This is a genomic window from Halomonas sp. 141 (assembly GCF_002810305.1).
GTDB lineage: Bacteria > Pseudomonadota > Gammaproteobacteria > Pseudomonadales > Halomonadaceae > Vreelandella > Vreelandella stevensii.
Window position 1 is genome coordinate 1 of the sequence record NZ_PINZ01000011.1, and the last position, 55,814, is coordinate 55,814.

The following is a 55,814-nucleotide window of genomic DNA, read 5'->3' on the forward strand; positions in this document are numbered from 1 at the left end:
GCGTGGCTGGTGAGGGTGCGGCGACTGGCGCGGAACTTTATGTTGGGCATGGCACTGTCTGGGTGAATGGCGATAATGGCTATATTGCCATGCAGGTCAGTGGGTTAGAAGTGCTTCCGGGGGCCGGTCTCACGGATTCAGGTTATTGGCTTCGAGTTTGGTGAGGTGATTTTGTCGGCAAGCTCGATAGGCATCGTGATGAAGGCCGCGTTTATTTTTGCAGTCTGCACCACGGTGTTTCCATGCCTGCTCATTCTCATGCTTAAAAACAGTCGGCAAAGTTTCCCAGCCAAAGCGCGTCCGCCATTCAGATTGAGCTATATCTGGCCGCCGCTGAAAGAGTGCCTCATAGCCTTGGTGATGGTTGGGCTGGGCGGTGTGCTTTACCTTCTGCAGGATCGCATTCTAGAGGGGGCTCTGGTGCTTCCGTCAAGCGGTGCCATGCTACTGCTGCTAATTCTTTTGGTCGGCATCGACCTAACACAAATCAAACTTAATGTGCAGTGGTTGTCGTGGTCGATATTGGCCATTCCCCTGGTCGTTGTTCTGGGCTCCTTGGTCGGTGGTGCTATGGCTGCCTGGATTACTGGTGAAAGCTTGCGGGTCTCCTTGGCCCTTGCCAGTGGTTTTGGTTGGTTTACGCTTTCTAGCGTCATGATCGGTGATGCGCTTGGGCAAGTGTATGGAACGACGGCACTCATGACAGACCTGCTTCGTGAACTGCTTGCTATTATGGTGCTCTACGCCTTGGGACGGCATCAGCCGCAGATTGGTATTGGCAGCGCCGGGGCAACTGCGCTGGACTCGACGTTGCCGATTATCAAGCAGGCCTGTTCGCCCGATGCGGTGCCATTGGCTCTGGTTAGCGGGTTCTTGTTGACGCTGCTGGCACCGGTGTTCATCACTATCATGATTCCAGGGATTTGAAAGCAGCTTTAACCGCCTGATTGAATTCGTCGCCAGGCGATCATGAGAGGAGTGGAGTCCCGAGCAGGCCAACGCTTTCATGGGCGGTCAAAAAACCAAAAAATTGCCATCCAGGCCCTTGAAAATCGATTGAGCGCTCCTATGTTGCGAATTATAGAGGCTGCCTCGGTGGAGTGGATAAGAGGCCGCCTCTTATCGCAAGTCTCATAGTCTGCTTAACGTAGGAGGTATTCGATATGTTCGATGATCTCAAGCGTTTTGAAACGGGCTCGTCTCAGCAGTTTGACTGGCTCAACCAGTTGCTGGATAGCTTCTTTCCTGATCGTAATACGATGGACATTCGCGCGGTGCCGCGGGGCAGTTTTCCCATGGTCAACATTGCCCGTAGCGACGATGCCGTCAGGGTCTATGTGTTTGCCGCAGGGTTGGCTCCCTCGGATCTGACCATCGATGTTCAGGACAATGTGCTGACCCTGCGTGGTAAACGAGACACCGTGAAGGGCCTCCATGAGGAGAATGACTCGCGTCAGGTACTGCGCCGTGAGCGCGCCAGCGGGGAGTTCGTTAGGTCGATCGCCTTACCCGAGGGTATTGACGTCGAGCGGTCAGAAGCTCGCCATGCCCATGGGGTGTTCGAGATCGTGCTGCCCAAACGCGAGGAGCTCAAGCCGCGGCGTATAGAGGTTCAAGCGGCGTAAATCATGCGTTTAACCTTGTTAAGGAGGGATAAATCATGAATGACATCGTCCGTTCATCCAACTCCCATTACTCCCCGGTTCAGCAGCAAGGGCAGAGCAGCCAGGATCGGCACTATACGGAAGCGTTTTTGCCAGCGGTGGATATTATCGAGGAGGCTAACGCGCTCAAGCTGGTAGCCGATATGCCCGGCGTCACACCGGAGACGCTCAAGGTAGAGATCGATAACCATGTGTTGAGCCTGGAAGGGGAGATAGCGCTGAATATGCCGGAAGGGCTCAGCGCCTTGCATGCTGAAGTGCGCGGTCAGCGCTTCGCGCGGCGCTTCAACCTGAGTCCGGAGGTAGATAGTGAGGCCATTACGGCCACTATCGTCAACGGCGTACTGACGCTGACGCTTCCCAAGCAAGAGAGCCTCCGGGCGCGCCGTATCGAGGTCCAGGCGGCGTGAAGGTAGGCAATGCATGATGAAAAGGAGGAGTGTCCGCGATACCGTGGACACTCTTTTGTACTTCTGGGGCATCACTGTCGGTAAAGCGTGCCCTTGCCCACCACTATGGCGTGCCCACCCACCGTCACCCACCCAGGCTCGATATCGCCATTAGCTGCTGTATAGATGATGCTGGGACGACCCATTTCAATGCCCTGATGAATCGTGCAATGCAGGGCGTCGCTGGTGAGCGATGCCAGATAGTGGGTCAGGGCGGCGGCGGCACTGCCGGTTGCGGAGTCTTCGCAAAGGCTGGCATGCATGCAGAACATGCGGCTACGAACCACAGTGCGGGTGGCCTCGTGTCGTTCGATGACGTAAAGATAAACCTGGGGGGCCTCGCTGGTCATCACGGCACTGGCCCAAAGCGCCGATGCAATATGGACGCTCTCCAGCGCCTTCACATCGGCCAGCTCGATCAAATGAAAGGGCAGCCCCAAGGAGGCCATGACGGGGTCGCCTATCACCTGATGGATATCGAGCCCCAATAGCTCAACGGCCGTCAGCCGGTCGATCGGGCTGGCGGCCAGTAGGGCTGGTTGTGACGTCGTGAACATGGCCTGGCCGTTTTCGTAGCGAACCGTCAGCGCACCAATGGGTGGGTGAAGCACCAGGGGGTGCGCGGGGTTGGCGAGTTCCAATGCTGCCAGCAAGTGTGCGGTACCTACCGTCGGGTGGCCTGCAAACGGGAGTTCTCTCGTCGGCGTGAAAATCCGCATGGGATAGTGGTTCGGTTGCGTGGCGGCACTCAAAAAAACCGTTTCTGCCAGATTCAGTTCATTGGCCAAGGCCTGCATGGTGGAGGTGTCCAGTTCATCGGACGCCAGAAAAACCGCGAGCGGGTTGCCGGTAAATGGCTGCTCGGTAAAGATGTCCAGCAGGTAGTAGTCAGCACTTTTCATGGGGAGTCTCCTCAAGGGGCGTATGTTTCCAGAACGCTTTATGGCCCTCTTGGGCTGCCTGGGCGCGGGTGATACCAATATCCTCGAGTAGCGTTACCCGCCGTGGTGGATTGCGTGAAGCTCAATCAGCGTCTGGCGCAGCATGCCATCCACGTGGCGCCGGGCTCGCTGTTCTCCGCCTCCGGCAAGTTTCGCCAGTGCCTGCGGCTGAACTAGGCGTTTACGCTCACCCCCGCCATCGAAGAAGCGGTGCGCACCGTCGGGAATATAGCGACAGAGATGGTGGAAGAGGCGCGCCACCATGCCACGGCGTCGTCTATCTAAATCAATCGATCAGCCCGGGCGCTGAAACTGCCTGCGCGCCTGTTCCACCTGTTCGCGTGTGATGCAGTGGAGCGAGTGGTCGTTGAGCAGCCCCATGGCCTGCATAAAGGCGAACGCCGTGGTGGGGCCGAAGAATTTCCAGCCGCGTTTTTTCAGCTCCTTCGCCATGGCGATGGATTCTGGCGAGGTGGTCTGCGATTGGGGGGCCACGGTGTCGCTGGGCTCATAGCGCCAGAAGAACGCCGCCAGCGACCCTTCCTGCTCGACCATCTCCTGGGCGCGCTGGGCGTTATTGATGGTGGCTTCGATTTTTCCACGATGACGAATGATGCCCGCGTCTTGCAGTAAGCGCTCCACGTCCTGTTCGCCAAAGTGGGCTACCTGATGAAAATCGAAGTGGTGAAAAGCGGCGCGAAAGTTGTCGCGCTTATTGAGGATCGTGCGCCAGCTGAGCCCCGACTGAAAGCTTTCCAGGCAAAGTTTTTCGAACAGGCGCTGGTCGTTATCGACCGGAAACCCCCACTCCTGGTCGTGGTACGGCAGGAATTCCGGCGCTCCTGCGCACCACTGGCAGCGGGGTTGCCCATCCGGGGCGATAAAGCCGTTCGTCATCCGTCGTGTACCGTGGTGGTCAGAGGATCAGGCAAACCATTCCCGAGCGGTGCGCCACAGGCACATGCCGGTGAAGTAGACCGATGTCAGCATCCAGCCCCACAAGGCCCAGGAGGCATGGGTGGGGTGCGAGAGAATCAGCGAAGTCGTGCACACACACCACACCAGCGTGACCGTGATGTTCAGCGGCATGAATTGCCGTACCCGAAAAGGGTGCAGAAACTTCATGCGGGTGACGGTGAGGGCTGCCATGAGCAGAATGATCGCGAAGGTGACAAACGGCGGAAAATCAAGAATATAGAAGTAGGCGGCGATGATGTTCCAGGCAGCAGGAAAACCGACAAAGTAGTTGTCTTGGCTTTTCATGTTCACGTTGCAAAAGCAGAACATGGAGGAGAGCAGGATGATGAAGACCGAGAGCAGTTCGAAGTGGGTGGGCAGCTCGACGAAAAAGTAGATGAACAGCGCCGGGATGAATGCCCAGGTGAGATAGTCGATCACCATATCCAGCGTGGAGCCATCGAAGTGGGGCAGAATGGTCTTCACTTCATACTTGCGCGCCAGGGTGCCGTCCAGGCCGTCTACCATCATGGCGGCGCCTAGCCACAGCAGGCAGGCCACGGGGTTGTTATCGATCAGCGCCAACAGCGCCATGGTGCCCAGCAAGACACCGCTGGCAGTGAAGACATGCACGCTCCAGGCCTTGTAGACCGAGGCGCGCGATTCTGTGTGTGAAGAGAGCAATTGAGCCACCTTGACCCCATGGGGAACGGCCGTTCCCTTTCTATCAGGTTTATAAATGAGCGTATAAAGAACGCTACACTACTACAAGATTGCCCCCAGAGAATATGCCCCGCTCCCTTTATAACCACGCGTTGAGGTAATCGATATGACCACTGTTCGCCTAGCGACCATCCAGGACTTGGAAGCGCTTTCCCTTTTATTAGACGAATATCGGCAGTTTTATCAACAGCCAAGTGATATTCAAGCAGCGCTTGATTTTCTGCGTCAGCGCTTTGGGCAGGCAGACTCTCGTATTTTGGTGAGCGAGGGGCAGGAGGGCTCCTTGACTGGCTTCGTGCAGCTCTACCCGGGGGTTTCCACAGTAGGTTTAAATGCTCGCTGGACGTTGAACGACCTCTTCGTGCTGCCGCAGTGCCGTGAGAAAGGGACCGGGCGTACGCTGATGGAAGCCGCTACTCAACTTGCCCGTGAGCATGGTGTCGCGCGTTTGATACTAATGACGCAGGTAGAGAATGAGCGGGCCCAGCGTTTATATGAATCACTGGGCTGGCAGCGCAATACGGCGTTTTATGGCTATTTGCTCGACATAAAATAAACGTTTTTACACGGCCATTTAGTGGATGGTTTTTGCCGCAAGCCCTAACCAAGCCATGGTGGCGTCACGATGCGTGCGGGCTCCCGCTGCATGATGATGTCACCGTGGCGGACGGAGAGCAGTACGTCACCCTGGTTGCGTAGCACGCTGTAGTCGTCTTCTCCATCCAGCAGGTTGAAGCTGGCGGGTTTGCCCACCTCGATACCGTAACGCGCCTCGATGTTGAGCGTGCGGGCGCTGTTGTCGGTGATCAGCGACAGCGCCTGGCTGAAGTCCTGATAGCCCATCATCTGGCAGATATGCAGGCCAAAATCCAGCGTTCGCAGCAGTTTACCGTTGCCCAGCGAGTACCAGGGGTCGAAGATGGAGTCTTCGGCAAAACAGACGTTGATACCGGCTTCGTTGAGTTCCTTGACGCGCGTTACGCCGCGCCGTTTGGGGTAGGTGTCGAAGCGCCCTTGCAGGTGGATGCTCTCGGTGGGGCAGGAAATGAAGTTGATGCCCGAGCGCTTGAGCAGCAGAAACAGCTTCGAGCAGTAGGCGTTGTCGTAGGAGTGCATCGCCGTGGTGTGGCTGGCGGTCACGCGGCTGCCCAGCTCATGAAACAGTGCCTCACAGGCGAGCACTTCGAGAAACCGCGAGTTGGGGTCGTCGATTTCGTCACAGTGTACATCCACCAGGCGGTCGTACTTGATGGCCAGTTCGATGACGCGCTTCATGGATGCCACGCCCAACTCTCGCGTGTACTCGAAGTGAGGAATGCCGCCTACCACATCGGCGCCGAACTCCAGCGCCTCTTCCATGAGCTTGTCGCCGCCGGGGTATGAAAGCAGGCCATCCTGTGGAAATGCCACCACCTGAATGTCGATTTTGTCCTTCAGCTCGTCTCGCAGTGTGCAAAGGGTTTTCAGGCCTACCAGGCTGGGGTCGCTGGTGTCGGCATGGGTGCGCACGAACTGCACGCCGTTGCCGATCAACAGGTTGAGGGTCTTCAGTACGCGCTCCCGAATGTCCGCCTCGTCAAGCAACGGCTTACGCTCTCCCCAGCGTTCGATGCCTTCGAACAGCGTGCCGCTCTGGTTCCAGTGAGGCTCGCCAGCGGTCAGGGCCGCATCCAGGTGGATGTGCGGCTCGATAAACGGCGCACACAGCAGTTTGCCGCCCGCATCCCTCTGGCCTTCGCCTGCCGTTTGCGGCGCATCCTGAGCGGTGATTGCGGTGAAGACACCGTTCTCGATATCCAGCCGATAAAGCCCAGGGCGCTGGCGAAGGCGGGCATTGATGATCTGCATGTTCATAAACAGGTGCTCACTTATTGTTTGGCCGTCGATGGGAAGCTATCACCCAGCGTAGCGTGCTTCAGACGTAGCAGCACGGCGTAGCTGCCTGCCGCGACTGCGACACCCACCAGCGGCGGTAGTAACGGAGAAAAATAGGCAGCCCCGGCACCAATGGCATAGGCGGCGAGGCCGCGCCGATTGAAATCGGGTAGCTGCGCAGAGGCCAAAGCAGGGTAGCGGCCTCGGTGCCTGAGCCAAAAATCAGCCATGATCACCCCGCCCATGGGAGGGATAAACGTGCCGAGCAGCACCAGAAATGGAATGAGCAGGTTGTACATGCCACCTACCGCCAGCACGGTACCAATGGCGGCGCCGCTGACGGTGACCAAGCGGCGCTTTTCGGTGCGCAGCAAGTTGCATCCCGCCACGGCGAAGTTGTAAATCGTGTTGTCCTGGGTCGTCCATATGTTCAGGAACAGCATCAATACCGCGAGGGAGAGAAAACCTTGGGCAATGAGAACATCGACGATATCTGCCTGCTGGTAAATCATCGTGCCCAAGGCACCGGTCAGCACCATCAATCCATTGCCAATGAAAAAAGCGGCCAGCGTTGCGATCACCGCAACTTTCGGCGTCCTGGCAAAGCGACTCCAGTTGGTCGCCTGGGTGCCACCGCTGATGAAGGTACCGATAATCACGGTGATCGCCGCTGCGACACTCATACTTTCCGTTGGCGTTTGCTGACTTAATCCTGCAAAGCCGCGCACATCGACCAGCCCGGTGAACAGGCTGACCAGGATGAAGAGCATCATGGCGGGTACGGCGAAGCGCGACAGCCAGTCCATGCCTCGATAGCCGATCATGGCGGTCACGCAGAATCCAAAGCCAAACAGCACCATCAAGGGGATTTCCAGCCATTCAGGCATCCCCGTGGTGCGTACCAGCACCAGAGCTATCGTGGCGGTTCCCCAAGCGTACCAGCCAATCTGGGTGAAGCCGAGGATAATGTCAGAGAGTTTGCTGCCTTTTTCGCCGAAGCAGAACCGCCCCATCAGTACGGCATTCAGGCCGCTCTGGCAGGCGATATAAGCCAGCGTTGCTGCGTAGATACCCAGTAGCAGGTTGCCTGCCACGATAATCCACAGTAGCTGGCCAATCGGGAAGGCTTGGCCCAGGGAGCCACCCGCCCACATGGTGGCGGTGAAAAAGGTAAAGCCAAGCAGTACCGCTGAGGTAGAGAGTAGCCCTTTCCGAGCCTGGAGGGGTACTTCGCTAAGTGGGTAGTCTGAATGGTGCATCTTTTTCCCCTTCGATACGTCGTCGCGTGTCATGGTCAAGAAAGATGCAGCAAGCCGCATGCCAATCAGGCGTGGTCAGGTAACAAGAAACGTTTAAATTTTTAGCCACTCGTGCGCGTCTTTAATGGTAGTTTGCGAAAAGAAGACATGAATAACGAGCGCGCACGCGCACAACAAGGTAACGAACGCTCTGCATGGCGTGGCGCTAACATGCCATTGACAGGATCGATGATCAGCAATGGGGCGATGTGGCAAGACGTGGCTGAGGGGGAGTCGGCCAATATGGAACCATCCAGTTCGCAAGAACCACCGTTGCCAGCCGCTGGGCTGCCCTGGTATCGCACCCTGGTCGGCAAAGTGGCGGCCTTCATGGTGTTGGGCGTGGTGTTTGCCTATTCCATGGGCGCCTTGCTGGGCTTGACCATTGTGGAGCGCAGTGCACGCGAACAGTGGGCTCGGGAAGCGCTGGTGAATGCCCAAATCGTGAGCGCTACGATTCGGCGCATCTACACGAACGTGGCGGTACGCACCGACCCCTCGGGTCAAGTGACGCACCTGGTGTCGGAACAGGCCCTTGGGGATGAAGACTCGGTGCTCAGTACCGGTTTCAGTCCCGTGGATGTGTTGGCGCTGGCGAGTGCGCAAACGCGCCACAACGTCTGGCTGTTTTCCCGCTTACCGGATGGCCGCTTCAGCATGGTCGCCGATGCCCATCACGGTGAAGACGTCTCGCTCACACTGCCTCAAGTCCCGGAGCTATCGCTGGCCGCGTCCGGTAACGAGCCGTACGTGGGTTTTGCCTGGCTTGGCCATGAGGAGCACTTCATCAGTGCGCTGCCCATCGTGTCTTCCCAAGGGGAGCTATGGGGGGTGTCGGTCGCCTCCATTGGCACGAAGGCGACGCTGTATCACGTGCATCGTGAGTTTTTGCTGAAGGTTGTCGCCTCGCTGGGCATCGTGCTGTTGGCCACGGCCTTGCTGTTGAGCCTGTTGATGCATCAGCTGTTCAAGCCCGTGCCGCGTCTGATCAAGGCGCTGACGCATATTTCCCATAACCGAACCGAGCAGGCAACGCCCTACACACAGCGCCAGGATGAAATTGGCTGTATGGCCCAAGCCATCGAAGCGTTACGCAAAAAAGTCGTCGAGCGTGAGCTGCTGCTGGAGGTCAAGGAGGAGGCGCTCAAGTTCCAGCACCTGGCGCACCACGATGCGCTGACCAAGCTGCCTAATCGTGTTCAGTTCAACGATGCCTTGCGGGATGCCGTCGCACAGCTGCCGAGCGGTGAGCGCTTCAATGTGATGATTTTTGATCTGGATCGCTTCAAGGCCGTCAACGATACGTTAGGGCATGCCGCCGGGGATGAACTGCTGGTCCAGGCCAGCCGACGGGTACAGCGGCTGTTGGCCGAGCGTGAGCTGGTGGCGCGCCTGGGGGGCGATGAGTTCGCGATTCTCCAGCCTGTTCATCACCATGCGCTGGACGAAGCCAGTGTGCGGGCAGGGCGGCTGGTCGCTGCGCTGCGCGAACCCTTTGACCTGCAGGGAGAGCGCGTCCAGATCGGTGTCAGCATCGGGATTGCCTTGGCCCCACGGGATGGCGAAAGCAGCCATACCCTGTTGCGCAGTGCCGACGTGGCGCTCTACGCCGCCAAGGCCATGGGGCGAGGGCGTTATCAGGTGTTCAGTAGCGGCATGACCATGGGAGCAGGTCATGGTGTCTAGCGGAAGTGCGTGGAGTGCCGCTCTAGTGAGTGGGCTGCTGGCGGTGGGCATGGCCAACGCCATAGAGCCGGTGGCCGCGATCAACATCGATACCCTGGAACGCCTCAGGGAAACCGGCACGCTACGGGTTGGCTATGGCGATACGGCGCCTTTTTCCTATGCGGATGATGAGGGGCGCGTGGTGGGGTACTCCATCGAGCTGTGTCAGCGGGTGGCGGAGCATCTACAGCAGCAACTGGCACTCCCCCGGCTGGAGATCGAATACGTCTTTCGTACGCCGGGCAACCGGGTGCAGCTTTTGAACAGTGGCGATATCGATATCGAATGCAATGCCAGCACGAATACGGCGGAGCGCCGTCGTAGTGCCGATTTCTCGCTGAGCCACTTTTTCGTCTCCGTGCGCTATGTCGCGCTGGCCAGGCATGAGTTTGCCACGCTGCAGGATCTAGCGGGGCGCAGCGTCAGTGTGGCGCGGGGAACGGTGAACGTGGGGCAGATCAATCTGGCCAACCGCGAGCAGCGTTTGAACCTGTCGGTAGTGCCGGTGGAAACGCTTCAGGAGGCTTTTGACCTGGTCACCCATGAGCGGGTGGCGGCGTTTGCCATGGATGACATTCTGCTGAGCACGATGATGGCAGAAACCGGCAACCCCGACGCCTATCGCCTGTCGGAAGAGGCGGTGACGGCGGAGGAGCCGTTGGGGCTACTGATGCGCCGAGGCGATGACGCCTTTGTCGAGCAGGTCAACCAGGCGCTGCGCCAGATCTATCAAAGTGATGAGATACTGGCGCTTTACGAGCGGTGGTTCCTGCAGCCGTTGCCCGGCAAGGGGATTACCCTGAACGTGCCGCTGAGCGAAACGCTGAAAAACCACTTTTCCAATCCCCAGGCCACCCCTCAGGCTATTTTAAGAAACTAGGCGCGGGCTTTTTTAGCCGTGGCAGTACTGGGGGCTTTCTCACGCCGTTCGGCCAGGTGCTCTACCTTGCGCTGCTTTTCGTACAGGAAGCGCAGCACTTCCTGGCGGTAGCGGTTGTAGCGGGGGTCGTCGGCCAGCGTGATACGGTTGCGGGGGCGCGGCAGGTCGATATCGAGAATTTCACCGATGCGCGCCGAGGGGCCGTTGGTCAGCATGACGATACGATCAGACAGCAGCACGGCCTCATCCACATCGTGGGTGATCATGATGACGGTGTTCCCCAGCTCGTCCTGAATGCGCATCACCTCTTCTTGCAGGTGGGCGCGTGTCAGCGCATCCAGGGCGCCAAACGGCTCATCCAGCAGCAGTACCTTGGGCTCCATGGCCAGAGCGCGGGCGATCCCTACCCGCTGCTTCATGCCGCCGGAAATCTCTGAAGGGCGTTTGTTGAGGGCATGGGACATACCGACCATGTCCAGGTTCTTGAGAATCCAGGCGTGGCGTTCGGCCTTGGTCTTGCGGCGGGCAAAGGTCTTGTTCACCGCCAGCGCCACGTTTTCGTACACCGTGAGCCAAGGCAGTAACGAGTGGTTTTGGAAGACCACGCTGCGGTCGGGGCCTGGCGCATTGACCTCCTTGCCATCCAGAATGACCGCGCCAGAGGTCGAGGAGGTGAGCCCGGCGATGATGTTGAGCAGGGTCGACTTGCCGCAGCCCGAATGGCCAATGATCGAGATGTACTCACCCTTGGCGACGCCCAGGTCGATCTCCTTGAGCACGTTGGTAGTGGCACCTTTGGTGGCAAAGGTCATGTCCACCTGCTCGACGCTTAAATAGTGTGAAGCCATGATCCAATCTCCTGGGTTAGCTTTGGGTGGTGCCACGGGTCACGCACTGGCCGATGAAGGCCACGATGCGGTCAAGAATGAAGCCCACGATGCCCACATAGATGAGTGCCAGCACGATGTCACTGAGCATGGAGGCATTCCAGGCGTCCCAGATGAAAAAGCCGATGCCCACGCCGCCAATCAGCATCTCGGCGGCCACGATGGCCAGCCAGGAAAGCCCTACCCCAATGCGCAGGCCCGAAAAGATATAGGGTGCGGCGGCGGGCAGCATGATGCGGGTGAAATACTCCATGCCGTTGAGGCGAATCACGCGGGCCACGTTGCGGTAATCCTCGGGGATATTACGCACCCCCACTGAGGTGTTGATGATGATGGGCCAGATGGCGGTGATGAAGATCACGAAAATGGCCGAAGGGGTGCTGTCCTGAAACCCGGCCAGTGAAATCGGCAGCCAGGCCAGCGGAGGCACGGTGCGCAGCACCTGAAACACGGGGTCGAGGCCACGCAGGGCCCAGGTCGATTGGCCCACCAGCACGCCCAGGCTGATGCCTACCACCACCGCCAGCAGGTAGCCATAGGCCACGCGTTCCAGGCTGGCCAGAATCTGCCAGCCCATGCCCTTGTCGTTGCCGCCGTAGTCGTAGAAGGGATGAATGATCAGCTCCCAGGTATCGTTGAGCACCTGCGAGGGCGGCGGCAGCGCCGCGCCAGGATGGGAGCACAGCGCTTCCCACAGGCCGATCAGAATGGCCATCACGACCACCGGCGGCAGCACGTTCTTGACCAGGGTGTCGCGCAGGCGTAGCAGCACAGGGTGCACGCCTGGCATGGAGGTAGACAGCGTATTGGCTCTTGATGAAGTCGTCATGAGGTTCTCCCAGGCTGCCTGGCTCAGGCCAGCGCCTTGATCTCCAGGCTATCGAGGTAGGCTTGCGGGTTTTCCGGGTCGAAGACCTTGCCGTCGAACAGCGTTTCGACGCCGCGAGAGGTGGAGTCCGGAATGTCTGCCGAGGCCACGCCAAGGGCGTGAGCGGCTTCTCGCCACAGGTCTTCGCGGTTGACCTGCTCGATCAGGGCCGCGCTGTCGAAGTCCTGCGGCAAGTAGCCCCAGCGCTTGTTCTCGGTCAGGAACCACAGGTCGTGGCTCTTGAAGGGGTAGGAGGCGTGCTTGTCCCAGTAGCGCATCATGTGCGGATGGTTTTCCACGACGCGCCCGGTGCCGTAATCGAAGTTGCCCTGAATACGGTCGATGAGGTCGGCATAAGGCGCATGAATCCAGCGGCGGCGTGAGCAGATCTGGGCCATCTCCTCGTGGTTTGCCGGGTCTTCGCACCACATTTGCGCTTCCATGATGGCCATCAGCAGCGCTTTGGTGGCGTTGGGGTGGGCTTCGACGTAGTCGCTGCGCATGGCGAAGGCTTTTTCCGGGTGGTCGTTCCACAGCTCGCCGGTGGTGTTGGCGGTGTAGCCGATGCCCTGGTTGATCAACTGCTGGTTCCAGGGCTCGCACACACAGAAGGTGTCCATACTGCCCACCCGCATGTTGGCCACCATCTGGGCCGGCGGGATGGTAATGGTGGAGATGTCGCGGTTGGGGTCGATGCCCCCGGCGGCCATCCAGTAGCGAATCCACATGTCGTGGGTGCCGCCGGGGAAGGTCATGGCAGCGCTGACTTCGCTGCCTCCGCTGCGCTTTTCCGCCAGAGCCTGGGCAAACTCACGGGTATCCAGCGCGACCTTGAGGTCGGCGTACTCATCGCCCACCGAGATGCATTGCCCGTTGAGATTGAGGCGCGCCAGAATGCTCATCGGCACGGGAATGTTGTTGGGGGTCATGGCTCCGCTGGCGATCAGGTAAGGCATGGGCGTCAGGATGTGCGCGCCATCGATCCCGTTACGCTGGGAACCCAGTACCAGGTTGTCTCGGGTGGTACCCCAGGAAGACTGCTTGAGGACCTCCACATCGGTCATGCCGTGCTTGGCAAAAAATCCTTTTTCATCGGCCACGAACAGCGGCGCTGCATCCGTCAGCGCAATGAAACCGAGCTTGGCCGACGTGGTTTCCAAAGCGCCGTTGGCAAAAGCCCAACTCATGGGCAGGCTGCTGAGCACGGCAGAGCCTCCCACTACGGCGGCGGAGCTTTTGAGAAAGTGGCGACGTTCCGGTGAGTGGGACGAAGAGATTTTTTTGCGCATGACACGGTTCCTGCCTTTTGGAGACAAAAACGGCGCCTGCAATCAGCCCCCGTTGAGGAGCTGTTGCAGACGCCGTTGTCTGTTGATCGTCTTTTTTATCGCCAGGCCCACGTTGGCCCAGTTTGCTATCCCCTTGTCTTGTGCAGCTAACATGCCAAATGGCTTAGTCGTTTTTGCGAAACATCAGCTTTTCAAAAGGTTAGTCAGAAGTATGAAAGGAGCATCTTGTGCTTAAAGGGGAAAGTGATGGTGCGGTGCAGCGTGGGAATGGTGCAGTTTTGGTGAAGCTGCACGAAAAAGAAGCATGATTGTTAGCAAGTTATCTATAACGTCAAACAATGTAAACCCTATTGTCGGAATAGTGACCGCCCAACAGAATGTGGTTAACACATTGAGGCTCGGTAACGGGCATCACATTCAAGAAAAGAGATTTCTCGACTGGGCTGGCAAACGTTGGTTGGTCAGCGAGGGGGTAACATGAACAAGCTATTGGCAAACATCTCGGTAAAAACAGGCCTGACCGTTGTACTGGCCATCTTTGGTGTATTGATCATGGTAGTTGCTTTTATTGGTCATTTATCAGGCGAAAGGGGGGCGCGCTCGCTGGTAGTACTGGATACCATTTCGATGGATCAGATGTTGCCGCTTGCACGTGTTCAACGTTCGGTGGGGTTTTCTCAGTTGGCTTACATGAACGCTGTCGTAGCGGCTGAGGATGGGCAGCGTCAGCAAGCTCAGTCCTATCTGGCGGAGGCCGACGGCTTCTTGCAATCAGCCCAGCGCTACTTTGCCGAGTTCGAGGCTTCGTCCCCACGTGACATCAATGGCGAATTGGCCGATGCCGTCATTACCGACTTTCATGCGGTCATGCAGCAAGGGCTTGTGCCGCTCGCTGCGGCGGTCACCTCCGGTAATGATGTTCAACTGGCGGGGGCACGGCAAGCTATCAGCCCTCTTAACCAGGAATTTATCTCATCGAGCACGGCATTCAACGACTTCCTCGAGGATTACGGTGATCAATTGGTGGCCAACTATGAACGCGACATGCAAATGTTCGGTTACATCGATATCGCCGTGATCATCGTTGCGCTTTTGACCATCGTGCTGGTGCGTATGGCCATGGTGGGGTCCATCGTCAAGCCCCTGGATGAAGCCGTGGTGCATTTCGAGCGCATTGCCGAAAACGATCTGTCATCCCGCGTGGATCTGCGTGGAAGCAATGAAATCGGCAAGCTGTTCAGCGCCATGCAGCGCATGCAGAGTGGCCTGGCGGCCACGGTAGCGACCGTGCGTGACAGCAGCGGCTCGATCTACATCGGCGCACGAGAAATTGCCGGGGGCAACGCGGATTTATCGTCGCGTACCGAGCAGCAGGCGGCTTCCTTGCAGGAAACCGCTGCCAGCATGGAGCAGTTGACCCAAACCGTGAAGCAGAACGCCGATAACGCACGTCAGGCCAGCACCCTGGCCAACGATGCTTCGGGTAAGGCGGTAGAAGGCGGCGACGTGGTCGATCGGGTCATCTCGACCATGCACGGGATTTCTTCGAGCTCCCAGCAGGTGGCCGATATCATCAACGTGATCGACTCGATTGCCTTCCAGACCAATATTCTGGCGCTCAATGCCTCGGTCGAGGCTGCCCGGGCAGGCGAGCAGGCGAGCAGGGGCGCGGTTTCGCGGTCGTCGCCAGCGAAGTACGCAACCTGGCCAGCCGCAGTGCCGAGGCGGCCAAGGAGATCAAGCGATTGATCGATGCTTCCACGTCGCAGGTCAATGAAGGCTCTCAACTGGTAGAAAAAGCCGGTGCCACCATGCGGGAAGTCGTCGGGTCGGTACGCCGAGTCACCGACATCATGGATGAAATATCGGCAGCCTCCCAGGAGCAGAGCGCGGGCATCGAGCAGGTCAATCAGGCCATCGCTCAGATGGATGAGGTCACCCAGCAGAACGCGGCGCTGGTGCAAGAAGCGTCTGCGGCGGCCAGTTCGCTGGAGGAGCAGGCCGAACGGCTGGAGGGCGTGGTGGCGGCATTCCGCCTGGAGCAGGGGAGCGAGCGCCGTCAGCCCGCGCTGGCTACCCCGCCGCCCCGCGGCGAGCTGCTGCGCCCCCAGCTTACGGGTAAGCCGAAGCCCAACGCGGCCGCCAGTGCCGAGCAGGAGTGGGAAGCGTTTTGATAAGCTGACGTTATCTCTATAAGCCACAGAGCCCCGCCACCGTAAACCGGTGGCGGGGCTCTGTGTTTTGCATCTGTATGATTAAGCAGCAAGCCGACTATTCAGACAGCGCCTAGTTGAGCGCGCTGGCCGCTTCCTCGATTTGCAGGGCCAGGCTCTGCAGGCCGCCGCCAGAGAGGTACCAAAGCGCAGGGGTGAGCATCACCAGTTGGGCGTCCGTGCCCGCTTCCGCCCACTGCTGGCGAAGCTGCTCGGCGTCTGCTGGCTCGTTGCCAATGGCCGCACTGCGGTCGATCACCAGCACGATCTCAGGGTCGATCTCGGCAATGGCGTCAGCGGAAAGCGGCGTAAAGGTGCGTTCGCCGCGTACTTCGGGGGACACGCTCTCGGGCATCTCCAGGGCAGCAATGCCCAATACTTCATGAACCACCGGATGCTGATTGAGCATCAGGTTGCCGCCATTATGGGTGACCACCAGCGTCGTCGGGGCGTCCTGCAGGGCTTCCCGCTGACGCTCGATTTCACTATTCAGCGTCTGCAGGGCCTCTTCGGCCGCGTTTTCCACCGCCAGCTGGCTAGCCAGTTCACGCACGTTGCGCTCGACGGAGTCAAGATACGCCTCACCGGTCACGCTGGCATCGAACAGCGGGGCGATCTCGCCCAGCGCGTCGGCCCACTCTGCCTGGCGGCCGGTGTGTACGATCAGCGTCGGGTTGGCCTCTGCCAGTGCCTCCATGTCGGGGGAGCGCAGGCCGCCAATGTCGGTGTAGCGGTCGGCGGCATACTGTTCGAGGTAGCTCGGCAAGCTGGCTTTGGGCACGCCCACCACCTGTTCACTCACCCCCAGGGCGCCCAGCGTATCCAGGCTGCCTAGATCAAACGTGGCAATGCGCTGGTCGGCGCTCGCGGCGGCGCTGGTCAGCAGTAGTGCAGTGGCGATGGCGGTTACTTTCATGAGAAGCCCTTTTTTGAGGAACACAGCTTTGAGAAACACAGCTGCTCTTTGAGAAATATAGTTATATGAAATAATTTCTCATCATCTCAGCAAGCAGCGGCGTTGTCGCGTGTTGAAAGGGGAACGGCACGTTGCAGAAAATGTGACCGCCTCCGTAGAGGCGGTCGTGGTGGCGCATGGTGATCAAGCAACCAGGCGACTAAGAGGCGACGCGGAAGGGGTTGCGTGGGTCGTCGTCCCAGGCGAGGAAGGGCTTGCCGGTTTCCTGAGGCACCATGGTGATGCAGTTTTCCACCGGGCAGGTGATCTGGCACAGGTTGCAGCCCACGCACTCGTCTTCGATGACCTCGTAGCGGCGCGCGCCGTCCTGCTCGGTGAGCTTGGCAATCGACTGGTGAGAGGTGTCCTCGCAGGCGATATAGCAGCGGCCACACTCGATGCACAGATCCTGGTCGATATGGGCGATGGTCTTGAAGTTGATGTCCAGGTGCTTCCAGTCGGTGGTTTGCGGTACCGCCTTGCGGGAAAACGCTTCGATGGAGTCGTAGCCCTTCTCTGCCATCCAGCGGGAGAGGCCGTCTTTCATTTCCTCCACGATTCGGAAGCCATTGAGCATGGCCGCGGTGCACACCTGCACGCTGCCCGCGCCCAGGGCGATGAATTCCGCAGCATCCCGCCAAGTGGAGATCCCGCCAATACCGGAAATGGGCAGCGTGGGCGTGGCTGGGTCTCGGGCAATTTCTGCCACCATGTTCAGGGCGATGGGTTTCACCGCACTGCCGCAGTAGCCGCCGTGGGTGCTCTGATGGCCTACGGTGGGTTTGGCGACCATGTTGTCCAGATCGATGCTGGTAATGGAGTTGATGGTGTTGATCAACGAGACTGCATCGGCGCCGCCCCGCAATGCCGCCTGGGCACCCACGCGTATATCGGTGATGTTAGGGGTGAGCTTGACGATGACCGGTTTGGAGTAGTGCTTTTTACACCAGTAGGTGACTTTTTCGATCAAATCCGGGTTTTGGCCCACCGCTGCGCCCATGCCGCGTTCCGGCATGCCGTGGGGGCAGCCCAGATTGAGCTCGATGCCGTCTGCGCCGGTGGCTTCCACCCGCGGCAGGATATACGCCCAGGCCTCCTCGTTGCAGGGCACCATGATGGAGACGATCAGCGCCCGGTCCGGCCAATCCTTCTTCACCTGGGTGATCTCTTGAAGGTTGATCTCCAGCGAACGGTCGGTAATCAGCTCGATATTGTTGAAACCGATCACCTCGCGGTTTTTGCCGTAGTGGGCCGAGTAGCGGGAGGAGACGTTCACCGCCGCGGGCTCTTCGCCAAGGGTTTTCCATACCACGCCGCCCCAGCCCGCTTCATAGGCGCGCACCACGTTGTAGGCTTTGTCGGTAGGCGGGGCCGAGGCCAGCCAGAAGGGGTTGGGGGCTTTGATACCGGCAAAGTTCACCGACAGATCGACGCCGTTCACCACGCTGTCGCCGCTATGTTTCTTGCCTGGAAAAGAGAGGGTGTTGAAAGGTGTGGTGTTCATGCGGCCTCCTGCTGGGCGGCGAGCGCTTGATGGATGGCGTGGGCGGCCAGCTTGCCGTGCTGCACGGCCTGCACGGTGAGGTCCTGGCCGGGTTTGACGCAGTCGCCGCCGGCATAAACGTTGGGCAATGAGGTCTGGAACAGCTCATTGACGTGGATGCGCTCGCCATCTCGGGCCAGTTCGGAGGCGGTGGCATCGCGTAGGCTGTCGCCCTCGAAGCCCTGGCCGATGGCGGTGAAAATGGCATCCGCCGCGATCTCGAAGGTCTCACCCGTGGTGGAGAGGCTGCCTTGCTGCTCTGCGGTGTGGGCAAAACGCATGCCTGCCACTCGCCCTTGGGCGTCCAGCAGAATTTCGTCCGGCTGGGCCCAGGTCACCATACGCACGCCGTTGGCCTTGGCAATCTCCTGTTCGTGGTCGGTGGCGGACATCGCCTCAGTGCCACGGCGATACACCAGAGTGACCTCCTTGGCCCCCAAACGCGCCATTTGCGTGGCCATGTCGATGGCGGTATTGCCAGCGCCAATCACGATGCAGCGCTTGGCCACGGCCAGGGTGCCCAGGTCATCGGTTTGGCGCAGGGTCTTGATGTAGTCCACGGCGGGCATCAGGCCCGGTGCATCTTCGCCGGTCAGCCCTAGCGTGCGGCTGGCCCCCAGCCCTAAACCCAGAAACACGCTGTCGTACTGCTGGCGCAGGGTATCGAGAGTGAGGTTGTCGCCCAGACGTTGGCCGTACTGGAGGTCGATGCCGCCAATGTCCAGCAGGAATTCGACTTCCTTGCGGGCAAAATCGTCGGTCATCTTGTAGCGGGCAATGCCGTACTCGTTGAGCCCGCCAGGCTTTTGCTCGGCCTCGAAGATGGTGACCTGGTGGCCCAGCATGGCCAAGCGATGAGCGCAGGAGAGGCCCGCAGGCCCCGCGCCCACCACGGCAACATGGCGGCCAGTGCTGGCGGCCCGCTTGAAGGGGTGGCTATCGAACTGCATGTGATCGGTAGCGTGACGCTGGAGCAATCCAATCAGTACCGGCTGGCACTCGGCGTCGTGGTTACGCACGCAGCTGCGTTCGCAAAGGATTTCCGTGGGGCACACTCGGGCGCAGCTGCCGCCGAGGATATTGGCTTCCAGAATAGTTGCTGCTGCGCCATTAATGTTGTTGTCACTGATCTGGCGGATGAAGCTGGGAATGTCGATGTCCGACGGGCAGGCCTCGACGCAGGGCGCGTCATAGCAGTACAGGCAGCGCTGGCTTTCGATGATGGCCTGGCGCGGCGTCAGCGGCGGATGCAGGTCGCTGAAGTTGCTTGCCAGCGTCGCTGGGTCGTAGGTGCCGACCTCTTTTGCGCTGGGCAGATGATCAAGTGAATGGGTCACGGTCGTTTCTCCCTGGTCCTTCTGGATCGTTCTGTTCTTCGTGGGGCGTCTGTTCTTTGTGGGGCTAGGCTCAGCGAGTGACCGCCACGGGGGCATTCAGCTCGGCACGTTTTGCGAGCAGCTCGAACACGCCGGGGTAGGCGGGGCGTTCCAAGTAGCGCCCTGCGCCGCGCTCGGCGTGCAGCTCGCCATCCCGCCAGGTCCATTTGCCCTGGCTGATGGTATGGCGGGCAATGCCGCGCACCGTCTTGCCCTCGAAAATATTGAAATCGACGTTCTGATGGTGGGTCCTGGCGGAAATCGTGCGGGTGCCGTTGGGGTCCCAGACCACGAGGTCGGCATCGGCACCCACCTGAATCGCCCCTTTGCGCGGGTAGAGGTTGAAGATTTTGGCGGTGTTGGTGGAGGTGACCGCCACGAACTCCTGGGGCGAGAGCTTGCCGGTATTCACCCCTTCGTCCCACAGCACGGCCAGGCGGTCTTCCACACCCGCAGTGCCGTTGGGGATCTTGGTGAAGTCATCTTTCCCGGCGGCCTTCTGCTCTTCGCAGAAACAGCAGTGGTCGGTAGCGGTGGTTTGCAGATTGCCAGATTGCAGGCCATGCCAGAGCGCTTCCTGGTGGCCTTTGGGCCGGAAAGGCGGGCTCATTACATGGGCGGCGGCGGTGGCCCAGTCCGGGTGCTGGTAAACACTGTCATCGATCACCAGGTGCCCCGCCAGGCACTCGCCAAACACCGGGTGGCCCTGCTGGCGGGCGTAGGCGATTTCATCCACCGCGTCTTTGGTGGAGACGTGTACCAGGTAGACCGGCGCGCCGAGGGTGGAGGCAATGCGAATGGCGCGGCTGGCGGCTTCGCCTTCTACCTGCGGTGGGCGGGAAAGCGGGTGGGCTTCCGGCCCGGTGATGCCCTGGGCCAGCAGCTTCTGCTGCATGTGGTAAACCAGTTCGCCGTTTTCGGCATGCACGGTGGGCACCGCTCCCAGCTCCAGGCAGCGGGAAAAGCTCTCCACCAGAATGTCATCGGTGGCCATGATGGCGCCCTTGTAGGCCATGAAGTGCTTGAAGCTGTTGACCCCGTGGTCGCGTACCAGGGTGCCCATTTCCTCTTTAACGCTCTCATCCCACCAGGTGATCGCCACGTGGAAGGCGAAGTCGGTGGCGGCTTTTTCCGCCCAGCCCTGCCAAGTCTCGAAGGCTTCCAGCAGCGACTGGCCGGGGCTGGGGATCACGAAGTCGATGATCGTGGTGGTGCCGCCCGCCATGGCGGCGGCGGTGCCGGTGTAGAAGTCTTCGCTGGCCACCGCGCCCATGAAGGGCATCTGCATGTGGGTATGGGGGTCGATGCCGCCAGGCATCACCAATTGGTTGCTGGCATCGACGATCTCGCAGCCTTCCGGCACGTCCAGGTCGGTGCCAATGGCGTGGATTTTGCCATCGACACACAGCACATCGGCGCGGTAAGTGTCGGCGTGGGTGACCACCGTGCCGCCCTTGATCAATAAGCTCATGGTTCGCTCCTGTCGTTGTGTTTAGCCAGCAGAATCATTCACCGTCGGTGAGGCGGGTGTAGGTTTCGGGGCGGCGGTCGCGGAAGAACTGCCAGTTGTTGCGCACTTCGCGCACCATGTCTAAATCGATCTCATGCACCAGCAGCTCGTCTTCCGTGGCGCTGGCCTGGGCTTCGATCTTGCCGCGTGGGTTGACGATGTAGCTGGAGCCGTAGAAGTCGCCGATATTCCAGGGCGCCTCGGTGCCAACCCGGTTGATAGCGGCGATGAAGCAGCCGTTGGCGGCGGCGGAGGCGGGTTGCTCCAGCTCCCAGAGGTATTGGGAAAGACCGGCCACCGTGGCAGAAGGGTTGAAAATTACCTCTGCGCCGTTGAGCGCCAGTGCCCGCCAGCCTTCCGGGAAGTGGCGGTCGTAGCAGATATACACGCCGATCTTGCCGTAGGCGGTATCGAAAACCGGCCAGTTGGATTTGCCTGGTTTGAAGAAGAATTTCTCCCAAAAGCCAGCCACCTGGGGAATGTGTGTCTTGTGGTATTTGCCCAGGTAGCTGCCGTCGGCATCGAACACGGCGGCGGTGTTGTAGTAAACGCCGGTCTCGGTCTCTTCATAGATAGGGACGATGATCACCATGCGGTGCTCGGCCGCGAGCTTTTGCATCATCTGGCAGGTGGGACCTTCCGGCACTCGCTCGGCGGCGGCGTACCACTTGCTGTCCTGGCTGGGGCAAAAATAGGGCTGATTGAACACTTCCTGAAAGCACAGCACCTGCACGCCTTGCTCGGCGGCTTGCTGAATCATGGGCAGGTGCGCTTCGTTCATCGCGTCACGAATGACGCCGGGTTCCTGATCGGTGCTGGTATTCAGGGCCATCTGGATCAGGCCAATCTTCATTTTCTGCATGGACTACCCCTCTTTTGTCATAACGCGACGACCTCCGAATGGATGGGAAGTCAGTCGTGTATCGCTCGGTGCTGGGCGTGTCATGAACGCGACTCACGGTCGGGAATTATTATTGTTCAAAAAGTTGTCATATTGGACAGCTTTTTGAACATAGCGCTGGATGAAGGCTGTTTGCAAGCAGTTTTTATAGAAAAGCACGTGAGGTTTTAAGTGTTTGTTTTTGCAGTTTTTTAATTTTTTAACCTGGCTTTTTTGTCAATATGGTGAAGCGTTGCACTATTATGGTTTTTATATTTTATTCATATTTATCAGTATCTTGTTGTTTTTTTATTGGTTGATTTTGATTTCTTTTGCATCTTGATGGTGCGTTTTATAGGGATGCCGCTACCCTTTTTATGAGGTTTTAATCCCCGCGCGTATAACAACAACGATACGAAAGGCGTCGCTATTATATATGTCTATCAAGTCAGCTTTGTGTTCAATGGGTTAGTGCCGTGGGCGTGCGTTTAGGCACGTTTATTGCTGCACAACTTGCTGAACCTTTGAAGATAAAAAGGCAATGGCGAGGCTGAGGAGACAACAATGACGGCAGCTAAATCTCGAATGATCGATCAGCAGGGGTTGGTCGAACTGGCAGTGGAAGATGATGTGCGTGAAAGCGCTCGCTTCAATGAAGATATTGCGCCTACCGAAGCAAAAGAGCGTACCTGGAGTAAATGGAACATTGCGGCGCTGTGGGTCGGTATGTCGATCTGCGTGCCTACCTACACCCTGGGCGGCGTGCTCACGGCCTACTTTGGGCTGAGCGTTGGCGAGGCGCTACTGGCCATTCTGCTGGCCAATGTGATCGTGCTGATTCCGCTAACGCTGAACGCTTTTCCCGGCACTAAATTCGGCATTCCCTTTCCGGTGGTGCTGCGCTCTTCGTTTGGCATCTTGGGTTCCAACGTGCCCTGCCTGGTCAGGGCGCTGGTAGGCTGCGGCTGGTTTGGCATTCAAACCATGTTTGGCGGGCTGGCCATTCACCTGCTGCTGTCGGCGCTGTTTCCCGCCTGGGCGGCGCTGGGTGGCGTCGGCGAAGTAATTGGCTTCTTCGTGTTTGGCGCCATGAACCTGTACGTGGTAATTCGCGGGGCCGAGTCGATCAAGTGGCTGGAAACCCTGGCGGCACCGCTGCTGTTAGCCGTGGGGATCGGACTGATGATGTGGGCGTGGCCGCACATGTCGATGACCGAACTGCTGGCCCAGCCGCCGTCGCGCCCGGAAGGGGCTTCGGTTTATGGCTATTTCTTTGCTGGCCTGACGGCCATGGTGGGCTTCTGGGCGACGCTGTCACTGAACATTCCTGATTTCAGCCGCTTCGCCAAGAGCCAGAAGGACCAGATCGTCGGGCAGATCCTGGGCTTGCCGTTGACCATGTTCTTCTTTGCTGCCCTGGGCGTGGTATTGACCGCCGCCTCGGAAACGCTGGTAGGCCAAACCGTGGCCGACCCGGTGCGCCTGATCGGCTATATCGACAGCCCTTTCTGGGTCATCATGGCCATGCTGCTGATCATCGTGGCGACCATCTCGACCAACACCGCTTCCAATATCGTCTCACCCACCAATGACTTTCAGAACATTGCCCCCAAGCTGATCAACCAAACCCGTGGCGTGCTGATGACCGGCGCCGTGGGGGTGCTGCTGATGGGCTACGACCTGCTGCAAAAGGCGGGAGTGGTGAGCCAGGGCGTTTCACTGGAGCAGATGTACTCCAACTGGCTGCTGGGCTACTCCAGCCTGCTGGGCCCGATTGCAGGCATCATGGCGGTGGATTATTTCCTGATCAAACGCCAGCGCCTGGATGTGCCTAGCCTGTACATGGACCACCAGGCTTACCCCGCGGTCAATATCGCCGGATTCATTGCCTTCGGCATTCCGGTGAGCCTGACCCTGCTGTCGCTGCTGACCGGTACCATGAACTGGTTCTATGACTACGGCTGGTTCACGGGCTCGGCGTTGGGGGCGCTGGTGTATTACGTCGCCAGCCGTACGCTGGCGTCGTCTCCCCAGGCAGGCCCTGTGCCGCTGATGGCCAGCGAGGCGGCTCGCCAGCCTTGATGCGGTAGCGCATGGCGCAGCTAGCTGTCGGGCAGAGCCTGGCGGGCTGCGCCGCTGGGCTTTGTACGAAAATTGCCTATGCTCGCCCATACGGCGTTAAAAATCGGCTCGTGCGCGAGTCCGATCAAAGTACTCATTTACACCTTGTAAACTCCGTCTTTTCGCCGATTTTTGCCTTGTCTGGCCATCGCTCGCCGACTTTTCGTACAAAGCCTAGTTGGCTTCCTTCACCAGCCCCAGGAAGGCATCCACCACGCGGTTGGGGCGGCGGTCGTGGCGGGTAATTAGCACGAACGGGATGCGATAGGCGTAGTGCTGGGGCAGCAGGGCGCGCATCTTGCCTGCGCTGACCCACTGGGCGGCCACGTGTTCGGGTAGAAAGCCAATGAAGCGCCCGGTCAGGATCAGGAAGGCAGCGCCTTCCCGGTCTGACGCAGAGGCTCGACGGTTGAGTGCTTCGTGGGCCTGGCGGGCCTTTTCCGGTAGCGGGTAGCGGGGCTGTATGGCGGGGTGCTGGGCAATGTCGCCTGCTTCGAGCCTCTCATCGGCCTGTGGAAACAAGGGGTGCTCTGCCGAGCAGTATAGGTATGACGGCTCGTCGTAAAGCCAGCGCGTTTCCAGGCTGGTGGGCAGGTTCACGGCAGGCACCACCCCGACGTGCAGGTGCCCATCCATGACGCCCCGGATCACCGCGTCCGAGGGTTCCATATGAATATTGACGGTGACCGCATGGTTGGGCGCCGTCAGCGCCGCCAGGGCGTGGGTAACGTTCATGGCGGGTAGCGTCACCAGGTTATCGGTGATGCCGATATTCAGCTCGCCCTTGATGGTGTGATGCAGTGCATTGACATCGCTTTTGAAGGTTTCGAGGGCAGTCAGCAGGGTCAGGCCGGCCTGGTAAATCTCCTTGCCCTCTTCGGTCAGACTGAACCCACCGCGACCTCGCTGGCAAAGCGAAAACCCCAGGCGGCTCTCCAGGTCGCTCATGTGTTGGCTGATGGCCGAGCGGCTGATGCCCAGCGTCGTTTCTGCTGCGGTGAAGCCACCGCACTCCACCACGGTCTTGAAGATACGCACCAGGCGTATTTCGTAATCGCTCATTTGTCCCAGAGATGCCATGGCTGCCTCGTTGCCCTGCCGGTCATACCGATATGAGGATTTTGATGACGGTTTTTGCCAAAAATTGATATACATCAAAAAAACATCGCGTCACACTTTAACAATCCCACCCGTGTTCCGGGCTGGTGTATCTTCCTCTGTCTTTTTTTCACTCTATCAGGTGCGCCCACGGGATGCCTGACGTGTTCCAGCAGGTGCAGCGCACTGGTCAGGTGGCCACGTTCGAGTATTCGCTGCCATTGGGCCAGCAGTCGCACGATTTTCATGCCACCTTGAGCCCTTTGGTGAGCAGCACCCAACAACCGGACGAATTAGAAGGAGCGCTTTCCGTGACCCGTGAGGTAACAGACGCAAAACGCGCCGAAGTGGAGCTGCAAATTGCTGCCGCTGCATTTCAGGCACATTTGGGCATCATGGTGACCGATGCACGGGGCACGATCCTGAAAGTGAACGACACTTTCAAGCGCATCACCGGCTACAGTGATGCAGAGGTCGTGGGCAGGAACCCACGCATGTTCAGCTCTGGGCACCACAATGCCGCCTTCTACCGGTGTTTGTGGCGCAGCGTACTCTCCACGGGAAGCTGGGAGGGAGAAATCTGGAACCAGCGCAAGAACGGCGAGCTGTTTCCCGAGTGGCTGACCATCAGTGCCGTGCACGACCGCAACGGCAGCTTGACCCACTATGTGGCTACCATGAGTGACATCAGCGAGCGCAAGGCGGCCGAGCAGGAAATTCATCAGCTGGCGTTCTACGATCCGCTGACCGGCTTTGCCAACCGTCGCCTGTTCATCGACCGAATCGGCGTGGCCCTCAAGGAGCTGAACCGCCACCAGCGCTGCGGAGCGCTGATTCTGCTGGACCTGGATAGCTTCAATCATGTCAACGATACCCTGGGGCATCATATCGGTGACCGGCTGTTGCAGAACGTGGCACGCCGTTTTGGCCAGATGCTGCGCGATACGGATACTCTGGCGCGACTGGGCGGCGACGAATTTGCCGTGTTGGTCGAGGGAGTGGATGGCAGCTCGCGTAAAACGCAGGCGCTGGCCGAGCATATCGCCAGCAAGCTGATGGCAGCGCTGGATACCCCGATCCAGGTGGGGGATGAGCAGGCGTCGGTCACGGCCAGCGTGGGCATCACCGTCATGGCCGACAGCCAACGCAGTGCCGATGATTATCTGCAGCAGGCGGACATGGCGCTTTCCCAGGCCAAGGCCAGTGGCCGGCGCGGCCTACGTTTTTTCGACCCCTCCATGCAGGCCGCGCTGCTGGCACGGGTCAAGCTGGAGTCTGACCTGCGTCTGGCGCTGGATCACCAGCAGTGGCTGCTGCACTATCAGCCCCAGGTGGATGAACAGGGGCGCATCGAGGGCGTCGAAGCGCTGTTACGCTGGCACCATCCTGAACGCGGGCTGGTGTCGCCCGGTGAGTTCATTCCGCTACTAGAAAGCACCGGCTTGATCAACGACGTAGGCGAGTGGGTGCTGGAGGCAGCCTGCCATCAGTTGGCTGCGTGGCAGCACCAGCCGGGGTTCGAGCAGCTGACCATTTCAGTCAACATCAGCCCTCTGCAGTTCCGCGAGAGCGATTTTCTACATCGAGTGGAGCAGGTGTTCCAGCGCACCCGAGCCCCGCTCGAGCGGTTGAAGCTGGAAGTCACCGAAACGCTGTTCGTCGACGCCCGAGACGATGCCCGTGACAAGATGCTAAGCCTGAAGGCGCGCGGTGTTCGCTTCTCGCTGGACGACTTCGGCACCGGCTACTCGTCGCTGGCGTATCTGGCACAGCTCCCGCTGGATCAGTTGAAGATCGACCAGTCCTTCGTGCAGCAGGTGCTCGAGAGCAGTGCCAATGCTGCCATCGTCGAAAGTACCATTGCCCTGGCCAAGAGCCTGAATCTGGATGTCATCGCCGAGGGGGTCGAAACCCCGGCGCATCAGGCCTGGCTCATGGCCCACGGGTGCCATGCGTTTCAGGGGTACTTGTTCGGGCGGCCCATGCCGGTGGAGGAAATGGAGCAGGCCGTGCGCGCGCAACGTCCCTCACCGCCAGGCGCCCAGGGCGCGTAGCTGATCAGGAAGCGTAGCATCAGCCAGGGGCAGCGTGCCGTCAGGGGTAATCACCTCCAGCCGGGAGTCTTGTCGCCAGGCACTGGCGGCCACGCGCTGGGTGCCTTCGGCGCGGTTGAGCTGCTTCCAGCCATCGTCCGTATGAAAGACGCCCTTCACCCTGGCGGTGGCGGGTAGTTCGCTCATCCATAGCGCCAAACGGTCCAGGTCGAAACGTTCGGCGGGGTGCCAGCGCACCCCAGTGCTGGTGTAGCCCAGAGCGCTGGCGGACTGCTGCTGCGCCTTGCCGAGGGGCGGAGGGAGATCGAAGAATGCCCCTTCGAGGCTGGGGCCGCTGGTGGCCAGAGCCCGGTGCGCGGCGGGCATGGCGGTTGGCGCCGCAGGGCGGGGGGGCGAAGGGCTCAGCAGGCGGTCAATGGGTAGGGGGCCTTGCTGGGTGCTATGCACCCATTTGCGCGGCGGCCAGAGCGTGTCGATGAACTGCTCGGCCCGTGCATGTTGTGCGTCGCTGGCCATGTCGGCCAGAGTGATGACCACGGCATCGGCCATGGTCAGCTGATCTTGAAAAGTCTCATGCGCTCGCACGCGTGCTTCATCCAGCCGACGCGGGTCGAGGGTGGCGATGATGTCCTGCACCGCCACCACGTCCCGGAAAGCCTCACCCTGCAGCAAATCCATCAGCCCGGCGGGGTGCCCAAGCCCAGAGGGCTCGATGATCACCCGGTCGGGTTTCTGGCGTGCCAGCAGATTGACCAGCGCCGCCTGCAGCACGAACGCCAGCTGGCAGCACAGGCAGCCGCCAGGCAGGCCCTTGACCACCACGTCATCACGGGCAGTGAACATGGTCTGGTCGATGCCGATCTGACCGAACTCGTTGACCAGAATGGCCCATTTTTCATGGGCGGGTTTCTGCTCGATCAGCTGATGAATCAGCGTGGTTTTCCCGCTGCCCAAAAAGCCGGTCACGATATGCACGGGTACGAGTGCCTCAAGCGCCAACGGCTCACCCTCCGGTCATGTTCATGAAGCGCACCACCTGCACATCGCCATCGGTGGTGAAGTGGTGGCGCTCGGGCTTCAATGGCAGGGCGTCGATGATGGCCTGCTTGAGCGGCGCGATCTCGCCGGGATGACGGCGCAGCACCGCGCGCAGGTCCACCGAGTGTTCATTGCCCAGGCACAGCAGCAGGCGGCCCTCCACGGTGACCCGTACCCGGTTGCAGCTGTCGCAGAAGTTATGGCTGTGGGGGGAGATGAAGCCCACGCGGCTGTCGCTGTCAGCCATCCTGAAGTAGCGCGAGGGCCCCGGCGTGCTTTCGGTGGTGGGGGTCAGCGGGTAGCGGGTTTCGATCAGCGCCTGCACGTCATCGCTGGAGTAGAAGGTCTCTGCCCGAGAGTGGTCCGAGACATCCCCCAGCGGCATCTCCTCGATGAAGCTGATGTCCAGCTGCTCGCGGCGGGCAAAGCTCACCAGGTCGAGCACCTCGTCTTCGTTGCGCCCTTTCAGAATCACCGCGTTGAGCTTGATACGGGTGAAACCAGCCTCCTTGGCTGCCTGAATGCCGTCCAGCACGCGGGCCAGCTCGCCCGTGCGGGTCAGCTGCTTGAAGCGTTCGGGGTGCAGTGAGTCGAGGCTGATGTTGAGCCGACGCAAGCCGCCCGCGTAAAGCCGCTTGGCATGCTTGCGCAGGCTCGCGCCGTTGGTGGTCATGGTGAAGTCATCCAGCCCCGGCAGCGCGCCGATGTCGTCCACCAGCTGTTCGATGCCCTTGCGCACCAGCGGCTCGCCGCCCGTCAGGCGGATTTTCTCCACGCCCAGTTCGGTAAACGCACGGGCCACCAGGGCCAGCTCCTCCAGAGTGAGCACCTGGGCGCGTGGCAGAAAGGTCATCTCTTCGCTCATGCAGTAGACACAGCGAAAATCGCAGCGGTCGGTCACCGATAGCCGCACATAGCGAACTCGGCGGCCAAAATCGTCGATCAGTTGTTCGGTCATTGCCAGCTCGTTATCGGTTGTATGCAGACCACCTCGCCTGGCTGGGCGCCTGCCTGGTCATCGCCAAGTTCGATCAGGCAGTTGGCGGCCACCATGGAGGTCAGAATCCCCGAGCCCTGGGCTCCGGTACTGCGCACATGCAGCGTACCCTGCGCATCGCAGTGGTAAACACCGCGGATGAAGTCAGTGCGCTGCAAGCGGCTCTTCAACGTGGTTTGGGCAATTGCCTTGAGCCGGGGCGGCGGCGCCGGGGGCAGGCCCTGCAACTGCCGCAGCAGCGGTACCACGAATTGCAGGAACGTCACCATGACGGCTACCGGGTTGCCTGGCAGGCCGATCAGGGGCGTTTGCGTCGCGCCCAGCTGTCCGCAGGCCATGGGCCGTCCGGGGCGTAGCGCTACTCGCCAGAAGGCCAGGCGGCCAAGCTTTTCCAGCGCCGTCCGTGTGTAGTCGGCGTTGCCCACGGAAACCCCACCGCTGGTGATCACCAGATCACTCTGGGTGGCGGCGCTGGCCAGTGCGGTTTCGATGGCGTCGAGGTCGTCAGGGAGAATGCCCAGATCCAGCACCTCGGCCCCCTGCTCGGCGAGCAGGCCCATCAGGGTAAATCGGTTGGTGTCGTAGACGCCTGCGCTGGGGAGTGGGTCGCCTGGTGGCGTCACCTCGTTACCGGTGGAAAAAATCGCCACCCGGGGGCGCCGATACACCGTGACGACTGCATGGCCCAGCGAGGCCACCAGCCCCATGCTAGCGGCGTCCAGGCGCGCGCCTGCGGCAAGGGCCACGCTGCCCCGGGCAATGTCTTCCCCGGCCTGGCGCACGTGCTGCCCGGCCGTCACCCGTTCGGGCGCATCGACGGTGGCGCTTGCGCCATCGTCGATCAGCTGTTCACGCATGATCACCGTATCGGTACCCCGGGGGATCGGCGCACCGGTGGTGATGCGCACGCACTGGCCCGCAGGCACCTCGCCGGCAAACGCCTGCCCGGCGAAGGCGTCTCCCACGATAGGGAAATGGGTGGCGTAGGGAGGCGCTTTGGGCCATGCCAGGGCCACGCCATCCATGGCGGCGTTGGTGTTTTGCGGTACATCGATGGGCGCAATGATGTCCTCTGCCAGCCGACGGCCATGAGCGCTGCTCAAGGCGACCTGCTCGGTGGCCACCGGCGACGCCACCAGCGTCATCAGCGCCTCGCGGGCAGCATCGACGCTGAGCATCTGCTCGCCCAGCTCGAAACACGACAGGCTCATGGGGTCTCCCGTGAGGACGTTGCCAGCGCCTGTTCCAGGCGGGCTTTTTCCTCTTCGGTATTGAGGTTGGCGAACGCCTCAGGGCAGTCGGACATGTCCACGCGGCACCAGGCGTGGCGAGCGTACCAGCGGTCGATCTTGCGTTCGCCCTCGGCCAGGGTGGTGGCCAGGTCGTCGGCCAGCGAGGTGCGCAGCAGCGCCACCACGGGGTGCAGGCGCTCGCCGTCGAAGGCCACGGCGATATCGTGCGTGCCATCCTCCGTGACGATGCCTGCCACCATGCGCGCCACCAGGTCATGGGGCAGCGCGGGGGAGTCGCAGGGGGCAACCAGTAGCCACGGCGTGCGGGCGGCGCGCAGGCCGCTGTAAATGCCCATCAAAGGGCCCTTGAAGCCGCCTTCGGCATCGGCAATAACGCGATCGGCGAACAGCGCGTATGCATCGCCGTTGCGGTTGGCGTTGATCATCAGCTCATGAACGTGGCCGTCGAAGCGCTTGACGGTGTGCGCCACCAGCGGCAGGCCTGCGAAGGGCTCGAGGCCCTTGTCACGGCCGCCCATGCGGCGGCCCTCACCCCCCGCGAGAATCATGCCGGTAAGGTCGTGTGTCGCGATCATATGCCTGCCTCCTTGGACGAGCGAGCGCTCGGCGGTTTGGGGGGAATGTCATCCAGCGTCAAGCGCCCCTCGGCGTTGATGGCCTGGAAGCTTTTGCCTTTGGCGCGGGCAATCAGCATCACGCCGAAGCGTTCGGCCAGCTCGACACCCTTCTGGGTCACCCCCGAGCGTGAGACCAGCACGCTGATGCCCATTTGTGCCACTTTCAGCACCATCTCGGAGGTCAGCCTGCCGGTGGTGTAGAAGATGTCGGCCTGCTGGCTGTTGGCCTGGTTCAACCACTGGCGACCTGCCAGAGTATCCACGGCGTTGTGCCGCCCTACGTCCTCGACGAAATCGAGCACCTGGGCCTGCTGGCACAGCGCGCAGCCATGCACGGCGCCTGCGCTACGATATGTTTCGTTATAGTGGTTCAGGTTGGTCAGCAGCTGGTAGAGGGTCGACTGGGCCAGCGGCGTGGCGGGCAGCGCCGTGAGCGATGTCTGCTCCAGCAGCTTGCCGAATACCGTGCCCTGTCCGCATCCCGTGGTCACCGTGCGGGTCCCCAGGCGTGCTTCCAGGTCGTCGGGCAAATGGCGCGTGACCACGGCGGCGGCCTCTACCTCCCAGTCTACCTGTACCGCCATAAGGTCTTCTGAACGGTACAGCAGCCCCTGGTTACGCAGGTAGCCAACCACCAGCGCTTCGGGGTCATCGCCCAGGGTCATTAGCGTCACGATTTCACGCTTGTTGAGGTAGACCGTCAGGGCGCGTTCGGCGGCAATGGCCTGCTGGCAGGTCGCCCCGTAGGCATCCATCACGCTGATGGTGGTGGTGGCTGGCAGCCGGGCACGGCTTAACTGAAGGGCGGGCATGCGCAATCCTCACTGCTCCGCGTCACTGCCTCGCCCGATGGGCGCGGCGTTTAACGTAATAGTTGAGTAAAATAGTCTGAGTTGACGATGATGGCGCTCAAAAGGCTTACTTGTCTACCCGTTCAAGGTCTAAAGGGGCAACTCATGAGTGATAATTTGCGTGCCATTAGTGCCACTCTGGTGGCCGAACGAAAGACCATGGGGGCGTTTACCGTCACCCAGTGGCGTATCACCGAGCTGGTGCCCGGTGATCAGGGCGACCACGTGCTGCATCTGCAGCTCTCCATGACCGAACGCGCGGCTTACCGCTTCAATCTGACCTCCGCGACGCCGCGGCTCTTCGTGCGCGCCGGGTTTACCGGGCAGCCAGCCAGGCCGGATGCCATTACCGCGAGCCAGGATGTCGCGGCGGGCTGGCTGGATGGCGAACAGCAGGTGCTGGAGGCCCCCATGCCGCTGGCCATTCAGGTATGGATCGAACGCTATCTGGCCCGTCATGGAGAAGCCCCCGTGGAGCAGCGCAAGAAAAAACGCAAAGGGGCAGGCCGCGCCCAGACGCTGCCCGACAAGGAGTGATCCGATGAGCCGATTAGAGCGTTGGTCGCGCAAAAAGCGTGGCCTCGAGAGCGATGCCGTCATGGCACCCGAGCCTGCCCAGGCAAGCGAGGATGCGTCTGTGCTGCCTGAAGCGCACCAGCAGCAGGAAGCCCCGGCCGACCCCGCTGAGCCCCCGGCACCTGCGCCCGGCAGCCTGGACGATACGCTCCCCGACCCTGATACCCTGCCCGCTGGCAGCGACTTCAGTGTCTTCATGGCGGCGGGGGTCAGCTCGGCGCTGCGCCGCCGTGCCCTGCGCCGACTGTGGGCCACCGGCAACTACAACGTGCGTGACGGGTTGGATGATTACGATGCCGACTACACGCAGCAGTTGAAGCCCATGGCCAGCGAGCTGGCGGACAAGCTCAGGCGGTGGGCTCACCAGGCGGAAGAGGCCATCGAGGCGCCCCGGGAAGACGAGGCGCGTGCAGCAGGAGCGCAAGAAACGCAAGCGACGTCCGTTGCCCAGGAGGAGGCGACTTGCACAAGGGATGACAGTTTTGTACAAAGCCCCGATCTGGACGACCAGTCTGATTTGCCTCATCACGCTCACAGCGAGCGTCCTGAGCGATAGTTGTCTTGTTTATCATAGAGTTAGCGCTGGCCTAGCGGGCCGCCGTTGACAGTGATAAGACCAATGAAAGTGGCAAAAGGCGGCATAGCACCATACGCTGAAGGCATAAGGGAGGTGGCGTTACACCGCACTTGTGTCAAAATGACCATTAAAACGACCATTCAAATAAAATAATAAGAACGACCCATTGACCGTGAGCGTGCATGAATCAACGAATCCAACTGGCGTCGATTGACGACCAGCGCAACGCGGCCGCTCGTGAAGCGGTGCGTCGGCGTATCTCCTGGCCAGTCAATCTGACCCCCGCCAACGTTACCTACCATAGTCGTGGACACGTGGTGCTGATCGGTGCCGTTCAACCTGTGATAGCCGCCGCGCGTGCGCTGCAGCATCAGGGGTTGGCATCGCTGACGCTACTGACCCTGAACGACGCCGCCGAGCTGCCGATGGGCAGTGAGCCCGTCATCGAGCAGCCCTTGAGTGCCGAGCAGCTGGCGCAGCTCACTATCACCGGGCACCTGGGCGCGTTTCATCTTCAGGTGCCGTTTTCACAGGGTGAAACGCTGGATCTGGCACAAGTGCTGGTCGAGCGTGACGCCTTCGATGTCGTGCTGGACCTGACGGCCCCCGGCATGCTGCCCGCGATGCCATGGGAACTGCCGCCGCCTGGCTATTTGCGACTCGCTCCCGAGGCTGCCGATGAGCAGCGCCAGCAAGTGCTGGAGAGTGCCGTCGAGCTGGTAGGCGAGTTCGACAAGCCCCGTTACTTCCAGGTCAATACCGACCTGTGCGCGCATTCGGCCAGTGGCAATGTCGGGTGTACCCGCTGCCTGGACGTCTGCCCGGCGGATGCCATCACCAGCATCAAGGGGCGTATCGAGTCCCGCATCGAGATAGATCCCTTTCTGTGCCAGGGCGTCGGTAGTTGCACCAGCGCCTGCCCCACCGGTGCCATCGAGTTCAGGCTGCCCGAAACGCGCCGTCAGCAGGATACGCTGGCAGCGTGGCTCGAGGCCTACCGTGAGGCGGGAGGCGAGGTGCCCGTGCTGCGCTTCGTTACTCACGATACTCTGGAGCAAGAGCGCCAGGCGGGCGTGGTCACGCCAGGCCATCTCATCGATGTGCCGCTGGAAGAGCTGGGCGCGGCTGGCCACGACCAGTGGCTGACGGCCTTGGCCAGCGGCGCCTCTGAAGTACGTATTCAGCTTCACGAGGGCATGCCGCCCCGTTTGAGCGCCTTTCTGAATCATCAGGTGGCGCTGGCCCAGGGGTTGCTGGCAGCGCTTGGCCACGCCGTCGAACGTATCCAACTGGTGGCGGCCAACGCCACTGACGCGCGCGATGCTCTGCCCAGCCTGCTGCCGTTGAGTGACACTGCCGTCAGCTTCCGCGAGCCCAACAAGCGCACGCGATTGAATCAGGTACTGGCACGCCTGGCCGCGCTGGGAACCCCCAGCGGTGAGCGTCAAGCGTTGCCGGAAGGCGCGGCCTTCGGCGGCATCGACGTGGACAGTAGCGCCTGTACGTTGTGCTATGCCTGCGTCAGCAACTGCCCGACACCCGCGTTGCAGGCAGGCGGCGATACACCGGTGCTCAGCTTCCTGGAAGCCGACTGCGTGCAGTGTGGCCTGTGTGAACAGGCGTGCCCGGAAAATGCCATCACGCTGGTGCCTGGTTTTCTGGCCGCGCCTGCCCGTGAAACGCGCCACGTGTGCCATGAAGAGCCTGCCTTTGAGTGTATCGGCTGTGGCAAACCGTTCGCGACGGTCAGCACGGTGGCCGCCATGAAAACCAAGCTGGCCAATCACCCCTATTTTGCCGGCGATGCGCTGGCGCGTCTGGAAATGTGTGAGGACTGCCGCGTGAAAGACGTCTGGAAAACCATGATGCGCGACCCTGACGCGCAGTTGAAGGTGTAACGCCATGAGTGAAACCGAGGCGATGCTCAGCGAGGTCGACGCGCTGCGCGGGGATATCTACCAGCTGCTGGCACGGCTGTTGCGCCAGTCGCCCGACGTCGAGCTCCTGGCCTGGCTGGCCGAGCTGGAGGTAGAACAGGACGGCACGCGGCTGGCCGAATGCTGGGCTGGCCTTGCCAAGGCAGCCGCCCAGGCCGACCCCGAGCGACTGCAGCGCGCCCACTTTCGCCATCTGGTGGGCGTCATTCAGGGCGATATCGTGCCCTATGCCTCCTGGTATCAGCAGGGTGAGCTCATGGAAGCCGCGCTGGTGGCGCTGCGCCGTGACCTGAGGGAGCTGGGCTTCGAGCGCAGTGAACGCACCCATGAGCCCGAGGATCACCTTGCCGCCGTGTGTGAAGTCATGGGCATGCTGGTAGAAGCTCAGGCAGATGAGCAGGTAGCTTTTTTTCAGCAGCACTTGGCCCCCTGGGCAAAGCGCTGCTTCGACGATGTGGCTGACGTGGAGGCTGCCTTCTATGCCGCGCTGGGCGCGCTAGGCAGTGCCTTCATGGAGAGCGAGCAGGCGCGTATCAGCGACCGAGCCGCCCATCAGCCAGTACGACTCGTGACCTGACCCTGGTTCGCGGTCAGTGAATAGCCGGGCCAGCGGCCCAAGCATAACAAGCATGACAGTGGAGAACCCTATGCACACGTCACATAACCCTGAACGGCGTCGGTTCATGAAGACCGTTGGCCTGGGCACCGCAGCAGCAGGTGCGGCAGCGGCGGTCGGTCACGTTACCCTCGTACAGGCGAGCGACAAGACGCCCAGCCAGCGTGAAGCCCAGTCGGTGAATTACCGCGAGACGGATCACGTTCGTGCCTACTACGCCTCGCTGCGTGACTGACGGCGACCATCAGGAGATTTGCCATGCGCTTAACTCGTAAAACTCAAGCTCCGGCCGCGTCTGGGCTGGGTATCTCTCGTCGCCAATTCCTCAAGCGTACCGGCGCGGGTACGGCCGGTGTTGCGGCGGTTGGTTTCATGGGCGCGCCGATGATGCAGCGCACCGAAGCGGCGAACAAGACCCCGGTGCTCGACTCCCCCGTCGAAACCAAGCGCACCATCTGCTCCCACTGTTCAGTGGGGTGTGGCGTGTATGCAGAAGTGCAGGAGGGCATCTGGACCAAGCAGGAGCCAGCCTTCGACCACCCGATCAACCGTGGCGCCCACTGTGCGAAAGGCGCCTCTCTGCGCCAGCACGGCCACTCCACGCGTCGCCTGAAGTACCCGATGAAGCTGGTCGCGGGTGAATGGCAGCGCCTGAGCTGGGACGACGCCGTCAATGAGATCGGCGACAAGCTGCTGGAACTGCGGGACGCCTATGGCCCCGATAGCGTCTACTGGCTGGGCTCGGCCAAGTTCAGCAACGAGCAGGCGTATCTGATGCGCAAGCTCGCCTCCATGTGGGGCACCAACAACACCGATCACCAGGCGCGTATCTGCCACTCCACCACGGTAGCGGGTGTGGCCAATACCTGGGGCTACGGGGCGATGACCAACTCGCTCAACGATATGCACAACAGCCGCTCCATGCTGTTCATCGGCTCCAACCCCAGTGAAGCCCACCCGGTGGCGATGCAGCACATCCTGATTGCCAAGGAGCGCAACAGCTGCGACATCATCGTTGCCGATCCGCGCTTCACGCGTACGGCCGCCAAGGCCAACAAGTACGTGCGCATCCGCCCCGGCTCCGATGTGGCCTACATCTGGGGCCTGTTGTGGCACATTTTCGAAAACGGCTGGGAAGACCGCGAGTACATCAACCAGCGCGTCTACGGGATGGACGCCGTGCGTGCCGAAGTGGCGCAATTCACTCCCAGCGTCGTGGAAGACATCACCGGGGTACCGGAAGCCGAGATGTTCGATGTGGCCAAGCGGCTTTCCGACAACCGCCCGGGCTGTGTGGTCTGGTGCATGGGCGGCACCCAGCACACCACCGGCAATAACAATACCCGCGCCTACTGCATTCTGGAGCTGGCACTGGGTAACATCGGCAAAGCGGGCGGCGGAGCCAACATCCTGCGCGGCCACGACAACGTACAAGGCGCCACTGACCTGGGCCTGGGCTGCGACTCGCTGCCTGGCTATTACGGCCTGGCCGAAGGCGCCTGGCAGCACTGGGCCAAGGTGTGGGACGTGGAGTACGACTGGCTGAAAGGTCGCTTCGACGACACCGAGTATGCCGACGGCAAGCCCATGTACACCAACGGTATCACCGTATCGCGCTGGGTCGATGGCGTGCTGGAAGAGGACGACAACATCTCCCAGCGTACGGCGCTGAAAGCCATGTTCTACTGGGGGCACGCGGTCAACTCGCAAACCCGCGGCGTGGAAATGCAGAAGGCCATGCAGAAGCTCGAGATGATGGTCATCGTCGACCCGTATCCCACGGTGGCGGCGGTCATGCATGACCGCACCGATGGCGTCTATCTGCTGCCTGCGGCCACCCAGTTCGAAACCACCGGCAGTGTCACCGCCACCAACCGCTCGATTCAGTGGCGCGATCAGGTCATCGAGCCGCTGTTCGAGTCCAAGCCCGACCACGAGATCATGACCCTGTTTGCCAATAAGCTGGGGTTTGGCAACGAGTTCGTCAAGAACTTCGAGATGAACGGCAACGAGCCGCTCATCGAAGACGTGCTGCGCGAAATCAACCGCGGCATGTGGACCGTTGGCTATACCGGTCAAAGCCCCGAGCGTTTGAAAGAGCACCAGAAAAACTGGCACACCTTCAGCTTTGAAAATCTGCGTGCCCAGGGTGGCCCTGCCGATGGCGATTACTATGGCCTGCCGTGGCCCTGCTGGGGCACCCCGGAGTTCCGTCACCCGGGCTCCCCGAACCTCTACGATACCAGCGTGCCCGTGATGGAAGGCGGCATGGGCTTCCGCGCCCGCTTTGGTATCGAGCGCGACGGTGTCAATCTGCTGGCCGAAGGCTCGGCCCCGGTGGGCGGCGATATCGATGACGGCTATCCCGAGTTCACCGATCAGCTGCTCAAGGACCTGGGGTGGTGGGATGACCTCACCGACGAAGAGAAAGCCGCCGCCGACGGCCAGAACTGGAAAACCGACTTCTCCGGCGGTATCCAGCGGGTGGCCATCGAACACGGCTGTGCGCCCTACGGTAACGCCAAGGCCCGCGCCGTGGTGTGGACCTTCCCCGATGAAGTGCCCAAGCACCGCGAACCGCTCTACACCACGCGGCGTGATCTGGTCGAACGTTATCCCACCTGGGACGACTTCGACTCCATCATGCGTCTGCCCACGCTCTACAAGACCATCCAGGATCGTGACAACAGCGCGGATTACCCGATCATTCTGACGTCGGGCCGTTTGGTCGAGTACGAGGGAGGGGGTGAAGAAACCCGCTCGATGTCCTGGCTGGCGGAGCTGCAGCAGGAAATGTTCGTCGAGATGAACCCCGCCGACGCCAACGATATCGGCGTGCGTGACGGTGACGATGTCTGGGTCGAAGGCGCTGAGGGTGGCCGGGTCAAGGTGAAAGCCCTGGTCACCCCCAGGGTGGATCGCAAGGTGGCCTTCATGCCGTTCCACTTTGGCGGCATCTTCCAGGGCGAGAACCTGCATGACCGCTACCCGGAAGGCACGGCGCCCTATGTTCAGGGCGAGGCGGCCAACACGGCGACCACTTACGGCTACGACCCGGTGACACTGATGCAAGAGACCAAGTGCACCATTTGTCGTATTGAGCGCGCTTGAACCGATAACGCGCGACCCGACCAGACAGCAGGCCGATGCGGCAATGTCCGCATCGGCAAGAGGAGAACACCATGGCTCAAATGAAATTCATGTGTGATGCCGAGCGCTGCATCGAATGCAACGGCTGCGTCACCGCCTGTAAAAATGCCAACGACGTCGAGTGGGGCATTCAGCGCCGCCGCGTGGTGACACTGAACGACGGTGAAGCCAGCGAAATGTCGATTTCGGTGGCCTGCATGCACTGTGACGACGCCCCTTGCATGGCTGTCTGTCCCACCGACTGCTTCTACAAGACCGACGACGGTATCGTGCTGCACGACAAGGACCTGTGCATCGGCTGCGGCTACTGCCTGTATGCCTGCCCCTTCGGCGCCCCCCAGTTCCCCAAGCAGAACGCCTTTGGCGAGCGCGGCAAGATGGACAAGTGCACCTTCTGCGCAGGCGGCCCGGCAGAAAGCAAGGAAGAGGAGTACCAGAAGTACGGTTCCAACCGTATTGCCGAAGGCAAGCTGCCGCTGTGCGCCGAGATGTGCTCGACCAAAGCGCTGCTGGCAGGTGATGCGCAGGACGTCGCCGACATCTTCCGTCAGCGTGTCGTCCATCGTGGCCACCCGGATGGAGCGTGGTCGAACAATCCCCAGGCCAGCACCGACAACCTTGCCTACGATGCTGCCCGTAAAGGCTAAGGAGGCGTGTCATGACCCCAATGACCATGACCACCGTTGAAATGCCTGCATCGGCCAACGGGCATGTAGCCCGCGGGCTGAAGCGTGTCTGGCACCTGTGCCTGATGCTGCTACTGCTGGTGGCCAGCCTCGGCGTGAGCCAGCTGGCCGTGGCCCAGGCGGATCCGCAACGGGAAATGTCCACCGCCGCCCCTGGCATTACGGCCGAGCAGTGGCGCCAGGTACGCAGCGGTGAAACCGGCCCGAACTATCGTGATTCGCGTCACGACAGCAACTACAACCTGATCAACGCCAGCGGTGAAACGTGGCGGATTCTGCGCAATCGCTGGGTCTCGCCGTTTGGTTTGATTGCCATTCTGGGCATGGCCAGCGTGATTACGCTGTTCTACCTGGTGATTGGTCGCAAGCACCTGGATGAGCCACGTACCGGGCGCAAGCTGCTGCGCTGGCCGCTGTTCATGCGCGCGCTGCACTGGACGGTGGCGACGCTGTTCATCACCCTGGCGCTGACCGGTCTCAACCTGCTGTATGGCAAGTTCGTCTTCCGCTCGCTGTTTGGCGATGCGGTTTGGGGATGGATGATCTCGGCCTCCAAGGTGCTCCACAACTACCTGGGGCCGCTGTTCGGTATCCTGCTGATCGTGCTACTGGTCAAACTGTTGAAAGACAATATCCCCAAGAAGCATGACCTGCAGTGGTTCAAGCAGGGCGGTGGCCTGGTGGGTAAAGGCCACCCGGACGCGGGATTTGCCAACGGTGGTGAAAAAGCCTGGTACTGGCTGCTGGCCACCGCAGGGCTGGTGGTGGTGGCCAGTGGCTTCGTGCTCGACTTCCCGAACTACGGGCAGAGCCGCGATACCATGCAGTGGGCCAACATCATCCACGCCGTGGGTGCGTTGGGCTTGACCGCCGTGGCGCTGGGGCACATCTACATCGGTACGCTAGGGACCGAAGGGTCGCTGGAAGGCATGACCACCGGCTACGTAGACGAAACCTGGGCCAAGGAGCACCACAACCTGTGGTACGAAGAGGTCAAGGGGCAGTCGCTGAGCGAGGAAGAGGTGGCTGCTCAGAAAGCGGGCGACAGCAGCGAGCCATCGACAAGGCCGAGCTGACACCTTTGCCTGTCATTGCAAGAGAACGCCCCATGACACCGCCCTCGGGCGGTGTCTTTTGTTATGCTGCATATCAACCCTGTTTTGAAAAAGGAATCCGCATGGCTACGTTCGATGAACTGGATACCGCAACCCGCACGGAGCTGGAAGCCGCTGCATTTCGTCGCTTGCTCAAGCACCTGGATGACAACAAGGACGTGCAGAACATCGACCTGATGATTCTGGCGGACTTCTGCCGTAACTGTCTCTCCAAGTGGCTGGTCAGCGCAGCCGATGAGCGCGGCACGCCTCTGGAAATGGACGCTGCCCGGGAGTATGTCTATGGCATGCCCTACAGCGAATGGAAAGCCAACCACCAGGGTGAGGCCACCCCGGAGCAGTTGGCGGCACTCGACGCTCGCCAGGCGCGCAAGAAAGCCCCTTCACAGAACGAGTCCCCTTCACAGAACGAGCCCAAGGAGTAGCGCCAATGGATGCCATGGAAGCCCTGAACATTGCGGTGCTCACCGTCTCGGACACCCGCACCGAAGAGACCGACCGCTCGGGTCAGTCGCTGGTTCAGCGGCTGACCGAAGCGGGGCACCGGCTGGCCGACAAGCGTATCGTGCCGGACGACGTGTACCAGATTCGTGCCGTGGTGGCCCAGTGGATCGCCGACCCCGGCGTGCAGGTGGTGCTGACCACCGGCGGCACCGGCTTCACCGGCCGTGACTCCACTCCAGAGGCGGTCTCGGTGCTGTTGGACAAGCGCATCGAGGGGTTCGGCGAGCGCTTTCGCCAACTGAGTGGCGACGAAATCGGCAGCTCCACCATTCAAAGCCGCGCCTTGGGTGGTTTTGCCAACGCCACGGTGGTGTTTTGCCTGCCGGGCTCCACCGGTGCCTGCCGCACCGGGTGGGACGGCATTCTGGCCGAGCAGCTGGATAGCCGCCACAAACCCTGCAACTTTGCCAACCTGGTCATTCCCGGCCGGGGGCAGCATGGCTGAGCAACGCGCAGGATATCAGTCACCGCCACTGCAACCCATCAGCGCCGCTCTCGATGCGCTGCTGGCAGGGCTTGTGCCGCTGCCAGCCGAGCAGGTGCCGCTTGAAGAGGCGGCGGGTCGGGTGCTGGCGGAGCCGGTGATGGCAACGCTGGACGTGCCGCCCTTCGATAACAGCGCCATGGATGGTTATGCGCTGCGCGCCAGCGACGCGGGCAAGCGGCTGCCGGTCAGTCAGCGGATTGCTGCCGGAAGCCTGGCCCAACCGCTGGCAGAAGGCAGCTGCGCGCGGATCTTTACCGGGGGCCAGATTCCGGCGGGCGCGGATTGCGTGGTCATGCAGGAGCGCGTCACCCTGGACGACGGCCACGCGGTGATTCCCCATGACGTACCCGCGGGTGACAACGTCAGGCTCAAGGGGCGTGACGTGCAGCGTGGAGACGTGCTGCTCAAGGCGGGGCAGCGCCTGGAAGCGGCTGCACTGGGGCACCTGGCGGGGCAAGGAGTGACCGAGGTCAGCGTGCGCCGTCGGCCCCGGGTGGCGCTGCTCTCCACCGGCGACGAGATCGTCGACCCAGGCATGCCCTTGCAGCCTGGCCAGCTCTATAACTCCAATCGCCCGATGCTGACGCGTTTGCTGGAGCGCTTTGGTGCTGAGGTCGTACAGCGGGTCAGCGTTCCCGACGACTATGCCCGCACCGTCGAGATTCTCGAACAGGCGGCGGCCGTGGCCGACGTGGTGGTCAGCACCGGTGGTGTCAGCGTGGGGGAAGAGGACCACGTCAAGGCTGCGCTGGAGTCGTTGGGGCAGCTGGATATGTGGAAGCTGGCCATTCGCCCCGGTAAGCCGCTGGCGCTGGGACGTCTGCCGACCGAGGCAGGGGGCGAGGCGCGCTTTGTCGGCCTGCCAGGCAATCCGGTGTCCGGATTCGTTGGCGCCTGGCTCTTTTTACGCCCGCTGATGGGAGCGTTGTTGGGCCGCCCTGCGCTTGCGTCACTGCCAGAGATCACCGCGAAGGCGCAGTTCACCACCGAGACGGGGCCACGGCAACACTACATGCGCGTGGCGCTGCGCTTTAGCGCTCAGGGAATCTACGCGGTGGCGTTTGAAGACCAGGACTCGGCGGTGCTCTCTTCGTGTATCGAGGCCGATGCGCTGGCCGTCATCGATGCTCACCAGCAGATAGCCCCAGGGGACGCCGTGCGCTGCCTATGGCTGGAGCACTGACGGCGACAGCCGTTGGCCATCCAACAGCAAGGTCAGCCGTTGCTGTTCCAGCATCAGCCCGCACAGCGCGGGCATGCCCGTGCGGGCGGTGATCAGGGGAGGCAGCGAATGCAGCTGGGCGACCGGCAGGCGTGCCAGCCGACTCTCCGAGCCCATGCCCAGTTGCCATGGGTCTGCGGCGTCGCGCAGGGTCAGCCAGCGGCTTGGGGAGCTGGCAAGCTGGAATAACCGCCTGCCTGAAAGACCACGCAGGTCACGGTTCGAGTGCCATCGTGGCCACACGGGCATCTTCGGGCTGCCAAAGCGTGCTGACGAAAGGGCGCAGTGCGTCAGGCAGCGTTTCGGGGCGCTTTGAAGGCGCCAAGGGGCAAGTCGCACCACCTGCTGGCAGGGCTCTTCCACATCGACGATGCGGCCATCGTCCTCGCGGATGGCATCTTCAAGGGATAGGTTTGCTGCCTCATGCCCCGCGGGGCGCGAATCCGCCATGATTCTGCTCCGTGCTGATGACCACCTGGTTACGCCCCTGGTGCTTGGCACGATAGAGCGCCTGATCGGCGCTGAGGCGTAGCGATTCGGTAGAGGGATGTTCAGGGAAACTGCTGATCCCGACGCTGAAAGTGCAGCGGAAGCGTTCTCTGCCCGCGTGAAACGCAGCTCTTCGGGTGGCGCCCAGGTGGCAGCCTGCAGCCGAGCATCATCAGGGCAGCAGCGCCGCCTAAGCGCGACGTGCGCTCACAAACGCACGCTTACACGATCGCGTGAGGTACGAAGCAGGACGTGTCCTTGGTAATTCTGCCCACGTCTTCGCGAATGCCGATACCACAGGCGCGATCGCCCACCACCCAGCTGCCGACCAGGGCATGCCGCTCCCCAAACCTGGGGAGCGGATGGTACGCCTGACGAATCCATGGGCTATCGGTGTAAGGCCCGTCGACGTTTTCCGACACTCCATCGGGGGTGGTCAGGCTGACGTTGCTGCCCTCACGGGAGAAAAACGGTTTGCGAACCCAGCCCGGCGCAGGCGAGGCGTTCTCGGTTGGCTCGAAATAGGCGGGCAGCAGGTTGGGGTGGCCTTCGAACTGTTCCCACAGCAGCGGCAGGATACCTTTATTGGACAGAATCGCCTTCCAGGGCGGTTCGAACCAGTGGGTGTCCAGCTGGGTGATCTGCTGGCTGAACGCTTCCACCGCCATCTCTTCCCACGGGTACAGCTTGAAAACTGCCGCCATCGGCTGGTCTTCCAGGTCCACGAAGTGGGACTGACCCGGCGTTACGCCAATATCCTCGATGTAGACGAACGGCGCGTGAAGCCCCGCTTGCAGCGCGATGTCCTGCAGGTAGCGGACGGTAGCCCGCTCCTCGTCGCTGCCTTTCACACAAGAGAAATGCAGCGTGCGGTCGGGGAGCCGGTCGCCCAGATGTGCCAGGGCGTTCAGCAGGCGCTCCTGGATGGAGTTGTACTGGTCGGCATGGCGAGGCAGGATGCCCTGGGCAATGGCCTGTTCCAGCCATACCCATTGGAAGAACCCCGCCTCGTAAAGTGAGGTGGGCGTATCATAATTCAGCTCCAGCAGTTTGGCCGGGCCGTCCCCTGAGTAGGCAAAATCCATGCGCCCATACAGCGGCGGTTGGCCGGAGGTCCAGGAGCGATGGATGGTCTCCCACATATGTGCGGGGATCGCCAGCCGCTGCAGTAGAGCCTCCGAGCGGCATACGCGGTCGACCAGCGCCATGCACATCTCGTGCAGCGTTTCGGTGGGAGTTTCTATGTCGCGCTCGACCTGCTCCAGCGTGAACTGGTAGTAAGCGCTCTCTTTCCAGTAGGGCTCGCCGTCGATGGTGTGAAAGTGGAAGCCCAGCTGCTGTGCCAGGGCTTGCCACTGGGGTCGTTCAGGAACGGTGATCCTTAGCATGAGAGCTCCGGGTGTGGGTCAGGAGCCCCAGGAGGCAGAGCGCGTGCCCAGGCCACGGCGCGTGGTGGTTTGACGGCTTTGAACCACCGAGTTGCGCATGGCGTCGTTGCGTTGATTGACCCGCTGGGTCGCTTGGCTGGCGGCGGCATTCCAGTTGCCCTGGTTGTCACGGTTGCGATAGACCGGCTCCTGGTAAACCCGCTCGAAGGAACGCCCACGGTTGGTGTTCGACAGCATGCTCCCCATCATGTAGCCCATCATGGCGGGCATGAACCAGCTACCGCCGCCACTGGCTTGGGCCTGCTCTTCATTGGGCGCGGCACAGGCGCCTTCGCCGTGTTCGGCCTCGCAGGCTTCCAGCGTATTGAAGCGCGGTACCGACTCCAGCGCTGCCGTATGGGCCTCCTCACAGGCGCTGCGGGTATAGATATTGGCGGCCACACAGTCTTCGACGCTCTGGAAGCTGCGCGGTTCGTCAAAATTCACGTCGGTAATGTGTTCGTCCTGGGCGGGTTCGGTACAGGCGGTCAGGCCAAAGGCGCCGGTGCCCATCATGGCCAACGACAGCCGTGCACTGCGCTTGCGGCGAGGAAGATGTTGATCTGCCATGTCGAACTCCTTACCAGGTCATGGAAGCGGCGTTGATGAGGCCGACCGCGATGGAAACGCTGCCCACCAGCGTGCCATAAGCCTGGTGCCCCTCGGTGATGTGCTGGGAAAGGCTCTCGCCCTGGCGGCGCAGCATCAGCTTCAAGCCGAAGAACGTGGCGATTTGCACCCCGAAGGCCACGATGCCCCAGAGAATGAAATCGAGGTAGCTGATGGAGTTGGCCATGGCGCTGTAGAGCGGCAGCGTGAAGCCGAGGATGGAACCGCCGTAGGCCCGGGCGGCAGCGGCATTGCCTTCACGGATCAGTGTCCATTCGTGATGCGGCGTGAGTCGGCTGTAGCAATACATGAACGCGACCAGCATCCCCAGCGCGCTGAGCAGATAGGCAAAGAAGTGCGGTAATCCCTGCAGGTAGTGCAACATGGTGATGTGCTTCCCTTGTGATCCTTGAGGGTCGGTATTGTGACATAGCTGGGCGTGGCTGCGTTACCCGCGACGTGATTTCCTGATCGAGGGGCAGGCAGTACGCAGAATGACGTAAATAAACAGCGTTTGCGCCACTTGAGTAAGACTAAAGGCTAATAGATGAATCGTGTCACCTCCTTAGAATCCCGCGAAGCCTGGTATTTTTACCAACATTCACCGTGTCGTATCGTGTAAAGACGGTGCCACGTGCCCGTACCGGGCACTGCCCAGGACGCGACCGCTTCGAAGGACCTCCCTCATGCATGCCCTTACCCTGGCATCGTTTCTATTTTTTACGGGCCTGGTGGCCTTCGTCACCTGGCGTATTACACGCCGCGATGACCATCGCAGCACCAACGGCTATTTTCTGGCGGGGCGCACGCTGACGTTTCCGTTGATTGCCGCATCGATGTTGATGACCAACCTCTCCACCGAGCAGATGGTTGGGTTGAACGGCTCGGCGTTTACCGACGGCCTGAGCGTCATGGCCTGGGAAGTCATCGCCGTGATTGCGCTGGTTGCTCTGGCGCTGTTTTTCCTGCCGCGCTTCTTGAAAAGCGGGATTGCCACGCTGCCGCAGCTGCTGGCGATTCGCTTCGATGCCGGTACCCAGCTCATTGCCAACGTCATCTTCCTGATTGCCTATGCGGTGGTGCTGCTGCCCATCATTCTCTATTCCGGCGCCATTGGCTTGCAGGGCATGCTGGACTTGCAGGGTTTGACCGGCATCGAGTCCAGCACGGCCCTGCTGTGGGCAACCGTCTGGATCGTGGGCCTGATTGGCGCCGTGTATGCGCTGTTTGGGGGCCTGCGCACGGTGGCAGTGTCTGACACCCTCAACGGCGTGGGGCTGCTGATTGGCGGTTTCGTGATCGTTTACTTCGGCCTTCAGGCGGTGAGTGGCGGCACAGGCGTCATGGAAGGCTGGAGCATTCTGAAGGAGAGCGACCCTGGCAAGTTCAACTCCATGGGCGGCCCCGACCAGCAGGTGCCGTTCTCGACCATCTTTACCGGCGTACTGCTGCTGCACCTTTTCTACTGGACCACCAACCAGCAAATCATTCAGCGCACCTTCGCCGCGAAAAATCTGGCGGAAGGCCAAAAAGGGGTGCTGTTGACCGGCTTCTTCAAGCTGCTGGGGCCGCTCTATCTGGTGCTTCCGGGCATCATTGCCTACCACTTGTATGCCGACCAGGGCGTGCGCGCCGATGAAGCCTATGGGCACCTGGTATTCAACGTGCTGCCGCCTTATCTGACGGGCTTTTTTGCGGCGGTGATGGTGGGGGCGATTCTCTCCTCGTTCAATTCGGCGCTGAACAGCACCACCACGATCTTCAGCCTGGGGATCTATAAAGGCGTGCTGAAAAAGGACGCCACGGAAGAGCAGGTGGTGAAATCCGGCAAGGTGTTTGGCTGGATCATCGCCATCAGCACCATGATCATCGCGCCGCTGCTGGCGGGGCAGGATAGCCTGTTCGGCTACCTGCAGCGCATGAACGCCATCTATTTCATTCCGATTCTGGCCGTGGTACTGGTGGGGCTGTTGACCAAGCGCGTGCCGCCCATGGCCGCAAAGGTGGTCCTGGTGGGCGGCTGTTTGCTGATTGCGGCAGGCTATTTCGTGCCGCCGTTCAACAAGCTGCCGCTGGTCATGCACGAGTTCCACTTCGTCGCCGCGGTGTTCGTGCTGCTGGTCGCGGTGATGCTGGTGATCGGCAAGCTGCGCCCCCGCGCCACGGACTGGGTCCAGGAAGCCTCGGGCGATGTCGACCTCACCCCGTGGAAAGGTGCCGTGCCCACCGGCATCGCGCTGGTGGTGCTGGTGGTGATCATGTACGCCTCGTTTGCAGGCGGTTGATCATCGGCCACGTGTAGTAACGCCAACCCCAACGCCAACGCCCCGCCTTGCGGGGCGTTGGCGTTTGTCAGCGTTCAAAAAGCCTGAGCGGCGCGTGAGGGCATTGGCTCGATGTCGTTTTCGGTGGGGTAATGGTCCTTGCCGACAAGCGGGGTAGCGCAGACACTCTGTTTACTGCTTTGGTCTCGAGGAGAGAAACCGTGACCCGCCATCTTGCCCTGCTTGCCTATCCTGATTGCCAACTGCTGGATGTGTGTGGCCCTTGGCAAGTGTTTGCCAGTGCCAACGCGTTGAGTGCTCAGCCGTTGTATCACCTGACGCTGGTGGCCGACAGCGTTGGCCCACTCATGACGAACGGAGGGTTGGCGCTGCAGGCGACCCACTCCTACCAACGGCCTCTTCCCCGATTTCCCTTGGATACGCTGTTGGTGGCGGGCGGCAGTGGCGTGATGCAGCAGCGCGATATCCACGAGGTCAAACAGTGGTTGCGGGAGGTAGCGCCTTCCGTGAGACGGCTGGGTTCGATTTGTTCCGGTGCCTTTTTGCTGGCCGCAGCGGGCTTGCTGGATGGCTGCCGTGTGACCACGCATTGGCGCCATGCCGCACAGCTGGCGGCGGAGTACCCTGCCCTGAGCGTCGAGCCCGATGCACTCTATATCGAAAGCCATGGCCGCTACACCAGCGCGGGCGTAACGGCGGGGATCGATTTGGCGCTGTCGCTGCTGGAGGACGATCACGGGTCTGAACTGGCCGGTCGTGTGGCCCGTGAGCTGGTGGTGTTTTTACAGCGTCCAGGGGGGCAGTCCCAATTCAGCGAAGTGCTGCGCCGCCAGCAATCGGCGGGGCCGCTGCGTCGGTTGCTGGATCGGCTCCATGCCGACCCCAGTGAAGAGCTCGGGCTTGCGAGCATGGCCGAGCAGATGGCCGTCTCCCCGCGCCATCTGACGAGACTGTTCAAGCAGCATTTGAACACCACGCCTTGCGCGTACCTGACCCAACTGCGCCTTGAACAGGCACGCCTGGCACTGATCAGCGAATGCGAACAGCTCTCTCTAGAGCGTCTGGCGCAGCGCTGGCGGCTGGGCGGTGCCGAACAACTGCGCCGCCAGTTTCAGCGCTACTACGGGGTATCCCCCTCGGTGTATCGCCAGCGTTTTGCCTCATCCCATGCCGTCCCTGTTCAGGAGGAGTTCTGATGCCATTCACGGTGACGCTGTTATCGCTTTGCCAAGCGCTGCTGGTCACGGGCAACGTCCTGTTGATCGCCGTCTCGCCCTTGATTGGCGCGGCGCTCGCCCCGAGTGCGAGCTGGTCAACGGCCCCGGTGGCTACCCAGTGGTTGGGGCTGATGTGTGCCACTATCCCTGCATCGTTGATCATGGCCAAAGTGGGCCGTAAGCGAGGCTTCATGCTGGGCAATGGGGTGGGTCTGCTGGGCGCGCTCGTCGCGGCGCAGGCCTTGGTGAGCGCCCACTTCGGGCTCTTCCTGGTGGCGACCTGGCTGATCGGCATTGGCATTGGTTTTGGGCAGCTGTACCGCTTTGCTGCGGTGGAAGCAACTCCCGCACCGTTGCGTGACCGGGCGATTGGCCTGGTCATGGGGGGCGGGGTTCTGGCAGCGTTTGCTGGGCCCTGGTTGGCAAGGGTGAGCCGTGAGCTGAGCATGGTGCCGTTTCTGGGGAGTTTCATAGGACTGGCCTTGCTCTACCTGCTCGCACTGGTGGTGCTGATGGCGACGCGGCTACCGCCTGTCTCCCAGACGCACGGTGCCGCCAATGCCATGCCGTTGCGCCACATACTCCGCCAGCCCGGGTTCATCGTGGCGGTGAGTGCGGCGATGGTGGGGTACGGGGTCATGAACCTGGCCATGACCGCCACACCGCTTGCCATGGCGGGGGCGGGGCATCATTTCGATCACGTGTCGATGACCATTCAGTGGCACGTGGTGGCGATGTTTCTACCCTCTTTCTTGACGGGGCATCTGGTCACGCGTTTTGGCGCCAGGCAAATGATCGTGGCCGGATGCCTGCTGCTGGTGATGAGTGCGCTGGTGGCTCAGTGGGAGGGCGGCCTGCTGGGGTTCAATGTGGCCCTCATTCTGCTGGGGCTTGGGTGGAATTTTACGTTCTTGCCCGCCACCGGCCTGCTGACCCAGAGCTACCGACCAGAGGACAAGGCCCGCACCCAGGCCACCAACGAGTTCATGGTATTTGGCACCGCCGCCCTGACCGCGCTGCTGGCAGGTCCCCTGGTCAATGGCCTGGGTTGGGCAACCCTCAACCTGGTGTTGGTGCCTGTGGCGCTGGTGCCTGTAGCACTGCTGCTTTGGCAGCGGCATGTGCCCCCCGCCAGTGCTTAAAAATCCCCCGGCGCGCACTGCAGGCAGGTAAGCCCCAGGGCGCGCCACTGGGCGACCACGGCGTCGCGGTCGTCCAGCACCAGCCAGGGCGCAAAGCCGTCGCTGCGCATTTGATCGAGTAGCGCGGCTTTTACTTCTTCATCGTCTACATGGTCATCGCCCTCGGGACGCAGGTACATGGCATCGAAGGGGATGGCATGGCGGTCTAGCCAGGCCTGGGTATGCTCGCGGTGGCTGTCCGGGCGGCCGCTGCAAATGACGATTTGCTGGCCTTGGGCCTTCAGCAGCTTGACCAGTTTGGCCACGGGTTCGATGACCGGCGCTTGGGCCATGTGGGCAAAGAAGGGGTCCCACTGTTTGGCGGGGCCCAGCACCCACTCATGGACTTGCTGGGGGTGAAATTCGGCAAGCGTGCCGTCGACGTCAACGATGACTGCGGTCATGAGATGGATTCCTGAGATGAAAAGAGTGAAACGGTCGAGCCTTGAGGGCGGCTGCTGAGCGCAAGCCGTGCCTGGGGCTTCAGCCGCGTGCCTAGACGTTCGCGCCAGTGGTCAATGGCTTCATCGTCCAGTCGCGTAAACAGAGGCACGACCTGAGCAGCCTGGAGCTGATGGGCCAGCGCCACCAGATGCGAGGCGCGCAGATGGACGTTCCAGCGTTGCCAAAGCACCTCGTTGGCAGCCAGCTGCGCACAGCGCGGTGGCGTCAGGTAGCCGGTGTGCAGCAGGCGGTGGTCGGGCCAGTCGGCGGGCTGGTCGTCACGGTCGCTGACCAGCCAGAGTGCCGGATGGCTGGCGTTGGGCCGCTGGAGCAGGGTGCCGATGGCGTCGTCCAGCCCATCACGCCGCAAACCGCGTGGCAGCGCCAGCAGAGCGGCAAGGTTGTCGCGGATGATGGGGTCGATGGCCAAGGGGAGCTGTCGGTGATCTGCTTCCTCTGCCAACCATAGCGCCATTTCCAGCGCCCGTCCCGTTTCCGGTACCGGCAGCACCAGTGGCGTATCCAGGGCGCTGCCCAGGGTATCGAGGCAGTGTGCCTGGGGCTGGTCGTAGCTGCCGTAGGAGGCGTCCAGCAGCGCCGTACAGGCAGGTGGCGGCGTATCGAAGGGAAACAGCCGCGACTCGAAACAGGCATCGCCGCTGTAGAAAAGCCCGCCCGCCACGTCGAGGTGCAGCCAGACACCCCCCAGCGAGTGGCCCGCCTGGCCGGTGGTGACGGTAATGCCTTCCACTTCTAGACGGCCGCGATAGGGCAGTGGCTGCCACGCTCTGTGGGGCGGCAGCGCCTTGGCGACCAGCGGCGTGCAGTAGAGCGGCAGCTGCTCGGGCAGCTCGGCCACCCCGCCAATATGATCGATATGATCGTGGCTGATCAGCACGGCGTCTACCGCGAGCCCCGCCGCCCAGGTGATCGCCTCACCGGGGTGCAGTGCGCCGCCCGCATCCAGCAGCAGGCGCTTGCCCTGGGCCTCGACCACGATGGCGGCCGGGCCCTTGTCGCCCAGCCCGCTGAGGATCTCCACCAAGGGGCTCATTGGTCGGGCTCCAGGCACCAGCCTTCCAGCAGGCGCACCGCGACCTGCTGGCCTTCGCCAAGGGCGTGGGGATGATACGCCAGCAGGGCATCGCCGGTGCTCAGGCGCAGGTGTAGCTCGTAGCGCTCACCGCGGAACGTCAGCCGTTCAACGCGGGCGGTCAGGTCGTGGGGGTTGGGGGCCGTGGCATCCAGATGCACGTGCTCCGGGCGCACCAGCACGGGCTGCGAACGCGCGGTGAGCGGCGCGGCCAGCCCGCTCATCAAAGCGCTTTCGGTGAGACGCTGGCCAGGCGCGCCGCTGGCAATGTGAAGCAGGCTACCCTGGCCGATGAACCTCGCGACCCATTCGCTGCGCGGCGCTCGGTAGAGCGTTTCGGGCGTGGCCCACTGCACCAGCTCGCCCTCCCGCATGACGGCAATGCGGTCTGCCATGGCCATGGCTTCGCTTTGGTCGTGGGTGACGTAGACCATGGTGGCCTGGGTCCGCCGGTGGAAATCCACGAAGCTGTGCTCCATGGCGGCCCGCAGGTTGCGGTCCAGGTTGGCGAGCGGTTCGTCCAGCAGCACCACGTCGGGGTCGGTGACCAGGCAGCGGGCCAGTGCCACCCGCTGGCGCTGGCCGCCGCTGAGGGCCTGGGGCGAGCGCTGGGCATAGGGGGTCAACGCCACCTGCTCCAGCGCCTGGGCGACTCGGCGCTGGTAGTCGCTGCCTTGAATGCGGCGCAGCTTCAGCGGGTAGCCCACGTTGTCGGCCACGCTCATATGGGGCCATAGCGCGTAGGACTGAAACACCATGGCCATGTTGCGCTGCTCGGGGGGCACATGGTGGTGGGCGCTGGCCAGCAGCGTCTCACCGAGTGTCATGGTGCCGCTACTCACCTGCTCGAACCCTGCCAGCATGCGGAGCATGGTGGTTTTGCCGCAGCCGCTGGGGCCCAGCAGCGCCACGAATTCGCCGGGAGAGATATCGAGGGTGACGCCATTGACTGCGGTGTGTTGGCCAAACTGTTTGGTAACGCGGTCGAGCATTAGCCTTGCCATGGCACGACTCCTTTGGGTAAGCGAGGGGCCATCAGGCTCAGCAGCAGCATCAAGGTGGCCACCATGGCCACGACCAGCACGGCCACCGCCGACGCCAGCACGCTTTCGCCCCCTTCGTCCAGGTTGAAGATCAATACGCCCAGGGTTTCGTTGCCTGCGCTCCAGAGCAGCGCCGACACGGTGAGCTCGTTGACGGCCAGCAGGAATACCAGCAGCCCACCGGCAAACAGGGAGGGCGCGATCAGCGGCATCACGATGGTGGCCAGCCGCCGCCAGGGGCCAGCACCGGCCAGCTGGGCGGCTTCTTCCAGCGAGGGGTCGAGCTGCGCAAGGCTGGCGCTGACCGGCTTCAGGCAGACCACCAGAAAGCGCGCCAGGTAGGCCACGAAAATCAGCCCAAGGGTGCCGTACAGCGCCAGATTGATCAGTGGCAGCGGGCGCACGAACAGCAGAATGCAGGCAATCGCCAGCACCACGCCAGGCAGGGCATAGGGCAGTTCGATGACGCTCAGGGTGAGCTGCTGTAGCCGAGGCGGCAGACGCTGAAGACGGTACGCCAGGGGCAGGCTGCACAGCATCAGCACCAGCGCGGCGCCGCCTGCCAGCCAGAAACTGTTGCGCACGGCCCGCCAGGTGGCGCCCTGTCGGCCGATGACCTCGTGGTAGGCGTTGAGGGTGATGGTATCCAGGCTCAGGGGAACGCCCATGGCCGGGACCAGCGAGCTCACCACCAGCGCGAGCAGCGGCGCCACCAGGATCAAGAGCAGCACCATGATCAGCAGGGTCGTCACGCCGGTACGCCAGCGCCCCAGTGAAAAGTCGTGGGCGCGGCCGCCGTGCCCTCCCAGGCCAAAGCGGCTGCGATTCATCCAGTACTGCTGCAGGGCCACCCCGGCCAGGGCCAGCAGACCGATCAACAGAGAAAGCGCCGCCATTTCTGCCAGCACGCCGGTGCCAAAATTGGCCATGCGCTGGTAGATCAAGGTAGGCAGCACGTAATAGCCTGCGGGAATGCCCAGCATGGCGGGAATGCCAAAATTGCCCAGGCTGGAGATGAAGGCCATGGCCGCACCGGCGATCAGGCCGTGTCGGGTCACGGGCAGAATGATATGCCCCCAGACCTGACCCTGGCGGGCGCCGCTGATGCGGGCGGCTTCGACCAGCTCACGGGGGAGCGACATGAGCGAGGTACGCAGCGCCAGAAATACCAGCGGTGCACTTTGAATGCCGAGCAGCAGCGCAATGCCTTCGGCGGAATAGAGCGGCTGGGGGCTGCCCAGCGGCGGTGCCATGCCGATGCTTTTCAGTAAAGGGCTGGCCGGGCCGAACAACTGTAGCCAGCTCAGCGCAGTGACCTGGGGCGGGATCATCATGGGCAGCATGAAGCAGAATACCAGCCAGGCCTTGCCGCGAATGTCCGTCAGAGTGATCACGAAGGCGAACAGGCTGCCCAGCACCAGAGCAATCAGCATGCCCAGGCCCGAGGTGTACAGGCTGTGCCACAAGGCGCGCCAGGTGCTGGCCGCGTTGAGCACTTTCCACAGCGGGGCACTGCTGCCCTGGCCCAGGTCGCTGAGGGCTTCCATCAAAAGCCGCAGGCTGGGTGCCAGACTGAGCAACACCACCAGCAGCGTGAGCAGGGTAAGCAGCCAGCGATGCTGGCTGCCAACGTTCAGCGAAGGGCTCATCATCAACCGCCAAACAGCTCATTGAAGCGCTGCTTGAGCGCTTCTTCCTCGGACAGCGCTTGCTCGATATCGACCGGCATCAGCTGAATCGAGTCGCGTTCGGGGAAGCCTTCCGGTGGGGCAACGTCCGGGTGCGCGGGCAGGTAGCCCTGCTGGCTCACCAATTCCTGCCCGGCTTGGGAGAGCACGAAATCGACGAACTTCTGGGCAGCATCCGGGTGCTGGGCTTCCGCCATGATGGCGACGGGTTCGGTCACGGCGCTGACACCTTCCTCGGGGAAGACGAACGCCACGGGGGAACCCTTGGCCGCTTCACGGATAGGCAGGAAATCCACCACGATGCCGTACGGCTTGGTGCCTGCTGCCACGGCGTTGAAGACGCCACCGTTACCGCTTTGGGCTTCCGTACGGTTGGCGTGCAGGGCGTCGTAGTATTCCAGGCCCAGCGACGTTTCACCGATGGCGGCCATGTGGATCAGCGCTGCGCCGGAGTAGAGGGGGCTGGGCATGGTGACCAGGCCTTCGTATTCCGGGCCAATCAGGTCGGCCCAGCGTTGCGGCTGGTGCTCGGCACCCGTGTTGTAAACGATCCCGGTGGTAATGAGCTTGGTGCCGTAGAAGTAGCCGTCGGCGTCGTAGAGCGCCTCATCGTAGGCGTCGCGCTCGGGGCTCAGATAGGGTTGCAGATGGCCCTCCTGCTTCAGCGACTCCATGGTCATGCTGTCTGCGATCAGCAGCACGTCGGGGTTGCTCACTCCTGCGGCCAGCTCCGAACGCAGGCGAGTCATCAGGCGCGTCGTGCCGTCGCGCACCCACTCCACCTCGATCTCCGGATAGGCCGCCTGGAAGGCATCCACGGTTTGCTGGGCGTCGCTGTTGGGCTGGCTGGTATAGAGCACCAGCGTTTGGTTGGCCAACAGAGGCGTGGACAGGGCAAGGCTTGCAAGGGTCACGGCATGACACAACGAACGCTTCAACATCGGGGAAACCTCCAGTAGGTGAACAGTGATCACACTACTGTCATCGCCTTACAACATCGTGACACTAAGCTTTCGTTTGAAAGTGAATGGCTTTCGTCGAGCAGAAAACGGTTTTCGTTTTGCTGGCGGCAACCTTGAAGGGAAAACCAGGGAGGAAGCATGGACGTCAATCAACGTCGGCGGGCGGTACTGGCCTGCGTGCGGGACGAGGGGCGGCAGACCCTGGAGGCATTGGCGCGACGGTTTGGCGTCTCGGTGCAAACCGTGCGCAGCGACATACGCTCGTTGGCCGAGCAAGGGCTGCTGCTACGCCGACACGGTGAGGTGATGGCGTTTCCTGACCAGGAGAATGTCGGCTATGACCAGCGCCAGATCGTCAATCAGGCCGGCAAACGACACATTGCCCGTCAGGCAGCCTCGCTGATTACCGATCACCAGTCGCTGTTTTTAGGCACCGGCACTACG

Annotated in this window: 52 protein-coding genes and 1 pseudogene (1 of these 53 running past the window's edge); 24 read left to right on the plus strand and 29 right to left on the minus strand. The window is 61.5% G+C overall.

Annotated elements, in window-relative coordinates:
- The first annotated feature begins 198 nt into the window (after positions 1–198).
- The 3 genes from CWI66_RS07150 to CWI66_RS07160 all read left to right on the plus strand — a co-directional run bounded on the left by CWI66_RS07150 (position 199) and on the right by CWI66_RS07160 (position 2,074).
- Complete coding sequence (locus tag CWI66_RS07150; RefSeq protein WP_100731351.1) at positions 199–927, plus strand: lysine exporter LysO family protein; 729 nt, start codon at positions 199–201, stop codon at positions 925–927.
- Between the two features lie 236 nt (positions 928–1,163).
- Positions 1,164–1,625 carry an Hsp20/alpha crystallin family protein gene (locus tag CWI66_RS07155; protein WP_100731313.1) on the plus strand — a complete coding sequence of 154 codons (462 nt, stop codon included), beginning with the start codon at positions 1,164–1,166 and terminating at the stop codon, positions 1,623–1,625.
- Between the two features lie 35 nt (positions 1,626–1,660).
- Positions 1,661–2,074, plus strand: coding sequence for an Hsp20/alpha crystallin family protein (locus tag CWI66_RS07160; protein ID WP_100731314.1), 414 nt, complete (start codon positions 1,661–1,663; stop codon positions 2,072–2,074).
- A 71-nt stretch (positions 2,075–2,145) separates the two neighbouring features.
- Here CWI66_RS07160 and CWI66_RS07165 read toward each other — a convergent pair whose 3' ends face one another.
- From CWI66_RS07165 to pcsA, 3 genes are all read right to left on the minus strand, one after another.
- Complete coding sequence (locus CWI66_RS07165) at positions 2,146–3,015, minus strand: PhzF family phenazine biosynthesis protein (protein WP_100731315.1); 870 nt, start codon at positions 3,013–3,015, stop codon at positions 2,146–2,148.
- Positions 3,016–3,348: 333 nt separating this feature from the next.
- On the minus strand, positions 3,349–3,951 hold the full coding sequence (locus CWI66_RS07175; RefSeq protein WP_039175122.1) for a DNA-3-methyladenine glycosylase I: 603 nt from the start codon (positions 3,949–3,951) through the stop codon (positions 3,349–3,351).
- Positions 3,952–3,978: 27 nt separating this feature from the next.
- Positions 3,979–4,695 (minus strand): phosphatidylcholine synthase, encoded by a 717-nt coding sequence (gene pcsA, locus CWI66_RS07180; RefSeq protein WP_446718570.1) that lies wholly within the window; start codon positions 4,693–4,695, stop codon positions 3,979–3,981.
- Between the two features lie 145 nt (positions 4,696–4,840).
- Between pcsA and CWI66_RS07185 the strand changes: the two genes are divergently transcribed.
- Positions 4,841–5,290 carry a GNAT family N-acetyltransferase gene (locus tag CWI66_RS07185; RefSeq protein WP_016915174.1) on the plus strand — a complete coding sequence of 150 codons (450 nt, stop codon included), beginning with the start codon at positions 4,841–4,843 and terminating at the stop codon, positions 5,288–5,290.
- Between the two features lie 44 nt (positions 5,291–5,334).
- Here the strand turns inward: CWI66_RS07185 and codA are convergent, their stop codons facing one another.
- Both codA and codB read right to left on the minus strand, forming a co-directional pair.
- Positions 5,335–6,588: a cytosine deaminase gene (gene codA, locus CWI66_RS07190; RefSeq protein WP_016915173.1), complete on the minus strand. Its 1,254-nt coding sequence runs from the start codon at positions 6,586–6,588 to the stop codon at positions 5,335–5,337.
- 14 nt (positions 6,589–6,602) lie between these two features.
- Entirely contained in the window at positions 6,603–7,868 is a 1,266-nt protein-coding gene (gene codB / locus CWI66_RS07195; RefSeq protein ID WP_016915172.1) for a cytosine permease, read from the minus strand.
- Positions 7,869–8,078: 210 nt separating this feature from the next.
- Here codB and CWI66_RS07200 point away from each other — a divergent pair, with 210 nt between their 5' ends.
- On the plus strand, positions 8,079–9,593 hold the full coding sequence (locus tag CWI66_RS07200; RefSeq protein WP_232710784.1) for a GGDEF domain-containing protein: 1,515 nt from the start codon (positions 8,079–8,081) through the stop codon (positions 9,591–9,593).
- The gene (locus CWI66_RS07205) at positions 9,583–10,512 is read left to right on the plus strand and encodes an amino acid ABC transporter substrate-binding protein (protein ID WP_232710786.1); all 930 of its coding nucleotides are present in this window, start codon (positions 9,583–9,585) and stop codon (positions 10,510–10,512) included. The genes CWI66_RS07200 and CWI66_RS07205 overlap by 11 nt, the downstream gene beginning before the upstream one ends.
- On the opposite strand, the gene CWI66_RS07210 is transcribed toward CWI66_RS07205, so the two are convergent.
- From CWI66_RS07210 to CWI66_RS07220, 3 genes are read right to left on the minus strand one after another with little or no spacing between them, the layout of a single operon-like run.
- A complete protein-coding gene (locus CWI66_RS07210; protein WP_081138721.1) occupies positions 10,509–11,360 on the minus strand; it encodes an ABC transporter ATP-binding protein in 852 nt (283 codons plus the stop codon). The genes CWI66_RS07205 and CWI66_RS07210 overlap by 4 nt on opposite strands.
- 16 nt (positions 11,361–11,376) lie before the next feature.
- Positions 11,377–12,228 (minus strand): nitrate ABC transporter permease, encoded by an 852-nt coding sequence (ntrB, locus tag CWI66_RS07215; RefSeq protein ID WP_232710787.1) that lies wholly within the window; start codon positions 12,226–12,228, stop codon positions 11,377–11,379.
- 23 nt (positions 12,229–12,251) lie between these two features.
- The gene (locus CWI66_RS07220) at positions 12,252–13,556 is read right to left on the minus strand and encodes a CmpA/NrtA family ABC transporter substrate-binding protein (RefSeq protein ID WP_016915167.1); all 1,305 of its coding nucleotides are present in this window, start codon (positions 13,554–13,556) and stop codon (positions 12,252–12,254) included.
- Between the two features lie 477 nt (positions 13,557–14,033).
- On the opposite strand from CWI66_RS07220, the pseudogene CWI66_RS07225 reads away from it, so the two are divergent.
- Positions 14,034–15,730, plus strand: a pseudogene (locus tag CWI66_RS07225) (methyl-accepting chemotaxis protein).
- A 112-nt stretch (positions 15,731–15,842) separates the two neighbouring features.
- Here the strand turns inward: CWI66_RS07225 and CWI66_RS07230 are convergent.
- From CWI66_RS07230 to CWI66_RS07250, 5 genes are all read right to left on the minus strand, one after another.
- Positions 15,843–16,685, minus strand: a complete 843-nt coding sequence (locus CWI66_RS07230) for an ABC transporter substrate-binding protein (RefSeq protein ID WP_100731352.1) — start codon at positions 16,683–16,685, stop codon at positions 15,843–15,845.
- A 199-nt stretch (positions 16,686–16,884) separates the two neighbouring features.
- The gene (preA, locus tag CWI66_RS07235) at positions 16,885–18,228 is read right to left on the minus strand and encodes an NAD-dependent dihydropyrimidine dehydrogenase subunit PreA (RefSeq protein WP_100731319.1); all 1,344 of its coding nucleotides are present in this window, start codon (positions 18,226–18,228) and stop codon (positions 16,885–16,887) included.
- Complete coding sequence (locus CWI66_RS07240; protein ID WP_100731320.1) at positions 18,225–19,604, minus strand: NAD(P)-dependent oxidoreductase; 1,380 nt, start codon at positions 19,602–19,604, stop codon at positions 18,225–18,227. The genes preA and CWI66_RS07240 overlap by 4 nt, the downstream gene beginning before the upstream one ends.
- A gap of 70 nt (positions 19,605–19,674) precedes the next feature.
- A complete protein-coding gene (gene hydA, locus CWI66_RS07245; RefSeq protein WP_100731321.1) occupies positions 19,675–21,114 on the minus strand; it encodes a dihydropyrimidinase in 1,440 nt (479 codons plus the stop codon).
- 34 nt (positions 21,115–21,148) lie between these two features.
- Entirely contained in the window at positions 21,149–22,015 is an 867-nt protein-coding gene (locus CWI66_RS07250; RefSeq protein ID WP_100731322.1) for a nitrilase-related carbon-nitrogen hydrolase, read from the minus strand.
- A gap of 582 nt (positions 22,016–22,597) precedes the next feature.
- Here CWI66_RS07250 and CWI66_RS07255 point away from each other — a divergent pair.
- Entirely contained in the window at positions 22,598–24,115 is a 1,518-nt protein-coding gene (locus tag CWI66_RS07255; RefSeq protein WP_100731323.1) for an NCS1 family nucleobase:cation symporter-1, read from the plus strand.
- A gap of 213 nt (positions 24,116–24,328) precedes the next feature.
- On the opposite strand, the gene CWI66_RS07260 is transcribed toward CWI66_RS07255, so the two are convergent.
- Entirely contained in the window at positions 24,329–25,234 is a 906-nt protein-coding gene (locus tag CWI66_RS07260; RefSeq protein ID WP_100731324.1) for a LysR family transcriptional regulator, read from the minus strand.
- Between the two features lie 173 nt (positions 25,235–25,407).
- Between CWI66_RS07260 and CWI66_RS07265 the strand changes: the two genes are divergently transcribed.
- Complete coding sequence (locus tag CWI66_RS07265) at positions 25,408–27,306, plus strand: putative bifunctional diguanylate cyclase/phosphodiesterase (protein WP_232710789.1); 1,899 nt, start codon at positions 25,408–25,410, stop codon at positions 27,304–27,306.
- Here CWI66_RS07265 and CWI66_RS07270 read toward each other — a convergent pair.
- Genes CWI66_RS07270 through CWI66_RS07290 form a run of 5 tightly spaced genes read right to left on the minus strand, consistent with a single transcriptional unit; the run spans position 27,280 to position 32,023 of the window.
- Positions 27,280–28,305 carry a CobW family GTP-binding protein gene (locus CWI66_RS07270; RefSeq protein WP_081138709.1) on the minus strand — a complete coding sequence of 342 codons (1,026 nt, stop codon included), beginning with the start codon at positions 28,303–28,305 and terminating at the stop codon, positions 27,280–27,282. The genes CWI66_RS07265 and CWI66_RS07270 overlap by 27 nt on opposite strands.
- A gap of 4 nt (positions 28,306–28,309) precedes the next feature.
- The gene (gene moaA / locus CWI66_RS07275; protein WP_100731325.1) at positions 28,310–29,302 is read right to left on the minus strand and encodes a GTP 3',8-cyclase MoaA; all 993 of its coding nucleotides are present in this window, start codon (positions 29,300–29,302) and stop codon (positions 28,310–28,312) included.
- Positions 29,299–30,552: a molybdopterin molybdotransferase MoeA gene (gene moeA, locus CWI66_RS07280; RefSeq protein WP_100731326.1), complete on the minus strand. Its 1,254-nt coding sequence runs from the start codon at positions 30,550–30,552 to the stop codon at positions 29,299–29,301. The genes moaA and moeA overlap by 4 nt, the downstream gene beginning before the upstream one ends.
- Positions 30,549–31,169: a molybdenum cofactor guanylyltransferase MobA gene (mobA, locus tag CWI66_RS07285; RefSeq protein ID WP_100731327.1), complete on the minus strand. Its 621-nt coding sequence runs from the start codon at positions 31,167–31,169 to the stop codon at positions 30,549–30,551. The genes moeA and mobA overlap by 4 nt, the downstream gene beginning before the upstream one ends.
- Entirely contained in the window at positions 31,166–32,023 is an 858-nt protein-coding gene (locus tag CWI66_RS07290) for a formate dehydrogenase accessory sulfurtransferase FdhD (protein WP_100731328.1), read from the minus strand. Before CWI66_RS07290 ends, mobA begins: the two co-directional genes overlap by 4 nt.
- A 144-nt stretch (positions 32,024–32,167) precedes the next feature.
- Here CWI66_RS07290 and CWI66_RS07295 point away from each other — a divergent pair, with 144 nt between their 5' ends.
- The 11 genes from CWI66_RS07295 (at position 32,168) to CWI66_RS07345 (ending at position 42,893) form a co-directional block, all read left to right on the plus strand.
- Positions 32,168–32,599 (plus strand): DUF3305 domain-containing protein, encoded by a 432-nt coding sequence (locus CWI66_RS07295; RefSeq protein WP_081194731.1) that lies wholly within the window; start codon positions 32,168–32,170, stop codon positions 32,597–32,599.
- A 4-nt stretch (positions 32,600–32,603) separates the two neighbouring features.
- On the plus strand, positions 32,604–33,194 hold the full coding sequence (locus tag CWI66_RS07300) for a DUF3306 domain-containing protein (protein WP_081138702.1): 591 nt from the start codon (positions 32,604–32,606) through the stop codon (positions 33,192–33,194).
- Between the two features lie 203 nt (positions 33,195–33,397).
- A complete protein-coding gene (locus CWI66_RS07305) occupies positions 33,398–35,113 on the plus strand; it encodes a 4Fe-4S dicluster domain-containing protein (RefSeq protein WP_100731329.1) in 1,716 nt (571 codons plus the stop codon).
- 4 nt (positions 35,114–35,117) lie between these two features.
- Positions 35,118–35,729 carry a TorD/DmsD family molecular chaperone gene (locus CWI66_RS07310; RefSeq protein WP_016915150.1) on the plus strand — a complete coding sequence of 204 codons (612 nt, stop codon included), beginning with the start codon at positions 35,118–35,120 and terminating at the stop codon, positions 35,727–35,729.
- 70 nt (positions 35,730–35,799) lie between these two features.
- On the plus strand, positions 35,800–36,003 hold the full coding sequence (locus CWI66_RS07315; RefSeq protein ID WP_016915149.1) for a twin-arginine translocation signal domain-containing protein: 204 nt from the start codon (positions 35,800–35,802) through the stop codon (positions 36,001–36,003).
- 23 nt (positions 36,004–36,026) lie between these two features.
- Complete coding sequence (locus CWI66_RS07320) at positions 36,027–38,879, plus strand: molybdopterin-dependent oxidoreductase (RefSeq protein WP_100731330.1); 2,853 nt, start codon at positions 36,027–36,029, stop codon at positions 38,877–38,879.
- A 71-nt stretch (positions 38,880–38,950) separates the two neighbouring features.
- A complete protein-coding gene (fdh3B, locus tag CWI66_RS07325; RefSeq protein WP_016915147.1) occupies positions 38,951–39,565 on the plus strand; it encodes a formate dehydrogenase FDH3 subunit beta in 615 nt (204 codons plus the stop codon).
- Positions 39,566–39,576: 11 nt separating this feature from the next.
- Positions 39,577–40,680 (plus strand): formate dehydrogenase subunit gamma, encoded by a 1,104-nt coding sequence (locus CWI66_RS07330; RefSeq protein WP_100731331.1) that lies wholly within the window; start codon positions 39,577–39,579, stop codon positions 40,678–40,680.
- A gap of 101 nt (positions 40,681–40,781) precedes the next feature.
- A complete protein-coding gene (locus tag CWI66_RS07335; RefSeq protein ID WP_081194739.1) occupies positions 40,782–41,144 on the plus strand; it encodes a DUF1244 domain-containing protein in 363 nt (120 codons plus the stop codon).
- Positions 41,145–41,149: 5 nt separating this feature from the next.
- Positions 41,150–41,668: a molybdenum cofactor biosynthesis protein B gene (moaB, locus tag CWI66_RS07340; RefSeq protein WP_016915144.1), complete on the plus strand. Its 519-nt coding sequence runs from the start codon at positions 41,150–41,152 to the stop codon at positions 41,666–41,668.
- A complete protein-coding gene (locus CWI66_RS07345) occupies positions 41,661–42,893 on the plus strand; it encodes a molybdopterin molybdotransferase MoeA (RefSeq protein WP_100731332.1) in 1,233 nt (410 codons plus the stop codon). The genes moaB and CWI66_RS07345 overlap by 8 nt, the downstream gene beginning before the upstream one ends.
- Here CWI66_RS07345 and CWI66_RS07350 read toward each other — a convergent pair.
- From CWI66_RS07350 to CWI66_RS07370, 5 genes are all read right to left on the minus strand, one after another.
- Positions 42,876–43,382: a hypothetical protein gene (locus CWI66_RS07350; RefSeq protein ID WP_100731333.1), complete on the minus strand. Its 507-nt coding sequence runs from the start codon at positions 43,380–43,382 to the stop codon at positions 42,876–42,878. The genes CWI66_RS07345 and CWI66_RS07350 overlap by 18 nt on opposite strands.
- The gene (locus CWI66_RS07355) at positions 43,354–43,569 is read right to left on the minus strand and encodes a GGDEF domain-containing protein (protein WP_332868220.1); all 216 of its coding nucleotides are present in this window, start codon (positions 43,567–43,569) and stop codon (positions 43,354–43,356) included. The genes CWI66_RS07350 and CWI66_RS07355 overlap by 29 nt, the downstream gene beginning before the upstream one ends.
- Before the next feature lie 73 nt (positions 43,570–43,642).
- Positions 43,643–44,809 (minus strand): glutathionylspermidine synthase family protein, encoded by a 1,167-nt coding sequence (locus tag CWI66_RS07360; RefSeq protein ID WP_100731334.1) that lies wholly within the window; start codon positions 44,807–44,809, stop codon positions 43,643–43,645.
- An 18-nt stretch (positions 44,810–44,827) separates the two neighbouring features.
- Complete coding sequence (locus tag CWI66_RS07365) at positions 44,828–45,418, minus strand: DUF1190 domain-containing protein (protein ID WP_039175157.1); 591 nt, start codon at positions 45,416–45,418, stop codon at positions 44,828–44,830.
- Between the two features lie 10 nt (positions 45,419–45,428).
- Positions 45,429–45,842, minus strand: a complete 414-nt coding sequence (locus CWI66_RS07370; RefSeq protein WP_016915131.1) for a DUF350 domain-containing protein — start codon at positions 45,840–45,842, stop codon at positions 45,429–45,431.
- Positions 45,843–46,143: 301 nt separating this feature from the next.
- Here CWI66_RS07370 and CWI66_RS07375 point away from each other — a divergent pair, with 301 nt between their 5' ends.
- From CWI66_RS07375 to CWI66_RS07385, 3 genes are all read left to right on the plus strand, one after another.
- The gene (locus CWI66_RS07375) at positions 46,144–47,742 is read left to right on the plus strand and encodes a solute:sodium symporter family transporter (RefSeq protein ID WP_100731335.1); all 1,599 of its coding nucleotides are present in this window, start codon (positions 46,144–46,146) and stop codon (positions 47,740–47,742) included.
- A gap of 200 nt (positions 47,743–47,942) precedes the next feature.
- Positions 47,943–48,938, plus strand: a complete 996-nt coding sequence (locus CWI66_RS07380; protein WP_081138689.1) for a GlxA family transcriptional regulator — start codon at positions 47,943–47,945, stop codon at positions 48,936–48,938.
- The gene (locus CWI66_RS07385) at positions 48,938–50,101 is read left to right on the plus strand and encodes an MFS transporter (protein ID WP_016915128.1); all 1,164 of its coding nucleotides are present in this window, start codon (positions 48,938–48,940) and stop codon (positions 50,099–50,101) included. The genes CWI66_RS07380 and CWI66_RS07385 overlap by 1 nt, the downstream gene beginning before the upstream one ends.
- Here the strand turns inward: CWI66_RS07385 and CWI66_RS07390 are convergent.
- The 5 genes from CWI66_RS07390 to CWI66_RS07410 are packed head-to-tail and all read right to left on the minus strand — an operon-like array spanning position 50,098 to position 55,349.
- A complete protein-coding gene (locus CWI66_RS07390) occupies positions 50,098–50,544 on the minus strand; it encodes a phosphatase domain-containing protein (protein ID WP_016915127.1) in 447 nt (148 codons plus the stop codon). The genes CWI66_RS07385 and CWI66_RS07390 overlap by 4 nt on opposite strands.
- Positions 50,541–51,638 (minus strand): MBL fold metallo-hydrolase, encoded by a 1,098-nt coding sequence (locus CWI66_RS07395; RefSeq protein ID WP_100731336.1) that lies wholly within the window; start codon positions 51,636–51,638, stop codon positions 50,541–50,543. The genes CWI66_RS07390 and CWI66_RS07395 overlap by 4 nt, the downstream gene beginning before the upstream one ends.
- Positions 51,635–52,681: an ABC transporter ATP-binding protein gene (locus CWI66_RS07400; RefSeq protein WP_100731337.1), complete on the minus strand. Its 1,047-nt coding sequence runs from the start codon at positions 52,679–52,681 to the stop codon at positions 51,635–51,637. The genes CWI66_RS07395 and CWI66_RS07400 overlap by 4 nt, the downstream gene beginning before the upstream one ends.
- Positions 52,669–54,369, minus strand: coding sequence for an ABC transporter permease (locus CWI66_RS07405; protein ID WP_100731353.1), 1,701 nt, complete (start codon positions 54,367–54,369; stop codon positions 52,669–52,671). Before CWI66_RS07405 ends, CWI66_RS07400 begins: the two co-directional genes overlap by 13 nt.
- Positions 54,370–54,371: 2 nt before the next feature.
- Complete coding sequence (locus CWI66_RS07410; RefSeq protein WP_081138684.1) at positions 54,372–55,349, minus strand: ABC transporter substrate-binding protein; 978 nt, start codon at positions 55,347–55,349, stop codon at positions 54,372–54,374.
- Between the two features lie 159 nt (positions 55,350–55,508).
- Here CWI66_RS07410 and CWI66_RS07415 point away from each other — a divergent pair, with 159 nt between their 5' ends.
- Positions 55,509–55,814: the 5' portion of a DeoR/GlpR family DNA-binding transcription regulator gene (locus CWI66_RS07415; RefSeq protein ID WP_016915122.1), read on the plus strand. Its footprint extends 453 nt past the window's final position; only the first 306 of its 759 coding nucleotides appear in the window; the start codon lies at positions 55,509–55,511; the stop codon falls past the right edge of the window.

What these genes read in the sequence shown, in the direction of transcription:
- CWI66_RS07150 (WP_100731351.1), top strand. Translation starts at nt 199, where the DNA reads ATGAAGGCCGCGTTTATTTTTGCAGTCTGCACCACGGTGTTTCCATGC.
- CWI66_RS07155 (WP_100731313.1), top strand. Translation starts at nt 1,164, where the DNA reads ATGTTCGATGATCTCAAGCGTTTTGAAACGGGCTCGTCTCAGCAGTTT.
- CWI66_RS07160 (WP_100731314.1), top strand. Translation starts at nt 1,661, where the DNA reads ATGAATGACATCGTCCGTTCATCCAACTCCCATTACTCCCCGGTTCAG.
- CWI66_RS07165 (WP_100731315.1), bottom strand. Translation starts at nt 3,015, where the DNA reads ATGAAAAGTGCTGACTACTACCTGCTGGACATCTTTACCGAGCAGCCA.
- CWI66_RS07175 (WP_039175122.1), bottom strand. Translation starts at nt 3,951, where the DNA reads ATGACGAACGGCTTTATCGCCCCGGATGGGCAACCCCGCTGCCAGTGG.
- CWI66_RS07185 (WP_016915174.1), top strand. Translation starts at nt 4,841, where the DNA reads ATGACCACTGTTCGCCTAGCGACCATCCAGGACTTGGAAGCGCTTTCC.
- codA (WP_016915173.1), bottom strand. Translation starts at nt 6,588, where the DNA reads ATGAACATGCAGATCATCAATGCCCGCCTTCGCCAGCGCCCTGGGCTT.
- codB (WP_016915172.1), bottom strand. Translation starts at nt 7,868, where the DNA reads ATGCACCATTCAGACTACCCACTTAGCGAAGTACCCCTCCAGGCTCGG.
- CWI66_RS07200 (WP_232710784.1), top strand. Translation starts at nt 8,079, where the DNA reads ATGCCATTGACAGGATCGATGATCAGCAATGGGGCGATGTGGCAAGAC.
- CWI66_RS07205 (WP_232710786.1), top strand. Translation starts at nt 9,583, where the DNA reads ATGGTGTCTAGCGGAAGTGCGTGGAGTGCCGCTCTAGTGAGTGGGCTG.
- CWI66_RS07210 (WP_081138721.1), bottom strand. Translation starts at nt 11,360, where the DNA reads ATGGCTTCACACTATTTAAGCGTCGAGCAGGTGGACATGACCTTTGCC.
- ntrB (WP_232710787.1), bottom strand. Translation starts at nt 12,228, where the DNA reads ATGACGACTTCATCAAGAGCCAATACGCTGTCTACCTCCATGCCAGGC.
- CWI66_RS07220 (WP_016915167.1), bottom strand. Translation starts at nt 13,556, where the DNA reads ATGCGCAAAAAAATCTCTTCGTCCCACTCACCGGAACGTCGCCACTTT.
- CWI66_RS07230 (WP_100731352.1), bottom strand. Translation starts at nt 16,685, where the DNA reads ATGAAAGTAACCGCCATCGCCACTGCACTACTGCTGACCAGCGCCGCC.
- preA (WP_100731319.1), bottom strand. Translation starts at nt 18,228, where the DNA reads ATGAACACCACACCTTTCAACACCCTCTCTTTTCCAGGCAAGAAACAT.
- hydA (WP_100731321.1), bottom strand. Translation starts at nt 21,114, where the DNA reads ATGAGCTTATTGATCAAGGGCGGCACGGTGGTCACCCACGCCGACACT.
- CWI66_RS07250 (WP_100731322.1), bottom strand. Translation starts at nt 22,015, where the DNA reads ATGCAGAAAATGAAGATTGGCCTGATCCAGATGGCCCTGAATACCAGC.
- CWI66_RS07255 (WP_100731323.1), top strand. Translation starts at nt 22,598, where the DNA reads ATGACGGCAGCTAAATCTCGAATGATCGATCAGCAGGGGTTGGTCGAA.
- CWI66_RS07260 (WP_100731324.1), bottom strand. Translation starts at nt 25,234, where the DNA reads ATGGCATCTCTGGGACAAATGAGCGATTACGAAATACGCCTGGTGCGT.
- CWI66_RS07265 (WP_232710789.1), top strand. Translation starts at nt 25,408, where the DNA reads ATGCCTGACGTGTTCCAGCAGGTGCAGCGCACTGGTCAGGTGGCCACG.
- moaA (WP_100731325.1), bottom strand. Translation starts at nt 29,302, where the DNA reads ATGACCGAACAACTGATCGACGATTTTGGCCGCCGAGTTCGCTATGTG.
- moeA (WP_100731326.1), bottom strand. Translation starts at nt 30,552, where the DNA reads ATGAGCCTGTCGTGTTTCGAGCTGGGCGAGCAGATGCTCAGCGTCGAT.
- mobA (WP_100731327.1), bottom strand. Translation starts at nt 31,169, where the DNA reads ATGATCGCGACACACGACCTTACCGGCATGATTCTCGCGGGGGGTGAG.
- CWI66_RS07290 (WP_100731328.1), bottom strand. Translation starts at nt 32,023, where the DNA reads ATGCCCGCCCTTCAGTTAAGCCGTGCCCGGCTGCCAGCCACCACCACC.
- CWI66_RS07295 (WP_081194731.1), top strand. Translation starts at nt 32,168, where the DNA reads ATGAGTGATAATTTGCGTGCCATTAGTGCCACTCTGGTGGCCGAACGA.
- CWI66_RS07300 (WP_081138702.1), top strand. Translation starts at nt 32,604, where the DNA reads ATGAGCCGATTAGAGCGTTGGTCGCGCAAAAAGCGTGGCCTCGAGAGC.
- CWI66_RS07305 (WP_100731329.1), top strand. Translation starts at nt 33,398, where the DNA reads ATGAATCAACGAATCCAACTGGCGTCGATTGACGACCAGCGCAACGCG.
- CWI66_RS07310 (WP_016915150.1), top strand. Translation starts at nt 35,118, where the DNA reads ATGAGTGAAACCGAGGCGATGCTCAGCGAGGTCGACGCGCTGCGCGGG.
- CWI66_RS07315 (WP_016915149.1), top strand. Translation starts at nt 35,800, where the DNA reads ATGCACACGTCACATAACCCTGAACGGCGTCGGTTCATGAAGACCGTT.
- CWI66_RS07320 (WP_100731330.1), top strand. Translation starts at nt 36,027, where the DNA reads ATGCGCTTAACTCGTAAAACTCAAGCTCCGGCCGCGTCTGGGCTGGGT.
- fdh3B (WP_016915147.1), top strand. Translation starts at nt 38,951, where the DNA reads ATGGCTCAAATGAAATTCATGTGTGATGCCGAGCGCTGCATCGAATGC.
- CWI66_RS07330 (WP_100731331.1), top strand. Translation starts at nt 39,577, where the DNA reads ATGACCCCAATGACCATGACCACCGTTGAAATGCCTGCATCGGCCAAC.
- CWI66_RS07335 (WP_081194739.1), top strand. Translation starts at nt 40,782, where the DNA reads ATGGCTACGTTCGATGAACTGGATACCGCAACCCGCACGGAGCTGGAA.
- moaB (WP_016915144.1), top strand. Translation starts at nt 41,150, where the DNA reads ATGGATGCCATGGAAGCCCTGAACATTGCGGTGCTCACCGTCTCGGAC.
- CWI66_RS07345 (WP_100731332.1), top strand. Translation starts at nt 41,661, where the DNA reads ATGGCTGAGCAACGCGCAGGATATCAGTCACCGCCACTGCAACCCATC.
- CWI66_RS07350 (WP_100731333.1), bottom strand. Translation starts at nt 43,382, where the DNA reads ATGGCGGATTCGCGCCCCGCGGGGCATGAGGCAGCAAACCTATCCCTT.
- CWI66_RS07360 (WP_100731334.1), bottom strand. Translation starts at nt 44,809, where the DNA reads ATGCTAAGGATCACCGTTCCTGAACGACCCCAGTGGCAAGCCCTGGCA.
- CWI66_RS07365 (WP_039175157.1), bottom strand. Translation starts at nt 45,418, where the DNA reads ATGGCAGATCAACATCTTCCTCGCCGCAAGCGCAGTGCACGGCTGTCG.
- CWI66_RS07370 (WP_016915131.1), bottom strand. Translation starts at nt 45,842, where the DNA reads ATGTTGCACTACCTGCAGGGATTACCGCACTTCTTTGCCTATCTGCTC.
- CWI66_RS07375 (WP_100731335.1), top strand. Translation starts at nt 46,144, where the DNA reads ATGCATGCCCTTACCCTGGCATCGTTTCTATTTTTTACGGGCCTGGTG.
- CWI66_RS07385 (WP_016915128.1), top strand. Translation starts at nt 48,938, where the DNA reads ATGCCATTCACGGTGACGCTGTTATCGCTTTGCCAAGCGCTGCTGGTC.
- CWI66_RS07390 (WP_016915127.1), bottom strand. Translation starts at nt 50,544, where the DNA reads ATGACCGCAGTCATCGTTGACGTCGACGGCACGCTTGCCGAATTTCAC.
- CWI66_RS07395 (WP_100731336.1), bottom strand. Translation starts at nt 51,638, where the DNA reads ATGAGCCCCTTGGTGGAGATCCTCAGCGGGCTGGGCGACAAGGGCCCG.
- CWI66_RS07400 (WP_100731337.1), bottom strand. Translation starts at nt 52,681, where the DNA reads ATGGCAAGGCTAATGCTCGACCGCGTTACCAAACAGTTTGGCCAACAC.
- CWI66_RS07405 (WP_100731353.1), bottom strand. Translation starts at nt 54,369, where the DNA reads ATGAGCCCTTCGCTGAACGTTGGCAGCCAGCATCGCTGGCTGCTTACC.
- CWI66_RS07410 (WP_081138684.1), bottom strand. Translation starts at nt 55,349, where the DNA reads ATGTTGAAGCGTTCGTTGTGTCATGCCGTGACCCTTGCAAGCCTTGCC.